Here is a 57671-nt window from a genome sequence, read left to right on the forward strand (position 1 = left end):
CTGCGAGTGCCCACACAGATTGTCTGATAAATTGTTAAAGAGCGTTGCGAACAGCGGCTGAACCGTCTGTCGCGAGGTGGCGTATACTACGCTACTCTCCTTCGGAGTCAAACACTTTTTTCAGCGTCTTCATCCGGCGGGATGAATTTCTTCACTCCCTGCTGAGCCGTCTGCGTTGCCGCTTTGCCGTCTCAGTGGTGGCGCATTATAGGGAGTTATTCGGAGCTGACAAGTGCAAATTTCAAGTTTTTTGCTGTTCGCTTGAAATTTGCGCAAAAGACCCGTTTTCAGGCCTTTTTGATGCGTGCTGGCAGCTCTGCCAGACTGTTAATCACCCAATCCGCCACTGCTTCCCCTTCTGCCGTTACCGGCTTGCCACTACGCACCAGCACTTTGGTACCCACCCCCGCTGCTAACGCCGCCTGCATATCTTCTAATTTGTCGCCTACCATATAAGAAGAAGCCATATCGATATCCAGATGCTGCTGCGCGGAGAGCAACATGCCCGGCTGCGGCTTACGGCAATCACACTGCTGGCGATACGCTTCTACCGTGGCATCTGGCAAATGCGGACAGAAATAGATGCCATCCAAATCAACATCACGATCGGCCAGCGACCAATCCATCCATTCTGTGAGTTGCATAAACTGGTCTTCGGTAAACATGCCACGCGCAATGCCCGACTGGTTAGTCACCAGTACCAGCGCATAGCCCATCTTCTTTAACGCCTGTAGCGCTTCGATGGTGCCATCAATGAATTCGAAATTATCGATTTCATGAACATAGCCGTGATCAACATTCAATGTGCCATCACGATCAAGAAAAATAGCCGGGACTTTGTTCGCCACGTAGAAACTCCTGCTGAAAATGTGTCGCTAAGTATCGCATGATTGCGTATAGCGAGAGAATGGCAGTTTGAATGACTTCCATTGATTTAGCCGTCTGGATGCCTTAACATCCATCCAAATTTCGCACAGCCCTGCTGAGTGAAGCCCGATACACCACGGACTATGCAACACGATAATAAATAAGCTAATGATTAAACTCGAAAATATCACCAAAGTATTCCAGCAAGGCTCACGCACCATTCAGGCGCTGTCCAACGTCAGCCTGCACGTGCCTGCTGGACAGATCTATGGCGTCATCGGTTCCTCTGGAGCCGGTAAAAGTACCCTGATTCGCTGCGTCAATCTGCTAGAGCGCCCAACCTCCGGACGCGTGCTGGTTGATGGCCAGGAATTAACCACCCTTTCTTCTGGCCAATTGACGCTGGCACGCCGCCAGATTGGCATGATTTTCCAGCACTTTAATCTGATGAACTCCCGCACCGTCTCCGGTAACGTGGCGCTGCCATTAGAGTTAGGCAATCTTTCGCGCGAACAGATAAAGAAGCGCGTTAGCGAATTGCTGGATCTGGTGGGATTATCAGACAAGCATGATAGCTGGCCAGCGAATCTCTCTGGCGGACAAAAGCAGCGTGTTGCGATTGCCCGCGCACTGGCGAGCAATCCTAAGGTGCTGCTGTGTGATGAAGCTACCAGCGCACTGGATCCTGCAACCACGCGTTCGATTCTGGAGCTGCTTAAGGACATTAACCGTCGTCTGGGCATTACCATTCTATTGATCACCCATGAAATGGATGTGGTGAAACGCATCTGCGATCAGGTTGCGGTGATCAGCAATGGTGAGTTAATTGAAAAAGACAGCGTGAGCGAAGTGTTTTCGCATCCGAAAACGCCGCTGGCGCAACAATTTATTCAATCGACGCTGCATCTGGATATCCCCGACGACTACCAGCAACGCATGGCGCCACAGCCAACAGCTGATAGCGTGCCGCTGCTTCGTCTGGAGTTCACCGGCAAATCGGTGGATGCTCCGCTACTGTCAGAATCGGCTCGACGCTTTAACGTTAATAACAACATCATCAGTGCGCAGATGGATTACGCCGGCGGCGTGAAGTTCGGCATCATGCTGGCTGAGATGGATGGCAGTGAAACAGATACACAAGCCGCGATTGCCTGGCTGAAAGAAAATCATGTGAAAGTAGAGGTGTTGGGTTATGTCTGAAGCGATGATGTGGTTACTGACGCGTGGCGTCTGGGAAACGCTGATGATGACCTTCGTCTCTGGTTTCTTTGGTTTTGTCCTCGGTCTTCCGATTGGCGTGCTGCTGTATGTGACGCGTCCCGGCCAGATTCTGGCCAACAACGCGCTTTATCGCGTGCTGTCCGCGCTGGTGAATATCTTCCGTTCGATTCCGTTCATTATCCTGCTGGTATGGATGATTCCGTTCACCCGCGCCATAGTCGGCACCTCGATTGGCCTGCAAGCCGCGATTGTGCCGCTAACCGTCGGCGCCGCGCCGTTTATTGCACGTATGGTGGAAAACGCCCTGCTGGAACTGCCAACCGGATTGATCGAAGCATCTCGCGCCATGGGCGCCACGCCGCTGCAGATCGTGCGTAAAGTCCTGCTGCCGGAAGCGCTGCCAGGTCTGGTGAATGCCGCTACAATTACCCTGATTACGCTGGTTGGCTACTCCGCAATGGGCGGAGCGGTTGGCGCAGGCGGTTTGGGCCAGATTGGCTATCAATACGGTTACATTGGCTATAACGCCACCGTAATGAACACCGTGCTGGTTTTGCTGGTTGTGCTGGTCTATTTAATCCAATTCTGTGGCGACCGCATTGTACGTGCTGTGTCCCATAAGTAAGCAAGCAACATCAATAGTCCTCTATTAAGGAAAGGATATGTCTTTTACATTTAAAAAGATTGCCGCTGTGGGTGCTCTGATTGGCGCAATTGCGCTGGCAGGATGCGATCAGAAAGCAAAAGATCCAAACCACATTAAAGTGGGTGTGATTGTCGGCGCTGAACAGCAGGTTGCTGAAACTGCAGTTAAAGTGGCGAAAGAGAAATATGGCCTCGATGTTGAGCTGGTGACCTTTAACGATTACGTGCTGCCAAACGAAGCGCTGAGCAAAGGTGATATTGACGTTAACGCCTTCCAGCATAAGCCGTATCTGGATCAGCAGATCAAAGATCGCGGTTACAAGCTGGCCATCGTAGCGAACACCTTCGTTTACCCAATCGCCGGCTACTCGAAGAAAATCAAATCACTGGATGAACTGCAGGACGGTTCACAGGTTGCTATCCCGAACGACCCAACCAACCTGGGACGTTCACTGTTGCTGCTGCAGAAGGTCGGCCTGATCAAACTGAAAGATGGCGTTGGCCTGCTGCCAACCTCACTGGATATCATTGAGAACCCGAAAAAGCTGAAGATCGTTGAGCTGGAAGCGCCGCAGCTGCCACGTTCACTTGACGATCAGCAGATCGCACTGGCGGTGATCAACACCACGTACGCCAGCCAGATTGGTCTGACGCCAGCGAAAGATGGCATCTTCGTGGAAGACAAAGATTCACCTTACGTGAACCTGATTGTTAGCCGTGAAGACAACAAAGACGCTGAGAACGTGAAGAAGTTTGTGCAGGCTTACCAATCAGACGAAGTGTCTGAAGCGGCCAACAAGATCTTCAACGGCGGCGCAGTGAAAGGCTGGTAATGTTCACCTTTCATGCCTTGCAGGGCGGCTTCGGCCGCCCTTTCTTTTGCCATAAATTGCACCTGACTTGTTATTTATTGTCGTCCTTGTTTCAATAACGCCACTTTTTTATTACTTGAGGATGTTGCTATGCGTTTTTTACCGCTCTGCTTGTTAGCATTGATGCTAACCGGGTGTGTGCGTGAATATCACCCGATAAGCAGTGCTCCTTCTCGTCCGCAACAGGCATCCAGCGAGCCACAACGCAAACCGACTCCACGTCCCGCGCCGGTGAAGATCTACACCGATGCGACCGATCTGGTCAGCAACCCGTTCCGCGATTTGGGCGAAGTCTCTGCTGAAGATTGCCAGAGCAGCAGCCAGGATTCGCCTCCTAACATCAACACCGCGCGCAAGCGCCTGCAGATTCGCGCAGCCGGCATGAAAGCCAACGCCGTCCTGCTGCATAAGTGCGAAATTGTCACCAGCACGCCGGGATGCTATCGCCAGGCCATTTGCCAGGGCTCCGCACTGAAAGTATCAAATCAATGAGTGAGTTTGCCTTTGCGCAAATCGGCGTAATTCGTTCGCCGTGGAAAGAGAAGTTTGCCGTCCCGCGCCAGCCCGGTCTGGTGCAGGATGGCGGCGGCGAGCTGCATCTGCTACCACCTTACAATCAGCCGGAAGCGGTACGCGGGCTGGAAGCGTTTAGTCATTTGTGGGTGCTGTTTGTGTTCCACCAAACGATGGAAGGTGGCTGGCGTCCGACCGTGCGTCCACCGCGCCTCGGTGGCAATGCGCGTATGGGCGTGTTCGCCACCCGTTCAACCTTCCGCCCCAATCCTATCGGTATGTCGCTGGTTGAGTTAAAAGGCATTCGCTGCGAGAAGCAGCAGGTGATCTTGCAGCTCGGCAGCCTCGATTTAGTCGATGGCACGCCGGTGGTGGATATCAAACCTTATCTGCCGTTCGCCGAAGCGCTGCCTGATGCGCGCGCCGGGTTTGCGCAGGCGGCGCCTGATGCCACCATGCCGGTGCGCTTTTCGCCGCTGGCGCAGAGCCAGCTTCAGCTGCAGCAGAAAACCCATCCGCAGCTAGCGCGTTTCATTAGCGAAGTGCTGGCACAGGATCCGCGCCCGGCTTACCGTAAAGGTGAGACGGAAGATCGTGAATATGCCGCCTGGCTACTCGACTTTAACGTGCGCTGGCGCATTGATGAGGCAGGAACCGAGGTGATCGCCCTCGATCCCCGTTAAAACCCGCTTTTGAGTGATTGATCTCGCTGGTACACTAGCCGCCAGAAAAATTTTGTCAGTTTCCTTCCGTATAACTGGAATCGTAATCAATGCGTACTACTCAATATCTGCTCTCCACTCTGAAGGAGACACCTTCCGATGCAGAAGTGATCAGCCACCAGCTGATGCTGCGCGCCGGCATGATCCGCAAACTGGCTTCCGGTCTCTACACCTGGTTGCCGACCGGGATTCGCGTGCTGCGAAAAGTTGAAAACATCGTGCGTGAAGAGATGAACAACGCCGGTGCGATTGAGATCTCCATGCCGGTGGTTCAGCCTGCCGATCTGTGGGAAGAGAGCGGCCGTTGGGAGCAATACGGCCCGGAACTGCTGCGCATTAAAGATCGTCACGAACGTCCCTTCGTGCTGGGTCCAACCCACGAAGAAGTGGTCACCGATTTGATCCGCAACGAGCTGAGCTCTTATAAACAGCTGCCGCTCAATCTGTATCAGATCCAGACCAAATTCCGCGATGAAGTGCGCCCGCGTTTTGGTGTGATGCGTTCACGCGAGTTCATCATGAAAGATGCTTACTCGTTCCACACCACGCAGGAATCGCTGCAGGAAACCTACGACGCGATGTACCGCGCCTACAGCCAGAGCTTCAGCCGTATGGGCCTGGATTTCCGCGCCGTACAAGCTGACACCGGTTCTATCGGCGGCAGCGCATCACATGAATTCCAGGTGCTGGCGCTGAGCGGTGAAGATGACGTGATCTTCTCCAGCGAATCTGATTACGCGGCCAACATTGAGAAAGCCGAAGCCTTAGCGCCGGCTGGCGAGCGTCCGCAGGCCACAGAAGCCATGACGCAGTTCGATACGCCAAACGCCAAAACTATCGCCGAGCTGGTTGAGCAACATCAGTTGCCGATTGAGAAAACCGTTAAGACGCTGTTCGTCAAAGCCACCGAAGAGAGCGGCCACACGCTGGTTGCCCTGCTGCTGCGCGGCGATCATCAGCTGAACGAAATTAAAGCTGAGAAGCTGGATATCGTCGCTGAACCGCTGGAGATGGCGAGCGAAGAACAGATTCGCGCGCTGCTGGGTGCCGGTCCAGGCTCGCTCGGCCCGGTCGGTTTGACCATGCCAGTGATCGCCGATCGTACCGTGGCAAAAACAGCTGACTTCTGCGCGGGTGCCAACATTGATGGCAAACACCTGAGCGGCATCAACTGGGGCCGCGATCTGCCAGAACCGCGCGTGGAAGATATCCGTAACGTGGTGGAAGGCGATCCAAGCCCAGACGGCAAAGGTACGCTGCTGATTAAACGCGGTATCGAAGTGGGCCACATCTTCCAGCTGGGTACCAAGTACTCCGAAGCGATGAAAGCAGCGGTTCAGGGCGAAGATGGTCGTAACCAGGTGATGACCATGGGCTGTTACGGCATCGGTATTACGCGCGTTGTGGCGGCGGCAATTGAGCAGAACAACGACGAACGTGGCATCATCTGGCCTGCGGCATTGGCACCGTTTGAAGTGGCCATTCTGCCAATGAATATGCACAAATCTTTCCGTGTGCAGCAGTTGGCTGAAGAGCTGTACAACACGCTGCGTGCCAAAGGCATTGACGTGATTCTGGATGACCGTAAAGAGCGTCCAGGCGTGATGTTCGCGGATATGGAGCTGATTGGCGTGCCGCACACCATCGTAATTGGCGATCGTAATCTCGATAACGAAGAGATTGAGTACAAGGCGCGTACCGCCAGCGAGAAGCAGATGATTAAGCAACATGACATCGTCGACTTCCTGGTGAAAGCACTCAACAAGTAACGCTAAAACGCCTCCAGCCGGAGGCGTTTTTTATTGCACCTTTCCGCGCATCGCCTTCACGTTACTGCGCCGCGTTTTACCTTCCAGCCGCCTCACTTTAGAGCCGTGCGTCGGTTTGGTCGCACGCCGCACTTTTTCCACCGTGGTTAACTCCCGAATCAGATTTATCAGCCGCTGCACGGCCGCTTCCCGATTCATTTCCTGGCTGCGATGTTCCTGTGCTTTGATGATCACCACGCCTTCCGCGGTAATCAAATGATGGCTCGCCGCCAGCAGCCGCTCTTTATAAAACGGCGGCAGCGATGAGGCATGAATATCAAATCGCAGGTGAATCGCCGTCGACGTTTTATTCACATGCTGGCCACCGGCACCTTGCGCACGGATGGCACTGAGTTCCACTTCATTATCTGCAAGTGAAAGCGATCGAGACAGCACAATCATCTGTCACCTACCGTTTGGCTCGACGTTGCGTCGCGTAATAACCTGTTCATCAACTTAACCTTTTGTGCGCACGCTGAATGCATAAGACCAGCGCGAAATGTCACTTTTGCCCATTTGCTTGCATCATTCCCGTGACGACCGGGCTGATTTCGATGAAATTCCTGTGATATAGTCGCCTATCATCCAGAGTATCAACTCTGCTGAGGAGGTGTATGTGCAAAAGTATTGTGAGTTAGTTCGCCAGAAGTATGCCGAAATTGGTAGCGGCGACCTTGGGTATGTGCCAGACGCCATAGGTTGTGCGTTGAAGGCTCTCAACGATATTGCCGCTGATTCTGCGCTAAACTCTTCTCTCAGGGAACAAGCAGCGTATGCCGCTGCAAACTTATTGGTGAGCGACTATGTTGACGAATGAAGCCTACAAACCCATCAACTGCGATGATTACGACAACCTTGAACTCGCCTGCCAAAAACACTGGACGCTGTCGTTAGAGTTAAAAAACGGCGATCAGCTCAAGGCCAAAGCCGTGGACATGGTCTCACGTAAAAACGTCGAGTACCTTGCCGTCGATCTTTCAGGCGAGACCCGCGAAGTGCGGCTCGACCACATCGCCAGCTTCACACATCCTGAGCTGGGCACCGTCGTCGTCAGCGAAGACGAGTAAAACCTCTCTCGGGCGGGAATCACATCCCGCCCACCTCGCTTAAGGTTTTAACGAACTGTAATACGCCGATAAATCTGCCATATCCTGATCGCTCAATCCCGCTACAAACGCTTTCATCACTTCCGCCTGGCCGCCGCTCCGCTCGCCTTTTTTATAGGCTTGCAGTGAATGCAGCAGATAAGGCGCATGTTGCCCGGCCAGATTGGGATAGAGCGGCACCGCGCTTTTGCCCTCCGCACCGTGACACGCCATACAGCTTGCCGCTTTTTGCGCACCCGCATTCACATCGCCATCGGCCAACGCCGGCAGCGCCGCAGCGAATAACGCCGCGGCCGTCAAAAGTTTCATCATTGCTCTCCATTTTATTGTTGTGGTGACCAGATCGCCTGCCAGCCTTGCTCGTTGCTGGCTGCGCCTTCGCGGGTAATAAACAGCCCCGGCGCGCTAATTAACGTCTGGTTAAAATAAATCAACGGAATACGTTCGCGCTGCCAGGGCGCAACGCCCAGCTCTTGCCACAGCTTCTTCATCTCGCGGCCACCTGCGCGCCCCTGTATATGATAATAACCCTGCGCCTGGAAGCGGATCGTGATCGCTTCATCCGCTGCAGGCTGGCGCAGCTCGGCAATCCACGCATTCGCGTGCAGCGAACCTAAACCGGCGGGTAAATTAAGCGGCTGCGTGCGGTCTTGCCAGGTTAGCAAGTGCTGACTAAGTGAAGGCTGCGGCGGTAACCAATAGAGTTGCTGGCGATAGCGGCGCAGCTCAAAAGCGCCGAAACGCAAACAAGGTTTGGCATCTTCACGGCTGTTGATGACTTCATCGGTGATACGTTTTAATGCCTCGCGCGAAGGCATCGCGCCGCCCTGTTGAGCAATCCAACGGCGTAACAGCGCATGACGCCGCGCTTCGCTCATGTTCATTAACGGCGGGAAGTGCAGCGCGCCCTGTGCATCGCTAAGCTGCGCCAGCTGTTCCGCCAGCAACTCGTCGAGCAGTTGCTCCTGCTCGCCACAGAGCGCGGCGCTGCGTGCACTGGCGGCACTGAAGTGCGGCCAGCGCGCCTGCAGCTGCGGCAGAATCTGCTGACGCAGGAAGTTGCGGTCATAGCGGCTATCGGCGTTGCTTTCATCTTCAATCCAGCGCAGTTGATGCTCGGCAGCATAGTTTTCCAGCTGCTGACGGCTAACGTCGAGCAACGGACGCAGATGCCGATGTTCACCCACGCTGCGCTGCAGCGGCATCGCGGCCAAACCCGCCGGTCCGCTGCCGCGTTTTAACGCCAGCAGCAGCGTTTCCGCCTGATCGTCGAGGTGCTGAGCGGTAAGTAAGTGTTCACCGGGTTGCAGATGCTGAAACAGCGCCTGATAGCGTGCTTCGCGGGCAGCCGCTTCAATGCCGTTGGCGCGGCCATCAACCTGCACATGCAGCACTTCACAGGGAATCTGCCACTGCTGGCAAACTTGCTGGCAATGCAGCGCCCAGCTATCGGCATTCGGGCTAAGACCATGATGGACGTGTAACGCGCGCACGCGTAGCGCTGGCTGCTGACGTTGCCAGCAGACCAATTGATGCAGTAGCACGGTGGAATCAAGTCCGCCGCTGAACGCCAGCACATAGCCAGCGTCGGGTGTCAGCAGCGAAGCAAGATGAGATAAAGACATGAGCGCGTTCCGTCCGGGCGAGCCACCGAATTGCGGCTCGCGGCGGACGCTAGTTTACGCCTGATACAGCTCCAGCGGCAAACCATCCGGATCGGGGAAGAAGGTGCAGGCTTTACCGGTTAACGCATCGATACGAATCGGCTCACACGTCACGCCCTTCTCCGCCAGCGCCGCTATGGACTGCTCAACATCGTCAACGCAAAACGCCAGATGACGCAGGCCGCAGGCTTCCGGTCCACTAACGCGTGGCGGCGGCGAGGGGAAAGAGAACAGCTCAATGGTATAAACCCCATTCAGGCCAAGATCGCCTTTCCACGAGTCACGCTCGGCGCGGTAATATTCACCCAACAATTCAAAGCCCAGCACATCACAATAAAACGCCTTACTGCGCTGATAATCGGTGGCAATAATGGCGATGTGATGGATCTGTTTAATCTGCAGCATAGCGACTCCGGTTTTCACACAAGCCGCTTACCCTACGTGGCAAATGCGGCGATGAAAAGAGGTGATTGTCCTAAGTTAGCCTTCGTCATCTTCACGCAATACGCGCACCAGATAACGCCCATCGTCCGTCAACGTCGCACCGTGAATGTCGGTCTCGAAGCCGGGATAGTGCCGGCCGATGGTGCAGAGCATCAGCAGAAAATCGAGCACTGAACGGCTCTCTTCGGTGATCATCTCGCCCGGCATCACCACCGGCACGCCAGGCGGATACGGCAGAATCATGTTGGCGGAAATGCGCCCCACCAGCTCGCGAATATCCACCGTTTCCACCTGACCTTTTACCTGGCGCTGAAACGCCTGATGCGGCGTCATTTTCATCTCCGGCAGCACGTCGAATGCTTTCAACATCAGGCGCGGCAGATCATGTTGCAGGATCAACTGATGAATACCCTGCGCCAGCGTTTGAATGCGCATGTTGCGGTAGAAGTCGGGATCTTCAGCGTAGAGATCCGGCAGCATGTTTTTCACGCGCAGGTTGAGATCGTATGCACGCTTAAACTCCGTCAGCCCACGCAGCACGCTCATCGCTTTGGTTTTATCGATGCCGATGCTGAACAGGAACAGCAGATTGTATGGCCCGGTTTTCTCCACCACGATGCCGCGCTGATCGAGGAACTTCGCCACCAGCGCGGCTGGAATGCCCTCTTCCGCCATGTTACCGAGCTCGCTCATGCCCGGCGTCAGAATGGTGACTTTGATCGGATCGAGATACATATGATCGCGATCGGCATGGGTGAAACCGTGCCAATCCTCCTCGCCCGGCTGGATCGGCCAGCATTCGGCTTGATCGACCTGCTCCGGCTGCCAGATATCAAAGAACCAGCCGTCAGACTCTTCCCGCAAGCGTTGAATCTCACGACGGAAATGCAGCGCACGTTCAACCGAGCGGTTGATCAGTCGCTTACCCGGATTGCCGCGCAGCATCGCCGCCGCGGTTTCAATCGACGAGACAATCGCGTAGCTCGGCGAGGTGGTGGTGTGCATCATGTAGGCTTCGTTGAAGGTGTGCTCGTCGTAATCGCCTTTGATGTGAATCAGCGAAGCCTGCGAGAACGCCGCTAACAGTTTGTGCGTCGATTGCGTTTCATAAATCACTTTGCCGGGAATACGATCGCCGCTCATGCCGCTTTTACCGGCATAGATCGGATGGAAATTGGTGTACGGCACCCACGCAGAATCAAAGTGGATCGATGGCACATCCAGCGTCTGTTTGATGAACTGCGTGTTGTACAGCAGGCCATCGTAGGTTGAGTTGGTGATCACCGCATGCACCGGCCAGCTAGCGCGCGGCGTGGCGTTGACCTTTTGCTGGATGTTGTCACGCGTAAACTCGCGCTGCGGAATGCCGCCCAGAATGCCCAGTGCGTTGCGCGTCGGTTTCAGCCAGATTGGGATGATGTCGCTCATCATCAGCAAATGGGTCAGCGATTTATGGCAGTTGCGGTCAATCAGCACCGTGCTACCCGCAGGCGCCGCATACATGCCGACGATTTTATTCGAGGTCGAGGTGCCGTTAGTCACCATGTAGCTTTGCTCAGCGCCAAAGGTGCGCGCAACGTACTCCTCCGCTTCCAGATGCGGGCCGGTGTGATCGAGCAATGAACCCAATTCCGTGACCGAGATCGAGACATCCGCTTTTAAGGTGTTCGAGCCAAAGAAGTCATAAAACAGGCTGCCCACCGGGCTTTTCTGGAAAGCGCTGCCGCCCATGTGACCCGGCGTGCAGAAGGTGTATTTGCCCTCTTTGACGTAGGTGAACAACGCTTTAGTTAGCGGCGGCGTGATGTTATCGATGTACTCATCGGTGTACTGACGAATATGCAGCGCGATGTCATCGGCAGCGCTCAGGGCATACTCGAAGAAGTGCAGCGCCATGCGCATCTCGTTGATGCTGACATCCATCTGCGAATGGGTGTTGATGAAGGCATACAGCGGCAGATATTCATTAAGCTGATTGATCTCGCTACACAGCGCCAGACTGTAATCGTCCCAGTCAAAAATCACACCGCAGATACGCGGATTGTGTTCAATCAACTTCAGCAGGTCGCTGGCATTATTGGGGTAAACGGTTTGGAAGCCTTGCAGCTTGAGGGCAGCATCCAGTTCGCGAATAGGCTCATCTTTGTAGAAAGCGCCGTGCGGTCCCATGATCGCAATAATATTCAATGCTCACCTCCTGTGGTGTTGTGGCACTGAATAAGGATAGCGAAAAGCGCGCGTGGATAAACCTGGAATGCTCTGCTGTTGAGTGATTGCAACCGAATGCTAATGCACCAGAAAAGCCACGATCAAGCCAAAGGGGACAGGAAAGACCAGCCCGAAGAGCAAAGCGTCCGAGCCATGGATGGCGAGGCCGATCTGCATGGATGCAGTTATTCTTTGCGATCGGGCTGGTCTTTTCTGGAACTTGCACCGGAGTCACAGCGAAATCGTCGAACCAGGTAGCCATGGATGGCTGATCAGAATGGTGTTCGTTCGACATAAAAAAAGCGGACCGGGGTCCGCTTCTTGCTTAGCTCTGATGTATCAAGCGTAGCCGTAGTTCATCAGGCGCTGATAGCGACGGTTGAGCAACTCTTCGGTGCTCAGCACATCGAGATCGGCCAGATCGGCCAGCAGTTGCTGCTTAAGAGAAGCCGCCATATCTACCGGCTGACGATGCGCGCCGCCCAGCGGCTCAGGAATGATGGAATCGATCAGCTTCAGCTCTTTCAGACGCTCAGCTGTGATACCCATCGCTTCGGCAGCCAGCGGAGCTTTGTCGGCGCTTTTCCACAGGATCGACGCACAACCTTCCGGTGAAATCACCGAATAGGTGCTGTATTGCAGCATATTGACTTTGTCGCCCACGCCGATTGCGAGCGCACCACCGGAACCGCCTTCGCCGATTACGGTACAAATCACCGGAATTTTCAGGCCAGACATTTCACGCAGGTTGCGTGCGATCGCTTCTGACTGACCGCGCTCTTCTGCACCCACGCCCGGATAAGCTCCCGGCGTATCGATGAAGGTGATCAGCGGCATCTTAAAGCGTTCAGCCATTTCCATCAGACGCAGCGCTTTGCGATAGCCTTCTGGTGCCGGCATACCGAAGTTACGACGAATTTTCTCTTTGGTTTCGCGACCTTTCTGATGACCAATGATCATCACTGGACGACCGTCAAGACGGGCAATACCGCCGACAATCGCTTTATCATCGGCATAAGCACGATCGCCAGCCAGTTCGTCGAAATCATCAAACGCGTTGCGGATATAGTCCAGTGTATAAGGACGCAGCGGATGACGCGCGAGTTGCGCCACTTGCCATGCGCCTAAATCGGAGAAGATTTTACGGGTCAGCTCAACGCTTTTTTCGCGTAAACGCTGCACTTCCTCATCCAAATTAATATCGTGTTTCTCATCCGAACGGCCAATCGATTTTAACGAGTCGATTTTCGCTTCAAGCTCTGCGATTGGCTGTTCAAAATCCAGGTAATTAAGACTCATAATGTTCCTGTTTTAGTCAAACTCCAGTTCCACCTGCTCCGATCCTACTAACGACCGCAAATCGTTGAGTAAACGATCGCTGGGCGAAATACGCCACGCTGCACCAAAGCGTAGCTTCGCTCGCGCATCGGCTCTCTGATAGTAGAGATGCACCGGAATGGTCCCGGAACGATGAGGCTCCAGAGACTGGCGGAGACGGTTTAAAAGCTGGTCATCAATTTGCCTGTCCGTCAGCGAGATAGCAAGTCCGCGCGCGTATTTTTCCCGCGCTTCGTCGATGTCCATCACTTCTCGAGCGGTCATTTTAAGGCCACCGCTAAAGTCATCAAAGCTGACCTGTCCACTGACGATCAGGATACGGTCCTTCTCCAGCAACTGCTGGTATTTATCTAACGCATCGGTAAATAACATCACTTCAAGACGACCAGAACGATCGTCAATGGTACAAATACCAATTCGGTTGCCGCGTTTAGTGACCATCACACGGGCGGCAATCACCAGCCCCGCCGCGACGGTTACTTTACCACGATCTGTCGGATGCATGTCTTTCAGCCGCATGCCGCCGACGTAACGCTCGATTTCTTTCAAATACTGGTTAATCGGATGGCCGGTAAGATAGAGACCCAAAGTCTCACGTTCGCCATCCAGTTGAATTTGTTCCGGCCACGGCGTGATGCTGGCGTAGGATTTCTCTACCTGCTCTGGCTCTTCGGCCAGCACGCCAAACATATCGGCCTGGCCGATGGCTTCGGCTTTAGCATGCTGATCGGCCGCTTTTAATGCATCGCCGAGTGCACTCATCAAAGCCGCGCGATGCGGGCCGAGACGATCGAATGCGCCCGACATGATCAGTTTTTCCATTACGCGACGGTTGATCTTTTTGGTGTCGGTGCGCGCACAGAGATCAAACAACTCTTTGAAGTAGCCGCCTTCATTACGCGCATCAATGATCGCTTCGATCGGGCCCTCACCCACGCCTTTGATCGCGCCGATGCCGTAAACGATCTCGCCTTCGTCATTGACGTGGAACGGATACAAACCGGAGTTGATGTCTGGCGGCAACACTTTGAGGCCCATGCGCCAGCATTCGTCGACCAGGCCAACCACTTTCTCGGTGTTATCCATATCAGCGGTCATTACGGCCGCCATGAACTCTGCCGGATAGTGCGCTTTCAGCCACAGCGTTTGATAAGAAACCAGCGCGTAAGCGGCGGAGTGCGACTTGTTAAAGCCATAACCGGCAAATTTTTCTACCAGATCGAAGATTTTCATCGACAGCTCACCGTCGACGCCCATCTTCTCCGCGCCGTCCCGGAACACCGAACGCTGCTTCGCCATCTCTTCGGGTTTCTTTTTACCCATCGCACGACGCAGCATGTCCGCACCGCCCAGCGTGTAGCCAGACAGCACCTGCGCAATCTGCATCACCTGTTCCTGATACAGAATGATGCCGTAGGTCGGCTCCAGCACCGGCTTCAGGGTTTCGTGCTGCCACTGAATATCCGGATAAGAGATCTCTTCGCGACCGTGCTTACGGTCAATGAAGTTATCTACCATGCCCGATTGCAGCGGTCCCGGACGGAATAGCGCAACCAGTGCGATCATATCTTCGAAGCAGTCAGGCTTCAGACGTTTGATCAGATCTTTCATGCCGCGCGATTCAAGCTGGAACACCGCCGTGGTTTCCGAGCGCTGCAGCATATCAAAGCTTTTCTTGTCATCCAGCGGAATGGCGGCGATATCAATCGGTGGCAAACCCTGCTTTTCACGGCGCGGGTTAATCATCTTCAGCGCCCAGTCGATGATGGTAAGCGTACGCAGGCCAAGGAAGTCAAACTTCACCAGCCCGGCATATTCCACGTCATTCTTATCAAACTGGGTAACCGGGAATTGCCCGTTTTCATCGCAGTACAGCGGCGCAAAATCGGTGATTTTGGTCGGCGAAATCACCACACCACCGGCGTGTTTACCGGCGTTACGCGTGACACCTTCCAGTTTGCGCGCCATGTCGATCAGCGCTTTCACCTCTTCATCAGCCTCGTAGATCTCCGGCAGCTGCGGTTCAGCCAGGAAGGCTTTCTCCAGCGTCATGCCCGGATCCGGCGGGATCAGTTTCGAGATACGATCAACAAAACCGTACGGATGGCCGAGTACGCGTCCCACATCGCGGATGACCGCTTTCGCCGCCATGGTACCGAAGGTGATGATCTGCGATACCGCATCGCGTCCATACATATCGGCCACGTGATCGATCACCTGATCGCGCTTCTCCATGCAGAAGTCAACGTCAAAGTCAGGCATCGAAACACGTTCCGGGTTCAGGAAACGTTCGAACAGCAGGTCAAACTCCAGCGGATCGATATCGGTGATTTTCAGCGCATACGCCACCAATGAACCGGCACCCGAACCGCGGCCTGGGCCGACGGGAATGCCGTTGTCCTTCGACCACTGAATAAACTCCATCACGATCAGGAAGTAGCCCGGGAAGCCCATCTGGTTGATAACAGTGAGTTCAATCTCCAGACGTTCATCATATTCCACGCGTTTTTCTGCGCGCACCGCCGGATCCGGGAAGAGGAATTCCATACGCTCTTCCAGGCCTTCACGTGACTTCGCCACGAGGAAGTCTTCAGTGCTCATGTCACCGGTGGGGAACTGCGGCAGGAAATATTCGCCGAGGCGCACCGTCACGTTACAGCGCTTAGCAATCTCTACGCTATTTTCCAGCGCTTCCGGAATGTCCGAGAACAGCTCGCACATCTCCTCTTCACTGCGCATATATTGCTGAGGACTGTAGTTGCGTGGACGCTTGGGATCGTCCAGCGTATAGCCGTCATGAATTGCGACGCGGATTTCATGCGCATCAAAATCTTCTTCATTCAGGAAGCACACTTCGTTGGTGGCAACGACGGGAATGCCTTCGGCCACCGCCAGCTCGACGGCGGCATGCAGATACGCTTCTTCATCGGCGCGACCGGTGCGCATCAATTCCAGGTAATAACGATTCGGGAAGTGTTCCTGATAAAAGCTTAAACACTGCGCCACCATTGCGCTATTGCCGCGCAGCAGACTGCGGCCCACGTCGCCGCGACGTCCGCCAGACAGCAGAATCAGGCCTTCGCCCAGCTCCAGCAGCCAGTCGCGATCGATGATTGGGCCCGCAATGCCGTAACCGCGCTGATATGCACGTGAAATCAGCAAGGTCAGGTTTTGATAACCGGTGTTATTGGCCGCCAGCAGCGTTAACTGTGTCAGCTCATCGCCCATCAATTCGCTGGCAACCTGGAAGTCAGCACCAATAATCGGCTTGATCCCCGCGCCGTGTGCGCTACCGTAAAAACGCACCAGCCCGCACAGGTTGATGTAATCGGTAATGGCAATCGCCGGCATGCCCAGCGCAGCCGCCTTCTTGACTAAGGGTCCGGTTTTCGCCAGACCATCAACCATGGAGTAATCACTGTGGACGCGCAGATGTATAAAACGAGGTTCAGCCATATCAGTTTCCGGTTAAAACAGCGTCAGGCTATTAAAGCGTAGTTGGCTGGCGGGCTGCCAGCACATCGGCATCAATCAAGGCGTTACGCACCGGCGCAAAGCTGCGACGATGATGAGGTGTGGCGCCGTGCTGCGTCAGCTTTTCCATGTGCAGCGCGGTTGGATAGCCTTTGTGTTGCGCAAAGCCATATTGCGGGAACAGCAGATCCAGTTCGGCCATTTCACGATCGCGCGTGACTTTGGCGATGATCGAGGCGGCACTGATCGCTTGCACCAGGCTATCACCCTTCACCACCGCCTGCGAGGGCATCGGCAGCGCCGGGCAACGGTTACCATCGATCAGTACGAAGTCCGGTACAATGTGCAAACCCGCGACCGCGCGCTGCATCGCCAGCATAGTAGCGTGCAGAATATTGAGCTGATCGATCTCCTCTGGCTCGGCACGACCAAGGCTCCAGGCCAGCGCCTTTTCTTTGATCTCGTCATACAGCGCCAGACGACGCTTCTCGGAGAGCTTTTTCGAGTCGGCCAGTCCGGCAATCGGGTTGGCGGGATCGAGGATCACCGCCGCCGTGACCACGGCGCCAACCAGCGGGCCGCGCCCTACTTCATCAACGCCAGCAATCCGCTGCGCGTTGGGATAGATAAATTCAGCCATTGATAATCTCCAGTACCGCATCCGCCGCCTGCTCATCGGCATTCCAGCGAATCTGTTGATGCAGTTCGGTGAAGGTTTTCAGTAGCGCTTCGCGCTCCGGGCCCGCGTGCAGCAACGGCTCCAGCGCCGCGGCGAGCGCGTCGGGCTGGCATTCGTCCTGCAGCAATTCTTTCACCAGCTCGCGACCGGCCAGCAGATTTGGCAGGGAAACGTACGGCGTTTTTACCAGACGTTTTGCCAGCCAAAAAGTAGACGGCTTCATGCGATAACCGACCACCATCGGGCATTTCGCCAGCATGCACTCCAGCGCGGCGGTGCCAGACGCAAGAATAGCGGCATCGCTGGCCAGCATCGCCTGACGGCCTTTGCCATCCAGCAAATGCATCGGCAGTTCTGGCGCAACTTGCGCTTTGATCTGCTCAAACTGCGCGCGGCGTTTGGCGTTCACCAGCGGCACCACGATTTCCAGCGTGGGATAGCGCTGACGCAACAGCTGCGCGGCGCGCAGGAAATCGGCGCTGAGCATTTCCACTTCGGCAACGCGACTGCCCGGCAACAAGCCAAGGCAAATCGCCTCGTCAGCAATGCCTAACTCGCGGCGCGCCGCCAGCTTATCGGGCTGCAGCGGCATCGCATCAGCCATGGTGTGGCCGATAAAGCGGCACGGCACGTTAAAGCGATCGTAAAACGCTTTTTCAAACGGCAGGAATGCCAGCACCAGATTGGTGTTGCGGCCGATTTTGAAAACGCGCTTTTGACGCCATGCCCAAACCGAAGGGCTGACGTAATGAATGGTGCGAATGCCCGCGCGCTTGAGGCGACCTTCCAGCGTGATGTTGAAATCCGGCGCATCAATGCCCACGAACACATCCGGCTTGAGTTCGGTGAAGCGCTGTGTCAGGTCACGACGAATTTTCAGCAGACGCCGCAGGCGTCCCAGCACTTCGACGATGCCCATCACCGCCAGCTCTTCCATCTCATACCAGGCTTCGCAGCCTTCGGCCTGCATCAGCGGACCGGCCACGCCAACAAAGCGCGCATCAGGATGGCGCGCTTTTAACGCACGGATGAGACCTGCACCAAGAATATCGCCGGAGGTTTCTCCGGCGACCAGGGCAATCGTTAGGGGACGCGCTGACATGGATTAACGAATCAATCCACGCGTTGAACGGGCAAAGAAGTCATAGAAAGGCTGCACTTCGCTGTGTTGTTTCGCCAGCTCTTCAATCTCTGGTTTCACTTCATCCAGCGTTTTGCCGCTGCGGTACAGCAGTTTGTACGCGTTGCGTATGGCATGCAGCGCTTCTTTGCTAAAGCCACGACGCTTCAGACCTTCGATGTTGATACCGTATGGCGTTGCGTGGTTGCCCTGCGCAATGACATAAGGCGGCACATCCTGCGCGACGCCTGAACAACCGCCAACCATCACGTGAGCACCAATGGTGCACCACTGATGTACCGCCGTCATGCCGCCGATAATCGCAAAATCATCAACGGTGACGTGACCGCCCAGCGTGGCATTGTTAGCAAAGATGCAGCGATTGCCGATCACGCAGTCATGCGCGATGTGAGCATTCACCATCAGCAGGTTATCGCTGCCGACTTTAGTCACATTGCCGCCCTGTGTGGTGCCACGATGAATGGTGACGCTCTCGCGGATGCGGTTACGATCGCCAATTTCAACGCGCGTCGGTTCGCCCGCATATTTCAGGTCCTGATTCACTTCACCGATGGAAGCGAACTGGTAGATCTGATTGTCTTTGCCGATACGCGTGTGGCCGTTCACCACCACGTGCGATTTGAGTACGGTTCCTTCACCAATTTCCACATTAGCGCCGATAAAGCAGAACGGGCCGATATGAACATTGGCGCCGATGACGGCACCCTCTTCAATGACAGAACTGGGATGGATATTGGCGGTTGAATCAATCACTTATTATGCCTCCCGGCTACGGGCACACATCATGGTCGCTTCACAGACAATTTTGCCGTCCACGGTCGCCACGCCTTTAAAGCGCGTCAGACCACGACGGGTTTTCTCGAAGGTCACTTCCATGATCATCTGATCGCCCGGCACAACCGGACGTTTGAAACGGGCTTCATCGATACCAGCGAAGTAATAGAGTTCGCCTGGTTCCAGTTTCCCAACGCTTTTGAACGCCAGAATACCGGTCGCTTGCGCCATCGCTTCCAGGATCAGAACGCCTGGGAAAATCGGCTTACCAGGGAAATGTCCCTGGAAAAACGGTTCGTTAACAGAAACGTTCTTCACCGCGCGCAGATATTTATGCTCTTCAAAATCCAGCACGCGATCAACCAGCAAGAAAGGATAGCGGTGTGGCAGCAGTTCTAAAATCTCTTCAATTTTCAGAGTATGCGTTTCAGTAGTCAAAATACTCTTCCTGTCCTAAAAATCTGATGGCAACAATAACACGGCCTGCACCGATCAAAATGATCTTCCGCAGGCCGCAAATTAGTTCGGGGCGTTTCGCTTTCTTACGATACCTGCTGCCATTCTCGGGTTACCGAAGGTGGAAGAAAGTACACTTCTTGTTATGAAAGCGAGTAGCGTGGGATGCGTTTAGTCGTCTTTACCGACCTTACGTTCGATGGCTTTTAAGCGTTTGCTTATTTCATCGATGTTCATCACCAGCGCTGCTGTTTTACGCCAGGTTTTGTTGGGTTGCAGTGGAATACCCGACGAATATACGCCTGGCTCTGTGATCGGGCGCATTACCATGCCCATGCCCGTTACGGTCACTTTGTCACAGATTTCCATATGGCCGTTAATGACGCTGGCGCCGCCAATCATACAGTAACGTCCAATCTTCAGACTACCCGCCATGATCACACCACCCGCAACAGCGGTGTTATCACCAATCACGACGTTGTGCGCAATCTGACACTGGTTATCTATGATAACACCATTGCCGATCAGAGTGTTATCCAGCGCGCCGCGATCGATGGTAGTACAGGCACCAATTTCAACCCGATCACCAATCACGACGGTACCCAGCTGCGGGATTTTCACCCAATTGCCGCGATCGTTAGCATACCCGAAACCATCAGCACCAATGACGGTGCCGGACTGAATCAGACAATCCTGACCAATCTGGATTTCGTGATAAATCGTGACGTTAGCCCACAAACGTGAGCCGCGACCGATACGCGTCTGCTTACCAACAAAACATCCTGCGCCAATAACGACGTCGTCACCCAGCTCTACGCCAGACTCGATCACCGCATTTGCGCCTACCGAAACGTTGTTACCCAGCTTAGCCGTTGCATCGATCACCGCGCTGGGCGCGATATTCTGCGCGGGCTGCGGCGTTGTGTCCAGCAGTTGTGCCATGCGGGCATAAGTCAGGTAAGGATTTTTCACCACCAGGGCGGCCGTTTTACACCACTCCAGATCCGCTTCCGTCAGCACCACGGCTGAAGCCTGGATAGTAGCGAGCTGCTCGCGGTAGCGGCTGTTTGCAAGAAAAGTGATTTGGCCAGTTGTGGCGGATTGCATAGAAGCAATGCCGGAGATGACGATATCGCCATCTCCGTGCAATTCTGCATCCAACTGCTGGGCTAAATCAGCCAGTCGAATTGATGACATCAATTATTTAACCTGTTTTACAACGTCAGCAGTGATGTCTTTAGCATCAGAAGAAGAGTACAGCACGGCCTGAGAGTCCAGAACCAGATCGTAACCTTCGCTTTTCGCTACAGACTGAACAGCGGTCTGGATTTTAGCCAGCAGCTTGTTACGCTCCTGCATCTGACGAGTTTGGTTGTCTTTGTCAAAAGCCTGTGCTTTTTGTTCAAAGGCAGCACGCTCAGAAGAGATTTGCTTCTCTTTCTTGGTGCGGTCGCTCGCTTTCATGGTCGATGCATTACGCTGCAGATCCTGAATTTCTTGCTGGATCTTCTGCTGCTGAGACTGGAGGTCAGAGGCGCGGCTCTGGAATTCACCTTCAAGCTGTTTAGCAACAGCGGCACGCTGCGGAGACTGCTGGAAAACCTGGCTCAGGTTAACGACGGCAACTTTATCAGCCGCTTGGGCACCCGCAGAAGCAGCTAATGCAACACCCAGAGCAGCAGCACAGAACAACTTTTTCACTATAAACTCCTTACCTCAACGTGTGTGTTTGCAGCGTGCCGCATTATCAGGCAGCACGCGTGCAAGACGGTATTTTCACTTCCCTGCTCAGAGCCTTACCAGGTTTTACCAATGTTAAACTGGAATTGCTCTGACTTGTCTCCCTCGACTTTCTTCATCGGCTGGGCGTATGAGAAGACCAGCGGTCCTAGCGGTGACATCCACTGTAGTGCCACACCGGCAGAGACGCGAATGTTATTAGGATCGCTGTAATCTGGCACACCCGCCGCGCGTGTTTCCGCAGTGTTCTGCCATTTGGTATCCCAAACGGTACCGGCATCCATAAACACCGAGGTACGCACGGAATTCGCATATTTCTCGCTCAGGAACGGCGTTGGCGTAATCAGCTCCAGGCTGGCAATCGCCATGGCGTTACCACCGACCGCATCGTCCGACTTACAGACGCCGTTTGGATCAGAGATATTACAGTTTGACGAGCCATCGTTCAGGTACGCAGCTTTAGGACCAATGGTGTTGGACTGGAAGCCACGAACCGTGCTCGAACCACCGCCGTAGAAGTTCTCATAGAACGGCATCTCTTTTCCATTAAGTCCGTCACCATATCCTACACGGCCACGGCCTAACACCACCCACGTACCATCGCGGTTCAGCGGCACATATTGCTGACTATCCAATGTTGCTTTATAGAACGCATTATCAGAGCCTGGAATCGTCACTTTACCGTTCAGGTTGGTACGGTTACCGCGCGTAGGGAAGAAGCCGCGGTCTAAAGTGTTATAGGTCCAACCGTAGTTGAAGGTGAAATCATCTGCAGAGAAATCACCGTCATCGTTCAAGCCCTGATGGCGACCGACCGAATCCAGATAACGCCACATCGCAACCTGAGGACGCATGTTGGACAGGTCGTTATGCACATAACCTAAACCAACACGCAGCGTGTTATTTTCATTGACCGGGAAGCCCAGCGTACCGTCGAGACCATAACTTTTGTTGGTATAGTCAGACAGATCCGCGTTATCGGCTTTAAAGTCGTTGTAGAACAAACGACCGCCAAGGCTCACGCCGTCGACCGTGAAGTACGGATCGGTCAGTGAGAACTCAGCATAGGTCTGGTAATCGTTTTTGGTACCGCTGATGCCAACAGTGTTACCGGTGCCGAGCCAGTTTTCCTGGGTCACGCCCACCTGGAAGCTGACGCCACTTTCAGTACCGTAACCGACACCAAAGTTGAAAGTACCGGTGTTACGCTCTTTCACCTTGTAGACCACATCAACCTGATCCGGCGCACCCGGAACACGTTGCGTATCCACATCCACGGTTTCGAAGTAACCGGTACGATTCAGACGCTCTTTACCCTGATCGACGAGGTCGCTGCCCAACCAGGCACCTTCCATCTGACGCATTTCACGGCGCAGTACGGAATCTTTTGAGGTGTCGTTACCTTCGAAGCGCACTTTACGCACGTAGTAACGGTTGCCCGCATCCACGTTGATGTGCAGCTTGACGGTTTTGTCAGCATCGTTGATTTCTGGCTGCGTCATTACGCGCGGATAGGCGTAACCGTAGCGACCCAGCAATTTCTTGATGTCATCTTCCATCTGGGTGACTTTGGTGCCGTTATACAGCTCACCCGATGGAATCCTGGTCATCTTTTCGATTTCAGCAGAATGGCCCGCCATGCTACCGTTCACAATCACGCCGGCAATCTTGTACTGATCGCCTTCGTTGATGTTCACGGTGATATAGATGCCTTTCTTATCTGGCGTCAGGCTCACCTGCGTGGAATCAATGTTGAAACGCGCATAACCACGATCCAGATAGAAGCTGCGTAGGGTTTCGAGATCGCCCGCTAACTTCTGTTTCTGGTATTTACGATCGCCCACCACGTTCCACCATGGCACTTCGTCACGCAGTGAGAAGCGCGAGATCAGTTCGTCAGAGGTAAATGCTTTATTACCGACGATGTTGATCTGCTGGATCTGCGCTGAAACGCCTTCCTGGAAGACGAATTTCAGATCCACACGGTTGCGCGGCAGCGGCGTAGCAATCGCTTTGACGCTGGCGGTGTATTTACCGACGCTATAGTAGAAGTCTTCCAGACCCTTCTCGATTGAAGAGAGCGTGGTGCGGTCCAGCGCTTCGCCAACGCGCACGCCAGACGCTTCGAGGTTCTGTTTCAGCTGATCTTCTTTCACCGCTTTGTTGCCGGAGAAAGTGATGTTGGCAATGGTTGGACGCTCTTTCACCTGAACAATCAGGGTTGTACCGTCACGCAGAACCTGCACATCTTCAAAGTTACCGGTGGCGAACAGTGAGCGAATGGTGTTTCTGACATCATCGTCATTCACCGTATCACCGACACGTACCGGCATGCTGAGCAGAGCCGCGCCGACGGCGACTCGCTGGAGACCTTCGAAATGAATGTCCTTCACTACGAAATCGTCTGCACCGTAAACGGTGGCGCTGCTAAACAGCAGCGACGCTATGAGCAACTTTTTCATCGCCATCGTTGTTATGCGTTTTCCTAACACATCCCGCGCCTGTATGCGTTCCAGCTATTACAGACGTGAGAAATCATTGAAAAGTGCAAGCCCCATTAACAGCACTAGCAATATTGAGCCAATGCGATAACTAAAGTCCTGAACTCGCTCGGACACCGGTCCACCTTTGATCTTTTCGATCGCCAGAAAGAGCAGATGACCACCATCTAAAACCGGCAGAGGGAACAGGTTAATGATGCCCAGGTTGACGCTGATCAGCGCCAGGAACATCAGGTAATAAATCACCCCGTACTCAGCTGATAACCCGGCACCCTGCGCGATCGAAATCGGCCCGCTCAGGTTATTCAGCTTCACATCCCCGATTATCAACTTGCCCAGCATGGAGACTGTTAGCTTCATCAACTGCCAGGTTTTTACACTGGCTTCGCCGATCGCCGCAAAAGGTCCATACTGCCTTACCGTTTTGTACTCATCAGGCAGCGGAATCACACGCGGGATGACACCCGCGAAGCCTTCCGCTTCATTGCCCGGTTTCGCTTCCGGCGTTAACGTCAACGCCACAGGTTCGCCGTTGCGCTCGATATCTAGCGCCATGTTTTTACCCGGATTATCCCGCACCTGTGCCGCAAAAGCCTGCCACTGTGACAATGGCTGACCATCGACTTTAACGATCCTATCGCCCGCTTGCAAACCAGCATTGCTTGCCGGTGAGTTTGCCTGAACTTCGGCTAAGGTCGTTTCAATCTGCGGCCCACGTGGACGAATACCTAAAGCGACCACCGGATCCTGTTTATCAGGCTCAAATTGCCAATCGCGCAAATTTAATTGCTTTTGCTGCGTGGCTTCTTCGCCAAATTGCGAGACGGTAAGCGTGGCATCGCTGTCGCCGATTTTACCGATCAGCGCCATACGCACAGCATCCCAATCAGGCGTTTCGATACCATCTACCGCTTTAAGTTCCATGCCGGAGGTAATTTGCGCTTCGGCAGCGACGGAACCGTTCAGAATTTCACCAACCACAGGACGCACACCTGGCACGCCGTGAATAAACACGACCCAGTAAGCAAAGATGGCGAAGATGAAGTTGGCGATAGGACCGGCTGCGATAATCGAAGCACGCTGCAGCACGGTTTTGTTGTTGAAGGCTTGATGACGCAGCTCGGCGGGAACGCTTTCAACGCGTTCGTCGAGCATTTTGACGTAGCCGCCAAGAGGGATCAGCGCGATGACATATTCGGTGCCCTGACGATCGCTGCGACGCCACAGCGCTTTACCAAAGCCAATCGAGAAACGTTCAACTTTAACACCGCAGCGGCGCGCCACCCAGAAATGGCCAAACTCGTGCACGGTAATTAGCACGCCAAGCGCCACGATAAAGGCGGCAAAACTCCAGAGTATACTCAACATCGCCAGCTATCCTCAGAGGGTGCGAAACACCAACAGCAGCAGGCAGGCAAACACCGGCACCGCAGCAGTCAGGCTATCAATACGATCGAGAATACCACCGTGCCCCGGAATCAAGTTACCGCTGTCTTTAATGCCCGCTTCACGCTTGAACATACTTTCAGTCAGGTCGCCCAATACCGATGCCAGCGTCGCAATCACCGCACAGATAATTAGCGTGCCCGGCGCCACCGAAAGCGGTGCCAGCAGAGCAAACAGCCAGGCGATAATGGCAGATGACAATAGGCCGCCGAAGAAACCTTCCCAGGTTTTACCCGGAGAGACTTTCGGTGCCAGCTTGTGTTTGCCAAACAGGCGACCAAACATGTAAGCACCGGAATCTGCGCCCCAGACAAGGAACATCACGAACAGCAGCCACCATGCGCCGGCGAAATGGTCAGTATCGTAATGATACTGACGCAGCGCCATCATGCCCCAGAAGAACGGAATCAAGGTGAGCACGCCAAACAGCAGGCGCAGCGTACGTGAGTGACGCCACAACGCGGCAGAAGCGGGATAGAACAGTACTAAGATGAGCGCGACAATCCACCACAACAGCGATGCCCAGAGCGAGCCTTCCATCTGGAATTGGTGCAGATTGCGTTGATAGGGTTCAAGGGTAAAGAGCATCGCGGACAGCAACAGGCCGCAAAGCACGGCCAGCCAGATACGTTGCTGACGCGTTTTCATGCCGGCAAACTGCCCCCATTCCCAGGCGGCAAGCATGCAGATGATGATAGTGATAATCGCAAAACCGGACAGGGGTAACCAGAACAGTGCAGCGATCACCAGCGGAATCAAAATTAACGCGGTAATCAGACGAGACTTCAGCAAAGGTTACCCCCAAATTGCTTAGGCGCCGCCTGGTGCAGTACCGCCATAGCGTCGCTCCCGCGTAGAGAATGCATTCAGTGCACCTTCAAAAACGTTTTCATCAAAATCAGGCCAAAGAACATCGGTAAACCAAAACTCAGCATAGGCGATTTGCCACAGCAGGAAGTTGCTAATCCGATGCTCTCCCCCGGTCCTTATCACTAAATCCACTGGCGCCAGCTCCTGCATACACAGATACGGAGCCAGGCTTTCTTCGGTAATCTGGTCAGGACGCAGTAAACCTTCCTGAACCTGTTCGGCCAATTTTCTGGCACCCTGGATAATATCCCAACGGCCGCCATAGTTGGCAGCAATGTTTAGGGTCAGTCCATTATTTTGCTGAGTCAGTTCCTCGGCGCGGCGAATGCGTTCCTGAATTCGGTTATTGAAACGACTGATATCGCCAATAATGCGCAGACGCACATTGTGTTTGTGCAGGCTTTTGACTTCGCTGTCGAGCGCCCAGACAAACAACTCCATTAACGCTGTCACTTCCTGAATCGGACGGCTCCAGTTTTCACTGCTGAACGCATAAAGCGTGAGCGCTTCCAGTTTATGGCTAACCGCAAAGCTGACAGCCCGGCGTACTGATTTTACCCCGGCTTTGTGGCCTGAAATACGCAGTTTGCCCTGATTTTTTGCCCAGCGACCATTACCATCCATAATGATGGCCACGTGACGTGGCGTGCAGTACGACTCGTCATCGATTGTGTTGTGATTGTTGGACGACATAACGCGTAATAATTCCTTTCATCAGAAATGCTGTGGTTTCTGAATACATTGCGCCTGCAGCAAACTCCGGCAAACACGCCAGATGACATCGAAACAATGTCGGCTGTGAAACGCGAGCGAGCGACTATACCATTTTCACCCAGAGCGAACAAATAGCGGGAACTATCAACCTGCTAAACGAAAGCGCGGTAACAATTCATTGGCACGCACGCGCGCTAACCGATCGATCTCCATCACCTCGTCAATGCTGCCCGGCTCCTGACAACTCAGGGACGCCAGCACTTCGCTGTTGATGGCGGCAATATCGGTAAAGCGAATCTGGTGCTGCAGAAAAGCTGCCACCGCCACTTCATTCGCTGCATTCAGCGATGTCGTAGCGGCCTGACCTGTGGCACAGGCATCAATCGCAAGCTTCAGGCAGGGATAGCGCTCGTAGTCCGGCTCGGAAAACGTCAACGACTTCATGCGCGTGAAGTCGAGCGGCGTTACGCCCGCAGAAATACGTGCTGGCCATGCCATGCTGTGCGCAATAGGCGTCCGCATATCCGGAGAGCCCAGTTGCGCCAGCACGCTGCCGTCGCAATAACGCACCATCGAATGGATAACCGACTGCGGATGCAGGATCACCTCCATCTGCGCGTCAGTCGCATTAAACAGCCAGCGGGCTTCAATGTATTCAAGACCTTTATTCATCATGGTGGCCGAATCAACGGAGATTTTACGCCCCATTGACCAGTTCGGATGCGCACAAGCCTGATCCGGCGACATACCGGCTAAATCCGCTAATGGCGTGTCACGAAAAGGACCACCCGATCCCGTAAGGAGAATCGACTCGATGCCGTTTCCCCGCAGATCAGCGTACCCCAACTGATGCTGTATGGAAGCGGGTAAACTCTGAAAAATGGCGTTGTGCTCGCTATCGACCGGCAGCAATTGCACCTGATGTTGGCGTACCGCCTCCATAAACAGACGGCCGCATGTGACAAGCGACTCTTTGTTGGCCAGCAGCACGGTTTTACCGGCGCGAATCGCCGCCATGGTGGGCTGTAAACCTGAGGCGCCAACAATCGCCGCCATCACCTGATCCACGTCATCCAGCGCGGCTAATTCGCAGGCTGCCTGAACGCCGGAGAGCACTTCGGTATTAACGTTGAGTGCTTTCAGTCGCTCACGCAGCGCTTGTGCGGAAGTCTCATCGGACATCGCGGCATAGCGCGGTTGGAATTGCAGGCATTGTTCAGCCATCAACGCCACATTCTGGCCAGCCACCAGCGCGGTCACCTGATAAAGTTCAGGATTGGCGGCAATCACCGCCAGCGTGCTGGTACCAATGGAGCCGGTCGATCCCAGCAGAGTTAATCGCTTCATCATGCTATCCCTGTGAAGTCGTGGAGAGTGTCCGCAACAGCGCCAGACACAATGTAAAACGCCGCCAGAGTCGAACACGTCTCGTCTCTGAACGGCGTTTTGAAAAGCAGTTGATGGAATTAGAAGTCCATCAGTTCCTTTTCTTTATCGGCCAATGCGGCATCAACACTCTTGATGTGCGCATCGGTCATTTTCTGGATCTCGTCCTGCGTACGACGTTCGTCGTCTTCGCTGATCTCTTTGTCTTTCAGCAGCGCTTTGATCTTATCGTTGGCGTCACGGCGGACGTTACGCACGGAAACACGGCCCTGCTCTGCTTCGCCACGTACGATCTTGATCAGGTCTTTACGACGCTCTTCGGTCAGCGCTGGCAGCGGCACACGAATATCGCTACCGGCTGAGCTTGGGTTCAGACCCAAATCAGACGTCATAATCGCTTTCTCAACCGCAGCGCTCAGCGAGCGATCAAATACGTTGATTTTCAACGTACGTGAATCCTCAACCGTCACGCTAGCCAGCTGGCGCAGCGGCGTTGGTGTACCGTAATAAGGAACCACAATGCCGTCGAGCAGTGAAGGCGAAGCACGGCCGGTGCGGATTTTGCTGATGTTGTTTTTAAATGCATCCACACATTTTTCCATCCGCGTGTCTGCATCTTTTTTAATGTCGTTAATCACGTTGAAACCCTTGAATTCGGTTGACCTGGCCATTTCCGGGCTAACCGGAAGCGGTATCGATAAACATCGATCATCCTAATTGCTGCGCGATGTCAGAGCATCGCGGCAAAAGAATATACCTTATTTTAACGTGCGTCGGGTATTAATGCGTAATCAGGGTGCCTTCTTTTTCACCCATCACGACGCGACGCAATGCGCCAGGCTTGTTCATGTTGAAGACGCGGATAGGCAGCTTGTGGTCACGCGCCAGCGTAAAGGCGGCGAGATCCATTACTTTAAGCTCTTTATCCAACACTTCTGCATAGCTCAGTTGGTCATACAGCGTGGCATCCGGGTTTTTCACCGGATCTTCAGAGTAGACGCCGTCTACTTTGGTGGCTTTCAGTACCACGTCGGCTTCGATTTCGATGCCGCGCAGGCAGGCTGCCGAGTCAGTGGTAAAGAACGGGTTGCCGGTACCGGCCGCAAAGATCACGACGCGGTTATTACGCAGCAGGCTGATCGCTTCTGCCCAGCTATAGTTATCACACACGCCGTTCAGCGGAATCGCTGACATCAAGCGCGCATTGACATACGCACGGTGCAGCGCGTCACGCATTGCCAGGCCATTCATCACTGTTGCCAGCATGCCCATATGGTCGCCGACCACACGGTTCATGCCCGCCTGGGCCAGACCTGCGCCGCGGAACAGGTTACCGCCACCAATAACCACACCCACCTGAATGCCCAGCTCAACCAGCTCTTTCACCTCTTGCGCCATGCGGTCAAGCACGCTCGCGTCGATGCCAAAACCTTCGGCACCTTGCAGTGCTTCGCCACTCAGTTTTAGCAGGATACGTTGATATACAGGTTTTGCGTTGGTCGCCATGGTCAGTTCTTCCTGGAAGATATGATGAAAAGGAGAAGTAAAATCTGGTCGATCATCCGCAAAGCCCGCGAGAAAAGCTATTGGGATGAGACTGAAAGTGCTGCACTAAATCGCAGACAAAAAAGAACCGCCTTGTGGCGGTTCTTTCGGACCATTAAGACTGTTTGGACATTGCAGCAACTTCTGCTGCGAAGTCAGCTTCAACTTTCTCAATGCCTTCGCCCACTTCGAAGCGGATGAAGTTGATGACGTCAGCGTTTTTCTCTTTCAACGCCTGGCCAACGGTTTTGCTTGGGTCGATAACGAAAGCCTGACCGGTCAGAGAAACTTCGCCGGTGAATTTCTTCATGCGGCCTTCAACCATTTTCTCTGCGATTTCTTTTGGCTTGCCAGACTGCATGGCGATATCCAGCTGGACCTGGTACTCTTTCTCGACCACGTCTGCAGACACGTCTTCTGGCTTAACGAATTCTGGCTTGCTTGCAGCGATGTGCATAGCAACTTGCTTGCTCAGTTCTTCGTCAGCACCGGTGGTAGAAACAACCACACCGATACGTGCGCCATGCTGATAGCTGTTCAGCTCAGCGCCTTCCAGGATAGCAATACGACGGATGTTGATGTTCTCACCGATTTTCGTAACCAGCGCTACGCGTTCTTCTTCGAACTGCGCTTTCAGAACTTCCACATCGGTAACTTTGCCAGCGACAGCTGCATCCAGAACCTTGTCAGCAAACGCCTGGAAACCGCCATCTTTTGCAACGAAGTCGGTCTGGCAGTTTACTTCCAGGATCGCCGCGAAGCCGTCAGCGATTTTGGTTTTGATCACGCCATCAGCAGCAACGTTGCCTGCTTTCTTAGCCGCTTTGATTGCGCCAGATTTGCGCATGTTCTCAATCGCCAGCTCGATGTCGCCGTTCGCTTCGGTCAGCGCTTTTTTGCAGTCCATCATGCCTGCGCCAGTACGCTCACGCAGTTCTTTTACCAATGCAGCGGTAATATCAGCCATTCCAGAATCCTCGATTCGTCTCTGTGTGCTCACACACTGTCAGAAACTTGTTGCGGAAAATTTACTCTGCCCCGCTCGCTCTGCAGTGAGCGTGACAGACTTAGATAAAATAAAGGGGCCTGAACGGCCCCCTTAACAGATAACATCTGATGTCTAAGGGCTCTTAGAAAGAGCGAACCTTATTAAGCTTCAGCAGCTTCTTCAGCCTGCTCAGCCAGATCCTGTGAACGGCCTTCGCGCACGGTAGTGGCAACGGCAGTCAGGTACAAGCTTACAGCACGGATCGCATCGTCGTTACCTGGGATAACGAAGTCAACGCCGTCTGGATCAGAGTTGGTATCAACGATAGCAAAAACTGGGATACCCAGGTTGTTTGCTTCTTTGATAGCGATGTGCTCGTGATCAGCGTCAACAACGAACAGTGCATCCGGCAGACCGCCCATATCTTTGATACCGCCCAGGCTGTTTTCCAGCTTGGCCAGTTCGCGAGTGCGCATCAGCGCTTCTTTCTTGGTCAGTTTGTCGAAAGTACCGTCCTGAGACTGAGACTCAAGATCTTTCAGGCGTTTGATTGACTGACGAACGGTTTTCCAGTTAGTCAGCATGCCACCCAACCAGCGGTGGTTTACGAAGAACTGGTCGCAGCTCAGAGCTGACTCTTTTACCGCTTCGGCAGCAGCGCGCTTAGTACCAACGATCAGGATCTTACCTTTACGGGAAGAGATCTTTTTCAACTCAGCCAGAGCGTCGTTGAACATTGGCACAGTCTGCTCGAGGTTGATGATGTGAACCTTGTTACGTGCGCCGAAGATGAATGGCTTCATTTTCGGGTTCCAGTAACGGGTCTGGTGACCAAAGTGAACACCAGCCTTGAGCATGTCGCGCATTGAAACAGTTGCCATGATTACCTCTAAAGTTTGATTTGGGGTTGGGCCTCCATGTATCCCATACGACCGACCTCTTTCAAGGCACCCCGGCGTATGTGTCGATACATGTGTGTTTTAGTACACATAATGAGTTTTATGCGTTTCCTGCCAGCCAAACGTCGGTGACAGAGAATCGTCGGCGCGCTTTATACCACAATGCGCAGGAATACGCCAATAGTAGTTGAGCGCCGCAGGCGCAGACAATCGCCATTTGGCAGCCCTTTTGCTGGCTGCTAACATGACTGCCACAGAACTCATTATTGTCGAAAATTTCGACGATTGCGGATTAATTTAATGGCTATTTCAATTAAAACCCCTGAAGAAATCGAAAAAATGCGCGTGGCGGGCCGCCTTGCCGCTGAAGTGCTGGAGATGATTGCCCCGCACGTGGTGCCTGGCGTCACCACCGGTGAACTGGATCGTCTCTGCCACGAACACATCACGCAGAAGCAGCAGGCGATTTCCGCCTGCCTCGGCTATCACGGCTTCCCGAAATCGGTGTGTATTTCGGTGAATGAAGTGGTATGTCACGGTATTCCGAGCGACGATCGCGTGCTGAAGGATGGCGACGTAGTTAACGTCGATGTCACGGTGATCAAAGATGAGTATCACGGCGATACCTCAAAAATGTTCATCGTCGGTAAAGCCACCATTCAGGGCGAGCGCCTGTGTCGCGTTACTCAGGAAAGTCTCTATATCGCGCTGCGTCTGGTGAAACCGGGTATTCGTCTGCGTGAACTGGGCCGCGCGATTCAGCAGTATGTCGAAGCACAGGATTTTTCGGTGGTGCGCGAGTATTGCGGTCACGGCATCGGCAAAGGCTTCCATGAAGAGCCGCAGGTACTGCATTACGACGCGGATGATAGCGGCGTGGTGTTGCAAGCAGGCATGACCTTCACCATCGAACCGATGGTCAATGCCGGTGATTACCGCATCCGCACCATGAAGGATGGCTGGACCGTGAAAACCAAAGATCGCAGCTTGTCCGCGCAGTATGAGCATACTATTGTGGTGACAGAAAACGGCTGTGAGATTCTGACGCTGCGTGAAGACGACACCCTTCCAGCGGTGCTTGAAAACGTCGCGTAATCATCTCGCTAACAGTACCAGGCCGGCTTATCGCTGGCCTTTTTTATGTGCGTAATGAAGAGGCATGTTGATGAGTGGTAGCGTGACCGAAGCAGTACACAAAGGCCTGACCGATTCCCCCGCCAGCTGGCCGGATGACGCCCTGACGCGCGACAAGCTCAAACACTATCTTGAGCAATTCCAGCAGCACCTGGGCATTGCATTTGATGCGGGCACCGATATTGAATCTCTGATTGATGCCCGCACGCTGTTTATCGACCGCTTATTGCGTCGTCTGTGGCGCTTCTTTGGTTTCGACCAGATGAAGGAGATCGCACTGGTTGCCGTTGGCGGTTATGGTCGCGGCGAACTGCATCCGCTCTCCGATATTGATGTGCTGATCCTCAGCCGCCAGCCGCTGGACGACACAGCCGCGCAGCGCGCCAGCGAGCTGCTAACGCTGATGTGGGATTTGAAGCTGGAAGTCGGGCACAGCGTACGTACGCTGGAAGAGTGCCTGCTGGAAGGCTTATCCGATCTTACGGTCGCCACCAACCTGATCGAATCGCGCATGCTCACTGGCGATGTGGCGCTGTTTCTCGAACTGCAAAAGAACATCTTCAGCGATGGTTTCTGGCCGTCGTCGCGCTTCTTCGCCGCCAAAATTGAAGAGCAGCAGGAGCGCCACCAGCGCTATCACGGCACCAGCTACAACCTCGAACCGGATATCAAAAGTAGCCCCGGTGGCCTGCGCGACATACACACGCTGCAATGGGTAGCGCGTCGTCACTTTGGCGCCACCACCATGGATGAGATGGTTGGTTTCGGCTTTATCACCGAAGCGGAACGCAATGAAATCAACGAGTGTCAGGAATTTTTGTGGCGCATTCGCTTTGCGCTGCACTTAACGCTACCACGCTATGACAATCGTCTGCTGTTTGATCGACAACTCACCGTCGCTCAACGCCTCAACTATCTGGGCGAAGTCAATGAGCCGGTTGAGCGCATGATGAAGGACTTCTACCGCGTCACGCGCCGTATCGGCGAACTCAATCAGATGCTGCTGCAGCTGTTCGATGAAGCGATTCTGGCGCTGTCGACCACTGAAAAACCGCGCAACATTGATGACGATTTCCAGATTCGCGGTGACCTCATCGACCTGCGCGATCTCACGCTGTTTGAGCGTGAGCCGCAAGCTATCCTGCGTATGTTCTACGTGATGGTGCGTAACGAAAACATCAAAGGTATTTACTCCACCACGCTGCGGCAGCTGCGCTATGCGCGCCGCCATTTGAAGCAGCCGCTGTGTCAGATTCCTGAAGCGCGTGAAACCTTTATGGCCATTCTGCGTCATCCTGGCGCGGTTAAGCGCGCGCTGGTGCCGATGCATCGTCACAGCGTGTTATGGGCCTATACGCCGCTGTGGGGCAACATCGTTGGCCAGATGCAGTTCGATCTGTTCCACGCTTACACTGTGGATGAGCACACCATCCGCGTGCTGCAGAAGCTGGAGAGTTTTGCCGACGAAGCCACGCGCCCGATGCATCCGCTGTGCGTTGAACTCTGGCCGCGCCTGCCACAGCCGGAACTGTTGCTGATGGCTGCGCTGCTGCACGATATCGCCAAAGGCCGCAACGGCGATCACTCCATTCTCGGCGCGCAGGATGCGCTCGACTTTGCCGAACTACACGGACTGAACTCCCGCGAAACGCAGCTGGTTGCCTGGCTGGTACGCCATCATTTATTGATGTCAGTCACCGCGCAGCGCCGCGATATTCAGGATCCCACCGTGATTCAGCAATTCGCCGAAGTGATGCAGAACGAAAATCGCTTACGCTATCTGGCGTGCCTGACGGTTTCCGATATCTGCGCCACCAATGAAAGCTTGTGGAACAGCTGGAAGCAGAGCCTGTTGCGCGAGCTGTTCTTCGCGACCGAAAAACAGCTGCGCCGCGGCATGGAAAACAGCCCGGATCTGCGCGAGCGCGTGCGCCATCATCGTCTGCAAGCGCTGGCGCTGCTGCGGATGGAAAACCTCGACGAAGAGCGTTTGCATCATATCTGGAGCCGCTGCCGCGCCGACTATTTCCTGCGCCACACACCGAATCAGCTCGCCTGGCATGCGCGTCATTTAATTCATCACGATCTCAACAAACCGCTGGTGCTGGTCAGCCCGCAGGCCACGCGCGGCGGTACCGAGATCTTTATCTGGAGCCCGGATCGTCCGCACCTGTTTGCCGCGGTGGCCGGCGAGTTGGATCGCCGCAATCTCAGCGTGCATGATGCGCAGATCTTTACCAGTCGCGATGGCATGGCGATGGACACTTTTATTGTGCTGGAGCCGGATGGCAGCCCGCTGGCAGCCGATCGCCATCCGCTGATCATTCAGGCGCTGGAACAAGCCATCACGCAAAACGAATGGGTTCCGCCGCGTACGCGTCGCCAGTCTGCGCGCCTCAAGCATTTCAGTGTCGATACCGAAGTCAATTTCCTGCCAACGCACACCGACCGCCGCAGTTATCTTGAATTGGTCGCGCTCGATCAGCCCGGCTTGCTGGCGCGCGTGGGTGAAGTGTTCGCCGATTTGGGCGTGTCGCTGCACGGCGCACGCATCAGTACGATTGGTGAACGGGTTGAGGATCTTTTCATCCTCGCCGATAGCGAGCGGCGTGCGCTTGGGGTGGAAATGCGCAATGTGTTGCAACAGAGGTTGACAGAGGCCCTTAATCCAAACGATAAACTGTGACCTGGCTTTCATCCTTCATGGTGCAGGTGCGTTGGCTTTCCTCGCTCACCCCGGTCACATACTGATGTATGCTCCCGGGGATTCGCTGCGTCGCCGCCTTCCTGCACCATGAATGATGTTTGCCAGGTAATTTAACTATGTACGCTATTTGGCGTGCATTCCGCTTTGACAGAATCAGGAAATAAATATGCAACAGTTACAGAGCGTTATCGAATCTGCCTTTGAGCGCCGCGCCGACATCACGCCATCTAGCGTAGACAGCGCGACCCGCGATGCTATCACCCAGGTTATTGGCCTGCTGGATAGCGGTGAACTGCGCGTGTCTGAAAAGATCAACGGTGAGTGGGTAACGCATCAGTGGCTGAAGAAAGCAGTGCTGTTGTCGTTCCGCATCAACGACAATCAGGTCATGGAAGGTTCTGAAACCCGCTTCTACGACAAAGTGCCAATGAAGTTTGCTGGCTGGGATGAAGCGCGTTTTAAAAACGCCGGTTTCCGCGTTGTGCCACCTGCTGCCGTGCGTCAGGGCGCATTCATCGCACGTAATACCGTGCTGATGCCTTCCTACGTCAACATCGGCGCTTACGTTGATGAAGGCACCATGGTTGATACCTGGGCGACCGTGGGTTCTTGCGCGCAGATCGGTAAAAACGTCCACCTGTCAGGCGGCGTGGGCATCGGTGGCGTGCTGGAGCCGCTGCAGGCTAACCCAACCATCATCGAAGATAACTGCTTCATCGGCGCACGTTCAGAAATCGTCGAAGGCGTGATCGTCGAAGAAGGTTCCGTTATCTCCATGGGCGTTTACATCGGCCAGAGCACCAAAATCTTTGACCGCGAAACTGGCGAAGTGCATTACGGTCGCGTTCCAGCGGGTTCCGTGGTGGTTTCCGGTAACCTGCCGTCTAAAGATGGTAGCTACAGCCTGTACTGCGCGGTAATTGTGAAGAAAGTTGACGCTAAAACGCTCAGCAAAACAGGTATTAACGAACTGCTGCGCAGCATCGACTGAGCTTCTCCTGCCTGAAGATCTTCCCGACGGGCCTGCCTACAGGCCCGTAATTATTTGTTTACACTCCCGCCAGAATTACCTGTTTCGCGCCGCGAATTAACACGTGCGTTTATTTTTCAAACAGTTCATAATCCGCGCCAAGTTAACTCCGGTCGCGCACTGTTCATCCCGGTTTTTGTGTCTACAGTTGATTAAGTATGCCGTAAGCGTTCCGGTTGCCGCGTTTCTGCTGCATCCCGAATGATGATGATAGTCCTGCGCGCTCACCCACTCTTAGATGGAATATAAACGCTATGTACGACAACCTGAAAAGCTTAGGTATCAGCAACCCTGACGACATCGACCGTTACAGCCTGCGTCAGGAAGCTAACAACGACATTCTTAAAATCTACTTCCGCAAAGATAAAGGTGAATTCTTTGCTAAAAGCGTGAAATTCAAATATCCACGTCAGCGCAAAACCGTTGTCGCCGATCACACCAGCCAGGGTTACAAAGAAGTGCAGGAAATTAGCCCGAACCTGCGTTATGTGATCGATGAACTGGACCAGATTTGCCAGCGCGACCAGGTTGAAGTGGATCTGAAGCGCAAAATTCTGGCGGATCTGCGCCATCTGGAAAGCGTGGTTTCGAACAAGATCGCTGAAATCGAATCAGACCTTGATCAGCTGACCCGCAACAACCGTTAATTTCGCGCTTTAAATAACAGGCCAGCCGATGCTGGCCTTTTTTTATGGCTGCTGATAAGGCAGCGAAAGCAGCCAGGTATCACGCTGTGCCTGCCTCACCGCCCCACTCTTTTGATCTTTCCATTGCGTCTGCATGATCCACTGTTGATAACGCGGCTGCTGCAGGCTGTTATCGGCCATTGAAAGCAGCGGAATGATGCGCTGGCTCACGCGATCGCGGTTTTTCCACGGCCAGAGTTTAGTGGCATCGCTGTACGGCGCCATCATGTCGAGCGCAGCCAGCAACGATCCGCCCGGCTGCTGGCTATGCCATAAATCGCCTAACCCTGCTTTACCGGCTAGCTGCGCCAATGCGCTAAGCGCCTGCAGATTGAAGTAGCTGTAATGGAAGGATCGCGTGCGCGCTAACTCTGCGGGCTGGCTGCCATCGGCACGAATTTGCAGCGCAATTTTATTGCGCGCCAACTCTACCATCGCTGTGACTGTCTCACGATCGCCCAGATACCACGCGATTCCCGCCACCTGCGTGCAATACCAACTGCCATGATTATTCACCGCCGCCGCTTCTTGCAGTGCTAGCGGATTGTGCCGCAACCAGTACAGATACTCGCTAAACCACTGCTGCATCGCTTGCTGATCGGCAGGCTGCCAACCGGGCGCATTGCGTAGCAAAGTCAGCGCATCCACCACGCGCGTGGCAAAGTAGCGCCCATCGAGCACGCCATCATGGCGGCCCGCGGATCGGCCCGGAATGCCTTGGGCAAAGTTAAGATTAGGATGCATACGGCTGGTGGGATTGATAAACCAGTGACGCATCATCGCCAGCGCTTTGTCGGCATAACGTTGATTGCCAGATAAATACCAGGCCAGCGTCAGTGCCTGAAAATCGGCGGTAAAGCGCGCCAGCCGCACGCCATCACTTTGATCATTCTTACTGGCAGGATTCACTTCGCCATCACGACGCTGCCACGGCAGGCCGTCGGCGCTGCTGGCGTCCGGCCACCAATAGGCGCTCAGGCTTAAATAATCCTGCTTCGAGCCGCTCGGCGGCATCATACCTTTATCGGTGACGCTGGGATTGGGGTGTTGCAGCGCGTTATCCGCTTGCTGTTTAAGCTGATGCCAGGCGTCGAGCGTTGGCGGCGCGGCCTGATGATGTGCCAGCTGCTGCTTAACTTTCTGCAGATCGTTTAATGAGAGAAAGGCCGGATCGTTAGCCAAACTTAGCGCGCTATACAGCCACAGCAACGCAATCCACAGGTTTCTCATTAACTTTGCTCATCCAGTTGAAGCGCCACGTACAGCAGCAAGCGATCGTCAAAATTGCCCAGATCGAGCCCGGTGAGCTCGGAAATACGGTTGAGGCGATACTCTAGCGTGTTGCGATGAATGAACAGCGCGCGTGCCGTAGCGCTGGGTTGCACGTTGTGGCTGAACCACGCCACCAGCGTGCGTCGCAGCAAGCCATTGTTATCCATGCTTTTCAGCTTTGCCAGCGGGCGTGCCAGTTCGTTGGCCTGCCAGCCGCCGCGTAAACTGTCGAGCAGCACCGGCAGCACCAGATCCTGATAAAAATAGCTGCGCTGTTCCGGCATGCGCTGTTTGCCCACCATCATGGTGGTACGCGCGGTGCGGTACGAACGTGCGATGCTGCCGGGACCGGTAAAGTAGTTGCCGAGCGCGATGCGCATTCGCACCTGGCCGCTCTCCTTCATGCGTTGCAGCAGTTGATCCACGCGGCGGCGATGATCGTCCTGATCGTAGCGGCCATGCGCATTCAGTGCCGGTTTCAGCACCACCATTTCGGTGAGTGAAACAATCGCAATCAGGTTGTCGCGTTCCGGCGTGGTCAGCAGCGTTTGCAGCTGTTGCAGCTCAGACATGGCGCTATCAACGCCGAGCTGGCCGCTGTCCACTTCCACCACCGCCACCACGCGCGGTTGATTGAGATCGATGCCGAGCCGCTGCGCCCATTCGCTGAGCGCTGGCGATAAGGTTTCGCTGCGCACCAGATTCAGCACCAGCTCTTCTCGCAAGCGGCTATCCTGCGCCAGCATGTGTAACAAACGCGCCTGTTCCAGCATCATTTCGGCGGTCATACACACCAATTCGCCGTAGTGACGCAGCGTTGCCGGTTGGCCGGTCAAACCGATCACGCCGACGATATCGCCATCAATGCGCAGCGGCAAATTGATGCCAGGACGCACGCCGTGCAGATGTTTTGCCACCGCTTCGTCGATGTCTACCACGCGCCCTTGTGACAGCACCAAAAGCGCGCCTTCGTGCAATTCGCCAATGCGCTCACGATCGCCACTGCCGATGATGCGACCACGCGCATCCATCACGTTGACATTGCTGTCAATAATTTGCATGGTGCGGGCAACAATATCCTGAGCCAGTCGCGCATCGAGATGATAGGTGGCCATCAAACACTCCGGAGATAAGGACGAACAGACAGAATACGCATCCGTTACGGCGCTGACATTGTGCAACTGCACATAGCCAGCGGGATTATGCGGGATTTGCGGTAAGCGTCACATTCAGTACCGGACATTTGCACAGACGTAAAAAAGGCGAGCCAAAGCTCGCCTATTATCAACAACCTGAAACTTACTGCATCAGCAGATACAGGCTGCTGTCACCGCGCTGTACGTTCAGTGCCAGCACCGAAGGTTTGGTGTCGAGCACTTTACGCAGCTCGCCAAGATTAGCCACGGCTTGCTGGTTGACACCCAGAATCACGTCACCTTTCTTCAAGCCAATACGCGCCGCTGCGCTGCCAGGCTTGACGCTATCGACGCGCACGCCTTTCTGGCCGTTGGTATCAATATTGCTGAGATCGGCACCTTCAATACCGGTGTAAATGGTGGCGGACTGCACTTTATCCTGCGAGCTCTGCTGCAGTTCAACGGTGACGTTCACCGGTTTGCCTTCGCGCAGCAGACCCAGCTGCAGCTTGGTACCGACCGGCAGCGAGCCGACTTCGGCACGCAGCGCTGCAAAGCTGGTCAGCGCTTTACCGTTCATCGACACCACCACGTCACCCGCTTTCACGCCGGCTTTCGCCGCAGCAGAGTTCGGCAATACCTGGCTAACAAAGGCGCCGCGCTGCGCATCGACTTTCATCGCTTTCGCCAGCTCTGAGTTCAGCTCGGTGCCCATAATGCCCAGCTCGCCGCGTTTCACCTGGCCGTACTCCACCATCTGCGCGGTAAGGTTTTTCACCATTGAACTTGGAATGGCAAAGCCGATACCGATGTTGCCGCCGTCCGGCGCCAGAATCGCGGTGTTAATCCCGATCAGCTCGCCGTTAAGGTTTACCAATGCGCCACCGGAGTTACCACGGTTAATCGCCGCATCGGTCTGGATGAAGTTTTCGTAATTTTCAACGTTCAGGCCGCTGCGGCCCAGCGCCGAAACAATCCCCGAAGTCACCGTTTCGCCAAGGCCGTACGGGTTACCAATCGCCACGGTGTAATCACCGACGCGCAGGTTGTCGGAGTCGGCAATCTTGATTGCGGTGAGGTTTTTCGCATCCTGCAGCTGAATCAGCGCAATATCTGATTGTGGATCTTTACCGATCACTTTGGCGTCGTAACGACGTCCATCGCTGAGCTGCACCTGGATTTTGGTCGCGTTATCCACCACGTGGTTGTTGGTCACCACATAGCCTTTATCCGCGTTAATTACCACGCCGGAACCCAGCGCACGGAACTGCTGTTTCTGCGCGTTAGCACCGCCATCCGCGCCGCCGTCACCACCGCCGTTTTGACACATGGGTGAGCTTTGGAACGGTGAACCGTCCTGGCAGAACGGAGAATTATCACCAAAGAATTGCTGGAACTGCTGCGGCATACGCGGCGTTTTAACCGTCGTCGAGCCTTCCACACTGATACTCACCACGGAAGGCATGACTTTTTCCAGCATGGGTGCCAGGCTTGGCAACTGCTGGCTGGAAGAAGAAGCGGTCTCTGCGGCAAATGCACTCACAGGGCTCAACGTCGCCGCGCCGAAACTCAGCGCCAACGCCAGCATAATTGTGTTTTTTTTCATTTATCTGTGTCTCTCTAAGAATTATGGCCAGACCATTGCTGTGGTCGTGATGGTGAGATTAAGTTTTTAGCGCGAAGTTCCTAATAAAGTTTTAGGTAAAGGTAAAAAATTGTTGTTCGTCTTTACAATTCTGCGCTTATTCAACCGCCATTAAACGACGATATTCATCCCAGGCATAATTGTCCGTCATCCCACTAATGTAGTCCTGAATCAGACGCGCACGATAATAACGCTCCCACAATAAGCGCTGATATTTATGCTCAACAATAAGTGAACGCATGTGTTGCTGATAGGCTTTGCGATGTTTGCCGGAAAGCTTATGAAACAAGCGGGTTTCAATCGGATGCTTTGCCAGAAAATCTTCGTTCATCAAGGTGGTAAATTGCTCGTAATCAAGCAACAGCAGTGACTGATATATTTCGAGCAAACCTTTAATTACCCGATAACCCTGCAATTCCAGTTGTTCAACTTCCGGATGATTAAACACCTGCTGACGCGCGACCGTTTTAAATAGTTTCAGCAAACGCCCTTCTTCACCATCATCTTCCAGTAAAGCGTGATTAAAATCGCCTTCGAAAATAGCCGGTAAGTTGTCGATGAAACGCTTAACCGCATGGCTAACCAGCACGTTTTGCACGTTAACCCGCAATGACATAAAGAATTGATCGCTAATACTGCGGCGTTTTTTCTGATTAGCCTCTTTCCACGCATCACCGATGGTGCGGCTGAATACATCGCCGATTTTTACCGTGCCCCAGGCATCGAGTAAATGCTTATACAGCGTTTCAACATGGAAGATGTCTTTTTCTACGGCATCATCCAGATCGGCAATGCAATAAGAGATATCGTCGGCGGCTTCCATTATCCAGGTGAGCGGAAAACGATGGTGCTCTTTTATATTCGTTGCTTCGCGTAACTCAGCCACATATTCTCGCTCAGATAAATAGAAGCCCGGCTTTTTCATTAATACGCTAAATTCATCCGGTTTATCGCCTTGCCACCATGCGGGCGCGGTATATTTCAAAATACAGGCGACCTGCGCATAGCTGAGATTGAGTTGCAGCAGTGTGTGCACCAGCCGAATCGCCTGGGCGTTACCCTCGAAATGGCATAAATCCTGACGAATCATGGCATTTAACTGGTCAAAAGCGACGCGCTCAGCCTCATCGGCAACGCCCGCCACCAGCGGATCGACGAGCTCGGCAGGCAGATTATCGTCGAACCAGTCATTGATCGCCGCCTCGCCAAAATGACCAAACGGCGGATTGCCGACATCGTGCAGCAAGCAGGCCATCTCAATCAGGCTTTCGAAGGCACCTTCAAACTCATCCAGTCCATAATTCGCCAGCCCGCCGCCCTGAGTTTTCAGCGCTTGCAGAATCTCTTTGGTGATATATCGCCCGGTTTGCTGCACTTCCAGCGAGTGCGTCAGACGCGAACGCACCGCCGCATTGCGCTCCAGCGGGAATACCTGAGTTTTCTGTTGCAGACGACGAATCGCGGCGGAGTTAATAATACGTCCGCGATCGCTTTCAAAGTGGCGGGTAATAAAGTATTCCCCTTCGGGATCTTTGCGGCTGGTATAAGGGCGGGTGAAACTGATCTTCTTCCTGAAATTGATCGTCGCCATAATTACCCCTTATTTTTTCGTGAATTCTTCCTCAATCAGCCATGTTAGACTATGCCTCACTTTTGCGGGTTACATCCATTAAATTAGCGAGATTCTTATGAAAGTAGGCATTATTGGCGCGATGGAGCAGGAAGTTACTCTGCTGCGTGACAAAATCGAAAACCGCCAGACACTGGCGCTGGCCGGCTGCGAAATTTACACCGGCACGCTGAACGGTGTTGAGGTGGCGCTGCTGAAATCAGGCATTGGCAAAGTGGCTGCCGCGCTAGGCACCACGTTGCTGCTTCAGCTGTGCAAGCCGGATGTGGTGATCAACACCGGTTCTGCCGGCGGCTTGGCGCCAACGCTGAAAGTGGGCGATATCGTGGTGTCGGATGAAGTGCGCTATCACGATGCCGACGTCACCGCCTTCGGTTACGAGCCAGGCCAGATGGCCGCTTGCCCCGCGGCTTTCGAAGCGGATGACAAACTGATTGCCGCCGCTGAAATGGTTATCAAGCAGCTCGATCTCAACGCGGTACGCGGTTTGGTAGTGAGCGGCGATGCGTTTATCAACGGCGCTGCACCGCTGGAACACATCCGCACCACCTTCCCGCAGGCGATTGCGGTGGAGATGGAAGCGACCGCGATTGGTCACGTTTGCCATCAGTTCAAGGTGCCATTTGTGGTAGTGCGCGCCATTTCTGACGTCGCCGATCAGGAATCACACCTCAGCTTCGACGAGTTCCTCAGCGTTGCGGCAAAACAGTCTTCGCTGATGGTTGAAAACCTGCTGGTTCAGCTGGCGCGTGGCTAAAATCCTGCTGCTTGGGCTGTTGCTGCTGTGCAACAGCCTGTTCGCTGCCGCGCCGCGCGTCATCACTCTTTCGCCCCATCTGACGGAACTGGCCTTCGCCGCAGGCATTACGCCGCTCGCCGTTAGCGCCTTCTCCGATTATCCCGCGCAGGCCAACGCGCTGGAACAGGTGGCGAACTGGCAAGGCATTAAAGTGGAACGCATTCTGCAACTGAAGCCGGATGTGGTGCTGGCGTGGCGCGGCGGTAATCCACAGCGGCAAATTGAACAGCTGCAGCGTTTCGGGGTCAAGGTTGAGTGGATCGATCCGCAAACCATTGACCAAATGATCGATGCGCTGGCGGCGTTACAGCGCTGGAGTCCGCAGCCGCAGCAAGCCATCGATGCGGCGCAGGCATTACGCGCGCAGGAAGCGGCGCTACGCAAGCAGTATCAGCAAAGTACGCCGCTGCCGCTTTTTTTGCAGTTTGGTCAGCAGCCGCTGTTTACGGCTTCGCGTAACACCATGCAAAACCAGGTCATTGAGCTGTGCGGCGGCAGGAATATTTTTGCCGATAGCAGCGTTAGCTGGCCGCAGGTGAGCCGCGAACAGGTGCTGATGCGCCATCCGCAGGCGATTGTCATCGGGGGTGATGCCGCTCGGGCCGCCAGCATCGCGCAATATTGGCAGCCGCAATTGGATGTGCCGGTGATCGCCATCAATGACGACTGGCTTAGCCGTCCGGGGCCTCGCATGCTGCTGGCAGCGAAACAGCTGTGTGCAGATTTACATCCGACGAAAAAAAGCACTAATAAAGATTAAAGATTCGGCATAAATTGTCGTAAATCATAATACAAGGCGCAGCGGCCACGTATGCTCTGTGCCCTTTTTTAGCGCTTAGCGCAATTTTGTCTTCACCAGGAACTATTCATGACCAGAGCACTGCTGCTGGCCATAGGGCTCGTGATCGCTGCACCTCTGAGTGCGGCCACGTCGACCGGCTCTATCGCCGCTACCTTAACGTTATTCTCGCGTTGCGATATCTCACGCCAGAGTGAACACTCTCTGCCCAAAGTGGATTGTGGACGTCACTTCAGCGCGCAGCCGCGCATTACCGAACGAGTATTAAAACGCGATGCTAAACGCCGCGAATCTGCGCGTTTAGTGACTATTGAGTGGTAGGAATCTGGCTACCAGAACGGCAGCCAGAAGCAGCATTAGATGCTGAAGGAAGAACCGCAACCGCAGGTGGTTTTGGCATTTGGGTTGGTCACGATAAAACGTGAACCTTCCAGGCCTTCGGTGTAATCCACGGAACCGCCCACCAGATATTGCAGGCTCATCGGATCCACCACCAGCGCCACGCCTTGTTTCTCGATGGTCATGTCACCGTCATTCATTTGATCGTCAAACGTGAAGCCGTACTGGAAACCGCTGCAACCGCCGCCGGTAATGTAAACGCGCAATTTCAGCTCGGGATTTTCTTCATCAGAAATCAGGTTTTTCACTTTTTTTGCTGCTGCATCAGTAAATTGCAAAGGCAGCGCTGCTAAGTCGTCACTCATCTTTTACTCCGGGTAAACGTCGAGGTCAGAAAACGACCTTAATCTCGCTATTATCTGCCAGCCGTCCAGTGCAATCAAGTCTCACGCTTGACACTGCGTGCCGCCGCATGCGCAGGAAAGTATATACCCTAAACTTTAGCGCAAGCCGTTATTCCCGTAGAATGGCGCCAGATTTTTTCCCGAACAGCAGGAGCAGAACAATGAGTAAGTCAGAAAACCTGTATGCCGCAGCGCAACTCCTGATCCCCGGCGGTGTGAACTCCCCGGTACGTGCATTTACCGGTGTGGGCGGTGTGCCGCTGTTCATCGAACGCGCTGACGGTGCGTATCTGTATGACGCCGACGGCAAAGGCTATATCGATTATGTCGGTTCGTGGGGCCCGATGGTGCTGGGTCATAACAACGCCAACATCCGTAACGCAGTGATTGAAGCGGCTGCGCGCGGTCTGAGCTTCGGCGCGCCAACCGAGATGGAAGTGAAAATGGCCGAGCTGGTATGCGAGCTGGTGCCCAGCATGGACATGGTGCGCATGGTTAACTCCGGCACCGAAGCCACCATGAGCGCCATTCGCCTGGCGCGCGGCTTCACCCATCGCGACAAAATCATCAAATTCGAAGGTTGCTATCACGGCCACGCCGACTGCCTGCTGGTGAAAGCCGGCTCCGGCGCGCTGACGCTCGGCCAGCCAAACTCGCCGGGCGTACCGGCCGATTTCGCTAAGCACACGCTGACCTGCACCTATAACGATCTCAGCACTGTGCGTGCAGCTTTCGAGCAGTATCCTGAGGATATTGCCTGCATCATCGTTGAGCCGGTAGCGGGCAACATGAACTGCATTCCACCGCAGCCAGACTTCCTGCCAGGCCTGCGTACGCTGTGTGACGAATTCGGTGCGCTGCTGATTATCGACGAAGTGATGACCGGCTTCCGTGTTGCATTAGGCGGTGCTCAGGCCTATTACGACGTGACGCCAGACCTGACCTGTCTTGGTAAAATCATCGGCGGCGGCATGCCGGTCGGTGCCTTTGGTGGTCGTCGTGATGTGATGGATGCGCTGGCACCAACCGGTCCGGTTTATCAGGCCGGTACCTTGTCCGGTAACCCGATTGCCATGGCGGCGGGCTTCGCGTGTCTGTCGCAAATTGCGCAGCCAGGCACCCACAGCACGTTGACCGATCTGACCACGCAGTTAGCACAAGGCCTGCTGGCCGCAGCGAAAGCTGAAAATATTCCGCTGGTGATCAACCACGTGGGCGGTATGTTCGGGATTTTCTTCACAGATGCCGATGAAGTGACCTGCTATCAGGACGTCACTCAGTGTGACGTTGAGCGCTTTAAGCGTTTCTTCCACCTGATGCTGGAAGAAGGCGTTTACCTTGCGCCATCTGCTTTTGAAGCGGGCTTTATGTCGCTGGCGCACAGTAAAGAAGATATTCAACGCACCATCGATGCGGCACGCCGCAGCTTCGCGAAACTTTAAAACCGCCTGAATGGCGCACTCTACCGTCGTTGTGGAGTCGCCATTCAGGGTTACCCTGATTACGCCCGCCGCAATAGCCAGATAAAATACGGCGCACCAAAGAAGGTCGCCATCAACCCGGCTGGAATTTGATCCGGAAACGCCAGCATCCTGCCGCACCAGTCGGCGAAAATCATCAAGCCGCCGCCCAACAAACCGGCCATCAACACCTGTGGTAACGCACGGCGGAACCCGAGCATGCGCACGATATGCGGCGCCATCAGCCCGATAAAGCTCAGCGGCCCGATGGTCAAGGTTGCCGTGGCGGTTAATGCCGCCGCCAGCAGCAGCAGGCTGAGGCGCGAGGTAGTGAGCGCCATGCCCGCTGAACGCGCGGTAGCGCTGCCGAGTGGCAATAGCGTCAACCAGCGACTTGCCAGCGGCGCCAGCGAAATCAGCACCACACCCACCACCGCGCTTTGCACGGCCTGCTGCATATTGATGTTGTAGGTTGAACCGGAAATCCAGCTCAACAAGCCCGCCATGCGCGGATCGCCGCTGGCCAGCAGCACCATCAAAAGTGTGACAAACGCGCTGTTAAGCGCCATGCCCGCCAGCAACATGCGTTCTGGCGAAAAGCCGCCGCGACTCGCCACCAGCATAATAATCATCAGCGTCAATGCCGCACCCAGCGCACCGGCAGGCAACAGCCACGCCACCGCATCGCCCGGCACGAAGAACATCATCACCACCACGCCGCACGCTGCACCCGAGCTAATCCCCAACACTTCCGGGCTCGCCATCGGATTACCGGTAAGCCGCTGGATCAGCGCACCCGCCACGCCGAGCATCATGCCCACCATCAGCGCGGCCAATACGCGCGGCGCGCGCCACGGCAGCAGCTGCTGCAGCATATCGCCGCCCACCCACGCAAAGCCATGCGCATCGCGGCCAAAGGTGATGCCAACCCAGCTAAACGCGGCCAGAATCAGCAAACCGACCAGACACCAGCGCAAGACGTTTTGCCGCTCAGCCGGCACGCTATCGCCCTGATTAAGCGCTGGCGGCACCGATCCGGTACGCAGGCGCGGCAGCAACCAAAGCAGAATCGGCACGCCGATTAGCGCGGTCGCCGTGCCGGTAGACACTTCACGCCAGTGGCTGGTCAGCCATAGCACGCACTGATCGGCCAACCACAGCAGCAGCGCACCGATCAGCGGCGCCAGCATCATGCGGCTCATCAGGCGACGCCCGCCGAGCATCTTCGCCAGCAGCGGCGCGAACAGGCCGATAAAGCCGATGATGCCTGCAACATTGACCAGTTGCGCGCTAAGTAAAATCGCCAGCGCCAGCGCAGCAATACGTGCTGCCGACAGCGCCAGACCGAGGTTTTTTGCTACGCCATCGTCGAGCCCCATCAGCGTCAGCGGACGCAGCAGCGCCAGCGCCACCACAAACGCCAGCAGCAGACGCGGCCACAGCTGCGCCACATTGTGTCCATCCAGCTGGTTGAGCGCGCCGGTGCTCCACAGGAACATGTTCTGCAACTGATCGTGATTGAAGATCGCGAAGATTTGATTCACCGAACCGGCGTACAAACTCAGCACCAGCCCAGCCAGAATCAGTGTCACCGGCGACAGACGTTTGCCCCAGGCCACGCCGAATACCAAAATACCGACAATTACCGCGCCGCCCATCGCCGCAAACTGCTGCGTGAACTCGCCGCCCGGCAAATGCCATAACGTCGCGACGGTAATTCCCAGCTGAGCGCCCGACGACACGCCAAGCGTGGTGGGTTCCGCCAGCGGATTGCGCAGCACCTGCTGAAACAGCAAACCGGCGAGGCCAAGGCCCGCGCCAACCAGCAGCGACAGCGCCAGTCGCGACAGCAAACTGTGATGAAACACCACTTGCTGGATGTTGTTGACGTCAGGCGCAAAAAACGCCTGCGACCATTGATCGATCGGCAGCGCCTGGCGCAGATTGATCACGGTTAAGGCCAGCGCCAGCAGAAACACCGTACTCAATAGCGCGACGGGAAAAAGACGATTGCGCATCAGTGCGACTCCAGCGCGTGTTCCAGCACGCGGACAAATTTCAGCGCCGAAGAGGTCGCGCCGTAATACCATACCGCCGGCACGCGCTGGAAACGCTGCGCGCGCACAAACGGCAGCGCCTGCCACAGCGCGGTGGCCATCACCTGCTGCATATCGCGATCGTTATCGTGATCGAAGCAGATCACCTGCACATCACCCACTTCCGCCAGCCGCTCCAGCCCAACGACTGCACTGCCCCAGAAGTTGGTTTCGCCCTGCCAGGCATTGCTCAAGCCAAGGATCTCCATCACCTCAAGGAACAAACTGTTTTTACCGAAGGTAATCGCGTGGCGGCTGTCCATCAGCGACATCAGCAGCACCGGACGATCGGCCCACGGCCTGAGACGTTCACGCGCCGCCGCCAGCTGTTCATCCACATACTGCAGATGCTGCACGGCCTGCGCTTCACGGCCAAGACGTGCGCCGAGCGCCTGCAATGAGTGACGCGCGGTGCTGAGCGGTTTGCCGTCGCCGCTGTTGAGGTCAAAACCCATGGTTGGCGCGATGCGCTGCAGCTTATCCAGCGCCGGACCATAACCATTGGAGTGCAGGATGAGTGAAGGTTCGAGCTGCGTCATCAGCTCCAGATTGGGTTCGGTGCGTAAGCCAAGATCGATAACGCTGGACGGCAGCTGCGGATCGCCAACCCAAATGTTGTAGTTGTGCATGTCGGCCACCCCGAGTGGCGTCACGCCGAGCGCCATCAGCAGCTCCACCGGCAGCCACTCCAGCGCCAGAATGCGCTGCGCATCCGGTATGGCGGCACGCAGCGGCAACGCGGACATCAACGGGGAAAGTGCCAGCGCCGTCAGCAGGCGGCGGCGAGAAATGTCGAACATGGCGAGGCCTTAATAAACGAAACTGACGGGCGCGCCGCCAAGCGGATGCGGCAAAATGCCCATCGGAATACCGTAAATGTTGCCCAGCACATCGGCCTGCATGATCGCCTCGGGGCCACCTTCGGCTATCACTTCGCCACCGCGCAGCGCCACCAGACGATCGCAATAGCGTGCTGCCATGTTGAGATCGTGCAGCACCGCAATCACCGTCAGCCCACGTTCGCGGCTGAGACGCTGAATCAGCGCCAGCACATCAACCTGATGGGCGATATCCAGCGCCGAGGTCGGTTCATCCAGCAACAGGCAGCGACTGTTCTGCGCCACCAGCATCGCCAGCCAGGCACGCTGGCGCTCGCCGCCAGAAAGGCTATCCACCAGACGCCCGGCAAAAGGCTTTAATCCCACCAGCGTAATCGCCTCTTCCACCCGATCGCGATCTTCCTGACCATAGCGGCCCAGCGCGCCGTGCCACGGATAGCGGCCAATCGCCACCAGCTCGCGCACCGTCATGCCTTCCGCCGCGGGCAGTTGCTGCGGCAGATACGCCACCTGACGCGCAAAATCTTTGCTGCCCCAGTTATCTACCGCGTCCTCATTCAGCAACACGCGCCCTTCACTCGCCGCATGGTGACGACCGAGCATTTTCAGCAGCGTGGATTTGCCAGAACCATTATGACCAATCAGCGCGGTGACTTTGCCCGGTGCAAAGGTAAGAGACAGCGGATGTAGCAGCGTGCGGCCTGGCACACGAAAACTGACGTTATCCAGCCTGAAGGTGGTTTCTGCGTGGTGCGGATGCTGCATGATAATCCCTGGTTAATCTGTAGGTCGCCATTGATGGCGACCTACGTAACACGATTAGAAACGGAAAGTCGCAGTACCGACAATCTGACGCTCAGCGCCCCAGTAGCAGGCGTAGTCGCGGTAGCAGCTGGCGACATATTCACGATCGAACAGATTATTGACGTTAACGCCGATGGTGGAGCCCGGCATGCCAAAGCGTGCGAGATCGTATTTCAGCGCGGCATCAACGGTGGTGTAACCGGCTACGTCGAAGTTTTGATTCATATCGTCGCCGCTGGCGTACAACCCTTTGCTCTCGCCCACATAACGCACACCCGCACCCACGGTCACGCCCGACAGCGCCGTCTCATGGAAGGTGTAATCACTCCACAGCGATGCCATATGCTTCGGCACCTGCACCGGCGTTTTGCCTTTCAGGTTTGTGTCTTCGGTGTATTCCGCATCAGTGTAGGTATAAGACGCGGTCATATTGATGTTGGCATTCAGCGCGGCTTTGGCTTCCAGCTCCACGCCACGCGAGCGGATTTCACCACTCTGAATGCTGGCATTTGGGTGGTTAAGGGTATCCGGATCGGCCGTCAGGTTTTTGGTTTTGGTCAGCTGATACACCGCCGCCGTCAACACCACCGGACGATCTTTAGGAACGTATTTCACACCGGCTTCATACTGCTTCGCGCGGGAAGGATCAAAGGCTTGACCATCATAAGTTGAACCTGAGTTCGGAATGAAGGCTTCGCTGTAGCTGAAGTAAGGTGCGATACCGTTATCAAACACATAGTTCAGCCCGCCACGCCAGGTGAAAGCCTGATCGTTCTGGCGATCAACGGTATTGGCTACGCGATCATAGACCGAGTTCATAGCGTAATCATAACGACCGCCGAGGGTTAACACCCAGCGGTTCCACTCCATCTGATCCTGCGCGTATAAACCGGTTTGGCGCTGCTTATTGAGGTGCTGATAAGGATTAGGGAACGGCGTCACGCTGTCGTCGCCATATTGTGGATTAACGGCATTCAGCGGTGATGCGGTACCAAATTGCGCATCAATATCATTACGCGTGCGCTGGAAATCGACACCCAGCAACAGTGTGTGATCAATTTGACTGGTGGTGAATTTGGCCTGCGCCTGGTTATCGACTGCAAACTGGTTGAGCTTTTCATCAGAAACCGCTGAACCGCGGGTGATTTGCTGTGTTGCGGCATTAAAACCATTGCCATAAATGCTGCGATAATCCGTTCTCAGATCCGCATACCGCAAATTCTGCCGCACCGTCCAGGTGTCGTTGAAACTGTGCTCGAAGTTGTAGCCCACCATCCTGGTGTTGCGCGAAATCTTGTTGCTGTCTTCGCCTTCATCAAAGTTAGTTGGCAGCTTGTAACTGCTGCCGTCAGGACGCGTGATGCCCACCACGGTGCCCTGACGCGGCAACCAGCCGTAATAGCCGGTTTCCGGTTCGTTCTGGAAGTAGGTCAGCAAATCGAAACGCGTATTCTCATCCGGACGCCAGCTGAATGATGGCGCAATGGTGTAGCGCTTCTCTTTGTTCATATCCTGCTGCGCATCGGCGCTGTGCGCGAGACCGGTCAGGCGATAGCTGTAAACGCCGTCATCATCCAGCGAGCCGCCGAAATCGAAACCCGTGGAGAACTGATTGTTTGTGCCCATCTGGAACTGCACTTCACGCAGCGTCTCCTGCGTCGGACGCTTACTCACCAGCGACACCACGCCGCCCGGATTGCTCTTGCCGTACAGCACCGAAACCGGACCGCGCAACAGTTCGGCGCGTTCAAGAAAATAGGGATCGATAGCAAACTCAGAGTAGTTATCACCCTGCAGTTTCAGGCCATCAAGATATTGGTTGGTGTTGGTTTCGCTGAAGCCGCGAATAGAGAGCGCATCGATAACATTGGAGCTACCGCGGTTACCGGTCAACACGCCTGGCGTGTAGTTGAAAGCCCCTTTCACGCTGGTGACGTTTTTCATCGCCATCTCTTCCTGCGTGACTACCGAGATTGACTGCGGGTTCTTCTCGATCGGCGTATCGGTTTTGGTGCCGGTGGCGCTGCGTTTGGCCGCAATGGTTGGCGACGGGCCCCACGCTTTCTCTTGCTCGACTCCGCTGCCGCCATCAGCGCTAACCACCACGGTATCTTCTGCCAACGCCTGCACGCTGAACGTACCCATAGTCAGTGAAATAAACCAAGCCAGCGAACGCGGGCGTAAGAAACAAGGATTAGTGTTTCGCGTATTCATAAGTGAGGTCTCTCGAAAAAAGTCGATGCAGGCGAATACAAACGAGAATGATTATTATGACGCACGGATTTTAGGCGAAATAGCGTCATATTCGCAACGATTAATGCCTGTAAGCGCGGCGTTTACAGCCAGATCGCGCATATTCATGATCGCAAATAATAAATGAGCAATAAAAGGAGCGGAGGCCGGTAATCGGGAAATTGCATTGCCGCACAGAGGAAGTTTATTTCATCCCGACAGAGCACCAAACCAATGATAACGAGTAAAATCATAAACTTAAAAAAATGGCCCGCTAATTGCTTATGTCCTGCATTCTCCTTCCTGCAGACACAGTCATGACCGCTATAAACTGGAACATTGTTGATCGCGTTGTCTTCATCAATTTGAAGAAACGCAAAGACCGATTAACCCGCATCACTAAACAACTTAAAAAGCTAGGTTTAACCGCTGAAAAAATCGTTCGCCTGGAGGCGATCAAGCATGAAAAGGGCTACATCGGCTGCACGCAATCGCATATCGCCGCGCTGGAGATGGCACGCGATAACGGCTGGGAGCGCGTGCTGATTCTGGAGGATGATTTTAGCTTCAATGAAAGCCAGAAGAACTACGACAATCTCAACCGCTACTTTGCCGCCCTGCCGCAAATCAACTGGCAAGTGGCTTTTCTGGCGGCCAATTATCGCCGAGTCACGCCGTTAAAGAGCGTGGACTATATCGTGCGCGCTAACTTCGCGTGGTGCGCATGCGCCTATATCGTAAATCACCGCTATTACACCACGCTGATTGAAAACTATCACGAGGCGCTGCAGGCGCAATTGCAAGGTGGTGCGCAGGCACAATATGCCCTTGATGTGCACTGGAATAGCCTGATGCAGCAGGATCTTTGGCTGGGCGTATTCCCCAACGCCGGTGTACAACGGCTCGATAAAAGCGATATCGAAAATCGAACGGTAGATTACCGCGCACTCTTCAGAAAACCGTTGAGTCAAATCGTTGCGCCCGCCAAATTCAAACCCTCCACTTCAGGCCCAATTAAAGTCGACTTTTACTTCCAGTGGCCACCGGGTTGGACGAACTTTGAATCGGTGATTGAGGCGATGCAGGCCAATCCCGCGTTCGATTGCCGCATCGTGGTGGTGCCTTACCTGAACTGGAAGGCGAGCGATGTTAACGGCGATATTCAGCGTGAAATTCTGCGTGAAAGAGGGCTGGATTACACAGGATTTGAAGACTATCAGTTGGAGCAGCGTCAGCCCGATGTGGTGTTCTTGCAAAACCCTTACGACGAAGCACGCCCCGAAGCCTTTCGCAGCGACTACCTGCATGAGCGCGGCGTGAAAATCGCTTACATCCCTTATGCGCTCGATACCGGAATTGGCGCAGAGAGCATGGTGTATCAATATAATTTGCTTTGTCAAAATCTGGCGACGTGGATATTTGCCCGCTCGGAAAAACATAAAACTGAGTTTGCGCTGCAGTGTCAGGCAGGAAATCGCCATGTGCACGTTACCGGCCATCCTAAATTTGACCACTATCAGCGTCGTTTCCATCTCACGGATAACCTGCCGGCTCAAACGGTAACCACCTTCCTGTGGACGCCGCATTTCGTACTGCCTGGCGACCAGAAGATGTACACCACGTTCAGCCTTTACTGCTCGGCGTTCTTAAAACTGATTGAGCGTCAGGACATTCATCTGATCATTCGCCCCCATCCGCTGCTGAGCCAATGGATAGGTGAAGCCAACCCAACGGCACAAAGTCTTTATCAGCAGTTACAGCGCGCGTCGCAGCAACACACCAATCTGGAGTGGGATCTCGGGCATGATTACACGCTGACTTTTGCGCGTTCCGATGCACTCATTGCGGACGCCGGTTCCTTCCTGCTGGAATATCTGCCGTCGAAAAAACCCATCCTCTACCTCACTCACGAAACCTGTCACGGTTTGAACCGCACTGCAGAATTCATTTATGACGCCTACGACGTTGCCTGGTGTGAAAAGGATATTTTCACCTTTGTAGACAACATTGTCGCGGGTCACGATGCAATGAAAGTGCGCCGGGAACAAGTCCTGCGTGAGGAACTGCAGATAGAGGAGAAAACAGCGGGCGAGAAAATCGCTGAAATTATTTGTTCATCACTCAGACCGCAAGCGGCGGAATAAAAAATGAAAAATGTAGCCATAATACTTTCTGGCGGTACAGGCACCCGCTTTGGCAGCGACAAGCCAAAACAATTCGCCAAGTTAGCGGGACGTGCCGTGATTGAATACACCATCGAACGTTTTGAAAAATCGGCCGACATTGATGAAATTATTATCGTCTCACAAAATGAGTACATCGATTACATGTGGGAGTTGGTGGCAAAAAATCAGTGGCACAAAGTGAGTAAAGTGGTGAACGGCGGTAAGGAACGTTTTGACTCAACATATTCCGCGCTGAAAACCCTTATCAACTATGACGGTCATTGTAAAATCTTACTGCATGATGCCGTGCGTCCATTAATTAGCGACACTATTATTCGCAAATGCGTAGATGCACTTGAATCCTTTGACGCCGTAGATGTGGTGATCCCCTCAGCAGATACTTTAGTAGAAGTTCACGATGATGGCTGCATTGCCAATATTCCTCATCGTGCCAGCATGCGCCGAGGCCAGACCCCTCAGGCATTTCGTCTGGAAAAAATTCGCCAGGCTTATGAGAAAGCAGCGGCCATGGGTAAGTTTACGTTTACCTGCGACTGCGGAGTATTGCGTAATATGCTGCCTGAAACGCGTGTTATTACCGTAGAGGGCGATGAGAACAATATTAAAATCACCCATCCACTTGATCTCTTTATCGCAGAGAAATTGCTGCAGGAGAAAAGCTCACACGCATTGAATTCTGCAAATCTCGATTTCCTGCGCGATAAGCATATGGTTATTTTTGGTGGAGGTAGCGGAATTGGTCTGGAGATGATGAAAGTTGCCACGCTGTGTGGGGCCAAAGTACATATTGCCAGTCGTTCACATAATGATATCGACATTACTCATCTCGACAGCGTAAAAAACTATTTAACTAACATTGTTGCCGAGCATGGCAATATTGATTTTATCGTCAACACTGCGGGTGTCTTGATTAAGAAACCGCTCGCCACGCTTACTCAGCAGGAAGTGATGGCGCTGATTAACATTAATTATCTGGGAGCCGTAAACGTGGCAATTGCGGCAAAAGAGCGGTTAACCTGCAACTCCGGCATGTTATTGAATTTCACATCCAGTTCTTACACTCGTGGACGGGCTTTTTACGCCCTTTACTCATCGGCAAAAGCTGCGGTAGTCAATCTGACTCAGGCGCTGGCGGAAGAGTGGATTGAGGATAAAGTCAAAGTGAACTGCATCAATCCTGAGCGTACCGCCACACCGATGAGAACCGTTAATTTTGGCGAGGAACCTGCAGATTCACTGCTACATGCACGAGACGTTGCAGTAAAAAGCCTGGAAGTTCTCGTGACGCAAGGTACTGGTATGGTTATTGATATTCGCAAAAGTAACTGTAAGAATCAGCCCAGCTAACCACCTATCCCAATAAAAAAGGGCGCCGCAGCGCCCTGTGTTTTCTCAGCAACTTATTTGCTGCCGAACATATCTTTAATCCAACCCGCCACGCCGTCAGAATCTTTCTGCTCATTCTGTGGCTGCTGTTGTTGCTGTTGCTGTTGCTGCTCTTGTTGCTGCTGCAACTGCTGCTGTTGTTGCTGAACCTGCTCTTGCTGCTGCTGACACAGCGCGTTCGGATCCAGCGACCACACCGGCAACGAACGCCATGTGCTGCTGCCCGTACCGCAGATAAAGTTACCGGCAGAATCGATATTCATCTGCGTGATATCTTCCGGCGGCGTCAGCACCAGCGGCATTGGCGCCTGGTTGTCGAGATAGCGGCGATAAAGCTGCATTGCACCGCTGGCACCGTACAGCTTCGAGGTTTGGTTGTTATCGCGGCCAACCCAGGTAATCGCCACTTCTTTGCCATCAATACCGGCGAACCAGCTATCGATCAGGTCATTGGTGGTACCGGTTTTGCCAGCCAGATGCGCTTTAGGATAACGCGCACCCAGCGCACGCGCGGTACCGTGATCGGCGACCTGCTGCATGGTGTAGAGCGTCAGATACGCCGCCTGCGCCGGTTCAACACGCTGCGCCTGCGGATAGCTCTGATACAGCACCGTGCCATCTTCCGCAATCACCGAACGCACCGCCGACAGCTCAGCGCGGTTACCGCCGCTGGCAATCGACTGGAACGCCTGCGCCACTTCAATCGGCGTCAGGTTCAGCGCACCGAGAAGCATTGACGGCACCGGATGCAGCTGATCTTTCGGCACGCCGAGCTTGTTCCAGGTATCGACCACCGCATCCAGTCCCAGCGTCATACCGAGGTTGACGGTTGGCACGTTCATCGAGTTGGTCAGCGCATCCACCAGCATCACTTTGCCGCTGAAACGACGATCGTCATTCATCGGTTTCCAGATGCTGCCGTTCGGCTGTTTCAGCGCAATCGGTTCATCGGCGATCCAGCTGTTGAGGCGATAGCTGTTCGGCTGGCTCAGCGCGGTGAGATAGGTGGCCGGTTTTGCCAGCGAGCCAATCGAACGACGTGCTTGCAGCGCGCGGTTGTAACCGG

51 protein-coding genes (1 of these 51 running past the window's edge) are annotated in these 57671 nt (G+C 54.5%); 18 read left to right on the plus strand and 33 right to left on the minus strand.

The features are described from left to right. Nucleotides 1-287: 287 nt before the first annotated feature. Nucleotides 288-848, minus strand: a complete 561-nt coding sequence (gene gmhB, locus K5Y33_RS14250; RefSeq protein ID WP_110867583.1) for a D-glycero-beta-D-manno-heptose 1,7-bisphosphate 7-phosphatase — start codon at nucleotides 846-848, stop codon at nucleotides 288-290. Nucleotides 849-1035: 187 nt separating this feature from the next. Here gmhB and metN point away from each other — a divergent pair, with 187 nt between their 5' ends. From metN to proS, 6 genes are all read left to right on the plus strand, one after another. Continuing rightward, nucleotides 1036-2067 carry a methionine ABC transporter ATP-binding protein MetN gene (gene metN / locus K5Y33_RS14255; RefSeq protein WP_101762027.1) on the plus strand — a complete coding sequence of 344 codons (1032 nt, stop codon included), beginning with the start codon at nucleotides 1036-1038 and terminating at the stop codon, nucleotides 2065-2067. After that, complete coding sequence (locus K5Y33_RS14260) at nucleotides 2060-2713, plus strand: methionine ABC transporter permease MetI (protein WP_101762028.1); 654 nt, start codon at nucleotides 2060-2062, stop codon at nucleotides 2711-2713. Before metN ends, K5Y33_RS14260 begins: the two co-directional genes overlap by 8 nt. Before the next feature lie 37 nt (nucleotides 2714-2750). Next, on the plus strand, nucleotides 2751-3566 hold the full coding sequence (locus tag K5Y33_RS14265) for a MetQ/NlpA family lipoprotein (RefSeq protein WP_101762029.1): 816 nt from the start codon (nucleotides 2751-2753) through the stop codon (nucleotides 3564-3566). A gap of 129 nt (nucleotides 3567-3695) precedes the next feature. Then, entirely contained in the window at nucleotides 3696-4097 is a 402-nt protein-coding gene (gene rcsF / locus K5Y33_RS14270) for an Rcs stress response system protein RcsF (protein WP_101762030.1), read from the plus strand. Next, nucleotides 4094-4801 (plus strand): tRNA (N6-threonylcarbamoyladenosine(37)-N6)-methyltransferase TrmO, encoded by a 708-nt coding sequence (tsaA, locus tag K5Y33_RS14275; protein ID WP_192235639.1) that lies wholly within the window; start codon nucleotides 4094-4096, stop codon nucleotides 4799-4801. The genes rcsF and tsaA overlap by 4 nt, the downstream gene beginning before the upstream one ends. Nucleotides 4802-4890: 89 nt before the next feature. Continuing rightward, nucleotides 4891-6609, plus strand: coding sequence for a proline--tRNA ligase (proS, locus tag K5Y33_RS14280; protein WP_110867580.1), 1719 nt, complete (start codon nucleotides 4891-4893; stop codon nucleotides 6607-6609). A gap of 30 nt (nucleotides 6610-6639) precedes the next feature. On the opposite strand, the gene arfB is transcribed toward proS, so the two are convergent. Next, nucleotides 6640-7050 carry an alternative ribosome rescue aminoacyl-tRNA hydrolase ArfB gene (arfB, locus tag K5Y33_RS14285; protein ID WP_101762033.1) on the minus strand — a complete coding sequence of 137 codons (411 nt, stop codon included), beginning with the start codon at nucleotides 7048-7050 and terminating at the stop codon, nucleotides 6640-6642. Nucleotides 7051-7264: 214 nt separating this feature from the next. Between arfB and K5Y33_RS14290 the strand changes: the two genes are divergently transcribed. Both K5Y33_RS14290 and rof read left to right on the plus strand, forming a co-directional pair. Further along, complete coding sequence (locus tag K5Y33_RS14290; protein ID WP_036622231.1) at nucleotides 7265-7465, plus strand: YaeP family protein; 201 nt, start codon at nucleotides 7265-7267, stop codon at nucleotides 7463-7465. Beyond that, entirely contained in the window at nucleotides 7452-7715 is a 264-nt protein-coding gene (rof, locus tag K5Y33_RS14295) for a Rho-binding antiterminator (RefSeq protein WP_101762034.1), read from the plus strand. Before K5Y33_RS14290 ends, rof begins: the two co-directional genes overlap by 14 nt. A gap of 39 nt (nucleotides 7716-7754) precedes the next feature. Here rof and K5Y33_RS14300 read toward each other — a convergent pair whose 3' ends face one another. The 21 genes from K5Y33_RS14300 to rpsB all read right to left on the minus strand — a co-directional run bounded on the left by K5Y33_RS14300 (nucleotide 7755) and on the right by rpsB (nucleotide 32003). Further along, the gene (locus tag K5Y33_RS14300; RefSeq protein WP_217549331.1) at nucleotides 7755-8063 is read right to left on the minus strand and encodes a cytochrome c; all 309 of its coding nucleotides are present in this window, start codon (nucleotides 8061-8063) and stop codon (nucleotides 7755-7757) included. Nucleotides 8064-8077: 14 nt separating this feature from the next. Then, nucleotides 8078-9379 (minus strand): tRNA lysidine(34) synthetase TilS, encoded by a 1302-nt coding sequence (gene tilS / locus K5Y33_RS14305; RefSeq protein ID WP_222234359.1) that lies wholly within the window; start codon nucleotides 9377-9379, stop codon nucleotides 8078-8080. Nucleotides 9380-9433: 54 nt separating this feature from the next. Then, the gene (locus K5Y33_RS14310) at nucleotides 9434-9823 is read right to left on the minus strand and encodes a VOC family protein (RefSeq protein ID WP_210080834.1); all 390 of its coding nucleotides are present in this window, start codon (nucleotides 9821-9823) and stop codon (nucleotides 9434-9436) included. A 75-nt stretch (nucleotides 9824-9898) separates the two neighbouring features. Then, nucleotides 9899-12049, minus strand: a complete 2151-nt coding sequence (locus K5Y33_RS14315) for a lysine decarboxylase LdcC (RefSeq protein ID WP_222234360.1) — start codon at nucleotides 12047-12049, stop codon at nucleotides 9899-9901. 360 nt (nucleotides 12050-12409) lie between these two features. Then, nucleotides 12410-13369 (minus strand): acetyl-CoA carboxylase carboxyl transferase subunit alpha, encoded by a 960-nt coding sequence (gene accA / locus K5Y33_RS14320; protein WP_101762038.1) that lies wholly within the window; start codon nucleotides 13367-13369, stop codon nucleotides 12410-12412. 12 nt (nucleotides 13370-13381) lie between these two features. Next, the gene (dnaE, locus tag K5Y33_RS14325; RefSeq protein ID WP_101762039.1) at nucleotides 13382-16864 is read right to left on the minus strand and encodes a DNA polymerase III subunit alpha; all 3483 of its coding nucleotides are present in this window, start codon (nucleotides 16862-16864) and stop codon (nucleotides 13382-13384) included. A gap of 31 nt (nucleotides 16865-16895) precedes the next feature. Further along, nucleotides 16896-17522 carry a ribonuclease HII gene (rnhB, locus tag K5Y33_RS14330; protein ID WP_192235647.1) on the minus strand — a complete coding sequence of 209 codons (627 nt, stop codon included), beginning with the start codon at nucleotides 17520-17522 and terminating at the stop codon, nucleotides 16896-16898. Continuing rightward, nucleotides 17515-18663: a lipid-A-disaccharide synthase gene (gene lpxB, locus K5Y33_RS14335; protein WP_222234361.1), complete on the minus strand. Its 1149-nt coding sequence runs from the start codon at nucleotides 18661-18663 to the stop codon at nucleotides 17515-17517. The genes rnhB and lpxB overlap by 8 nt, the downstream gene beginning before the upstream one ends. Nucleotides 18664-18666: 3 nt before the next feature. Next, a complete protein-coding gene (gene lpxA / locus K5Y33_RS14340) occupies nucleotides 18667-19455 on the minus strand; it encodes an acyl-ACP--UDP-N-acetylglucosamine O-acyltransferase (protein ID WP_101762042.1) in 789 nt (262 codons plus the stop codon). 3 nt (nucleotides 19456-19458) lie between these two features. Continuing rightward, the gene (gene fabZ, locus K5Y33_RS14345; RefSeq protein ID WP_007893924.1) at nucleotides 19459-19914 is read right to left on the minus strand and encodes a 3-hydroxyacyl-ACP dehydratase FabZ; all 456 of its coding nucleotides are present in this window, start codon (nucleotides 19912-19914) and stop codon (nucleotides 19459-19461) included. A 189-nt stretch (nucleotides 19915-20103) separates the two neighbouring features. Then, on the minus strand, nucleotides 20104-21129 hold the full coding sequence (gene lpxD / locus K5Y33_RS14350) for a UDP-3-O-(3-hydroxymyristoyl)glucosamine N-acyltransferase (protein ID WP_110867574.1): 1026 nt from the start codon (nucleotides 21127-21129) through the stop codon (nucleotides 20104-20106). Nucleotides 21130-21132: 3 nt separating this feature from the next. Beyond that, nucleotides 21133-21633 (minus strand): OmpH family outer membrane protein, encoded by a 501-nt coding sequence (locus K5Y33_RS14355; protein WP_007893920.1) that lies wholly within the window; start codon nucleotides 21631-21633, stop codon nucleotides 21133-21135. A 95-nt stretch (nucleotides 21634-21728) separates the two neighbouring features. Continuing rightward, complete coding sequence (gene bamA / locus K5Y33_RS14360; RefSeq protein ID WP_101762044.1) at nucleotides 21729-24140, minus strand: outer membrane protein assembly factor BamA; 2412 nt, start codon at nucleotides 24138-24140, stop codon at nucleotides 21729-21731. 51 nt (nucleotides 24141-24191) lie between these two features. Further along, entirely contained in the window at nucleotides 24192-25541 is a 1350-nt protein-coding gene (gene rseP / locus K5Y33_RS14365; protein ID WP_101762045.1) for a sigma E protease regulator RseP, read from the minus strand. A 12-nt stretch (nucleotides 25542-25553) separates the two neighbouring features. Beyond that, nucleotides 25554-26411 carry a phosphatidate cytidylyltransferase gene (gene cdsA / locus K5Y33_RS14370; RefSeq protein ID WP_101762046.1) on the minus strand — a complete coding sequence of 286 codons (858 nt, stop codon included), beginning with the start codon at nucleotides 26409-26411 and terminating at the stop codon, nucleotides 25554-25556. A gap of 18 nt (nucleotides 26412-26429) precedes the next feature. Then, nucleotides 26430-27182 carry a (2E,6E)-farnesyl-diphosphate-specific ditrans,polycis-undecaprenyl-diphosphate synthase gene (gene ispU, locus K5Y33_RS14375; protein WP_007893909.1) on the minus strand — a complete coding sequence of 251 codons (753 nt, stop codon included), beginning with the start codon at nucleotides 27180-27182 and terminating at the stop codon, nucleotides 26430-26432. A 165-nt stretch (nucleotides 27183-27347) separates the two neighbouring features. Further along, nucleotides 27348-28550 (minus strand): 1-deoxy-D-xylulose-5-phosphate reductoisomerase, encoded by a 1203-nt coding sequence (ispC, locus tag K5Y33_RS14380; protein WP_192412747.1) that lies wholly within the window; start codon nucleotides 28548-28550, stop codon nucleotides 27348-27350. Nucleotides 28551-28669: 119 nt separating this feature from the next. Next, on the minus strand, nucleotides 28670-29227 hold the full coding sequence (gene frr, locus K5Y33_RS14385) for a ribosome recycling factor (protein WP_036649587.1): 558 nt from the start codon (nucleotides 29225-29227) through the stop codon (nucleotides 28670-28672). Nucleotides 29228-29369: 142 nt separating this feature from the next. Next, a complete protein-coding gene (gene pyrH, locus K5Y33_RS14390) occupies nucleotides 29370-30095 on the minus strand; it encodes a UMP kinase (protein ID WP_007893903.1) in 726 nt (241 codons plus the stop codon). A 154-nt stretch (nucleotides 30096-30249) separates the two neighbouring features. Further along, the gene (tsf, locus tag K5Y33_RS14395; protein ID WP_101762048.1) at nucleotides 30250-31101 is read right to left on the minus strand and encodes a translation elongation factor Ts; all 852 of its coding nucleotides are present in this window, start codon (nucleotides 31099-31101) and stop codon (nucleotides 30250-30252) included. Nucleotides 31102-31283: 182 nt separating this feature from the next. After that, nucleotides 31284-32003: a 30S ribosomal protein S2 gene (rpsB, locus tag K5Y33_RS14400; RefSeq protein WP_007893898.1), complete on the minus strand. Its 720-nt coding sequence runs from the start codon at nucleotides 32001-32003 to the stop codon at nucleotides 31284-31286. 318 nt (nucleotides 32004-32321) lie between these two features. On the opposite strand from rpsB, the gene map reads away from it, so the two are divergent. The 4 genes from map to K5Y33_RS14420 all read left to right on the plus strand — a co-directional run bounded on the left by map (nucleotide 32322) and on the right by K5Y33_RS14420 (nucleotide 37539). Next, on the plus strand, nucleotides 32322-33116 hold the full coding sequence (gene map / locus K5Y33_RS14405; RefSeq protein ID WP_101762049.1) for a type I methionyl aminopeptidase: 795 nt from the start codon (nucleotides 32322-32324) through the stop codon (nucleotides 33114-33116). A gap of 70 nt (nucleotides 33117-33186) precedes the next feature. Continuing rightward, nucleotides 33187-35841, plus strand: a complete 2655-nt coding sequence (glnD, locus tag K5Y33_RS14410) for a bifunctional uridylyltransferase/uridylyl-removing protein GlnD (RefSeq protein ID WP_222234613.1) — start codon at nucleotides 33187-33189, stop codon at nucleotides 35839-35841. A gap of 187 nt (nucleotides 35842-36028) precedes the next feature. Further along, a complete protein-coding gene (gene dapD, locus K5Y33_RS14415) occupies nucleotides 36029-36853 on the plus strand; it encodes a 2,3,4,5-tetrahydropyridine-2,6-dicarboxylate N-succinyltransferase (RefSeq protein ID WP_008108489.1) in 825 nt (274 codons plus the stop codon). A gap of 293 nt (nucleotides 36854-37146) precedes the next feature. Beyond that, nucleotides 37147-37539 (plus strand): DUF3461 family protein, encoded by a 393-nt coding sequence (locus tag K5Y33_RS14420; RefSeq protein ID WP_007893894.1) that lies wholly within the window; start codon nucleotides 37147-37149, stop codon nucleotides 37537-37539. 42 nt (nucleotides 37540-37581) lie between these two features. On the opposite strand, the gene K5Y33_RS14425 is transcribed toward K5Y33_RS14420, so the two are convergent. The 4 genes from K5Y33_RS14425 to dgt form a co-directional block, all read right to left on the minus strand. Beyond that, the gene (locus tag K5Y33_RS14425; protein WP_222234362.1) at nucleotides 37582-38808 is read right to left on the minus strand and encodes an alginate lyase family protein; all 1227 of its coding nucleotides are present in this window, start codon (nucleotides 38806-38808) and stop codon (nucleotides 37582-37584) included. Beyond that, on the minus strand, nucleotides 38808-39965 hold the full coding sequence (locus K5Y33_RS14430; protein ID WP_061718082.1) for a CdaR family transcriptional regulator: 1158 nt from the start codon (nucleotides 39963-39965) through the stop codon (nucleotides 38808-38810). The genes K5Y33_RS14425 and K5Y33_RS14430 overlap by 1 nt, the downstream gene beginning before the upstream one ends. Before the next feature lie 184 nt (nucleotides 39966-40149). Next, nucleotides 40150-41592, minus strand: a complete 1443-nt coding sequence (gene degP / locus K5Y33_RS14435; RefSeq protein WP_192235655.1) for a serine endoprotease DegP — start codon at nucleotides 41590-41592, stop codon at nucleotides 40150-40152. A 136-nt stretch (nucleotides 41593-41728) separates the two neighbouring features. Continuing rightward, nucleotides 41729-43222, minus strand: coding sequence for a dGTPase (gene dgt, locus K5Y33_RS14440; RefSeq protein WP_222234363.1), 1494 nt, complete (start codon nucleotides 43220-43222; stop codon nucleotides 41729-41731). Between the two features lie 97 nt (nucleotides 43223-43319). Here dgt and mtnN point away from each other — a divergent pair, with 97 nt between their 5' ends. The 3 genes from mtnN (at nucleotide 43320) to K5Y33_RS14455 (ending at nucleotide 45180) form a co-directional block, all read left to right on the plus strand. Further along, on the plus strand, nucleotides 43320-44018 hold the full coding sequence (gene mtnN, locus K5Y33_RS14445; RefSeq protein ID WP_222234364.1) for a 5'-methylthioadenosine/S-adenosylhomocysteine nucleosidase: 699 nt from the start codon (nucleotides 43320-43322) through the stop codon (nucleotides 44016-44018). Continuing rightward, the gene (btuF, locus tag K5Y33_RS14450) at nucleotides 44011-44820 is read left to right on the plus strand and encodes a vitamin B12 ABC transporter substrate-binding protein BtuF (protein ID WP_222234365.1); all 810 of its coding nucleotides are present in this window, start codon (nucleotides 44011-44013) and stop codon (nucleotides 44818-44820) included. Before mtnN ends, btuF begins: the two co-directional genes overlap by 8 nt. 108 nt (nucleotides 44821-44928) lie before the next feature. Then, nucleotides 44929-45180 (plus strand): hypothetical protein, encoded by a 252-nt coding sequence (locus K5Y33_RS14455; protein ID WP_101762055.1) that lies wholly within the window; start codon nucleotides 44929-44931, stop codon nucleotides 45178-45180. Nucleotides 45181-45215: 35 nt separating this feature from the next. On the opposite strand, the gene erpA is transcribed toward K5Y33_RS14455, so the two are convergent. After that, the gene (erpA, locus tag K5Y33_RS14460; RefSeq protein ID WP_007893884.1) at nucleotides 45216-45563 is read right to left on the minus strand and encodes an iron-sulfur cluster insertion protein ErpA; all 348 of its coding nucleotides are present in this window, start codon (nucleotides 45561-45563) and stop codon (nucleotides 45216-45218) included. 200 nt (nucleotides 45564-45763) lie between these two features. Here erpA and hemL point away from each other — a divergent pair, with 200 nt between their 5' ends. Then, nucleotides 45764-47044, plus strand: coding sequence for a glutamate-1-semialdehyde 2,1-aminomutase (hemL, locus tag K5Y33_RS14465; protein WP_222234366.1), 1281 nt, complete (start codon nucleotides 45764-45766; stop codon nucleotides 47042-47044). Nucleotides 47045-47103: 59 nt separating this feature from the next. Here hemL and fhuB read toward each other — a convergent pair whose 3' ends face one another. Genes fhuB through fhuA form a run of 4 tightly spaced genes read right to left on the minus strand, consistent with a single transcriptional unit; the run spans nucleotide 47104 to nucleotide 53015 of the window. Then, on the minus strand, nucleotides 47104-49080 hold the full coding sequence (gene fhuB, locus K5Y33_RS14470) for a Fe(3+)-hydroxamate ABC transporter permease FhuB (RefSeq protein ID WP_222234367.1): 1977 nt from the start codon (nucleotides 49078-49080) through the stop codon (nucleotides 47104-47106). Further along, on the minus strand, nucleotides 49080-49958 hold the full coding sequence (gene fhuD, locus K5Y33_RS14475) for a Fe(3+)-hydroxamate ABC transporter substrate-binding protein FhuD (RefSeq protein WP_222234368.1): 879 nt from the start codon (nucleotides 49956-49958) through the stop codon (nucleotides 49080-49082). Before fhuD ends, fhuB begins: the two co-directional genes overlap by 1 nt. Before the next feature lie 9 nt (nucleotides 49959-49967). Continuing rightward, on the minus strand, nucleotides 49968-50762 hold the full coding sequence (fhuC, locus tag K5Y33_RS14480) for a Fe3+-hydroxamate ABC transporter ATP-binding protein FhuC (RefSeq protein ID WP_210080844.1): 795 nt from the start codon (nucleotides 50760-50762) through the stop codon (nucleotides 49968-49970). A gap of 54 nt (nucleotides 50763-50816) precedes the next feature. Next, nucleotides 50817-53015 carry a ferrichrome porin FhuA gene (fhuA, locus tag K5Y33_RS14485; RefSeq protein WP_222234369.1) on the minus strand — a complete coding sequence of 733 codons (2199 nt, stop codon included), beginning with the start codon at nucleotides 53013-53015 and terminating at the stop codon, nucleotides 50817-50819. A 335-nt stretch (nucleotides 53016-53350) separates the two neighbouring features. On the opposite strand from fhuA, the gene K5Y33_RS14490 reads away from it, so the two are divergent. Together K5Y33_RS14490 and K5Y33_RS14495 are read left to right on the plus strand one after the other, a co-directional pair. Further along, nucleotides 53351-55177 (plus strand): glycosyltransferase family 25 protein, encoded by a 1827-nt coding sequence (locus K5Y33_RS14490; RefSeq protein WP_222234370.1) that lies wholly within the window; start codon nucleotides 53351-53353, stop codon nucleotides 55175-55177. A gap of 3 nt (nucleotides 55178-55180) precedes the next feature. Next, nucleotides 55181-56566: a bifunctional cytidylyltransferase/SDR family oxidoreductase gene (locus K5Y33_RS14495; protein ID WP_222234371.1), complete on the plus strand. Its 1386-nt coding sequence runs from the start codon at nucleotides 55181-55183 to the stop codon at nucleotides 56564-56566. 53 nt (nucleotides 56567-56619) lie between these two features. On the opposite strand, the gene mrcB is transcribed toward K5Y33_RS14495, so the two are convergent. After that, on the minus strand, nucleotides 56620-57671 hold the final stretch of the coding sequence (gene mrcB / locus K5Y33_RS14500; protein WP_222234372.1) for a bifunctional glycosyl transferase/transpeptidase. Its footprint extends 1486 nt past the window's final position; 1052 of the gene's 2538 nt are visible here — the last part of the coding sequence; the start codon falls outside the window, past its right edge — the gene reads right to left on this strand; the stop codon is at nucleotides 56620-56622.

Source organism: Pantoea sp. DY-17 (assembly GCF_019795975.1).
Taxonomy (GTDB): Bacteria; Pseudomonadota; Gammaproteobacteria; order Enterobacterales; family Enterobacteriaceae; genus Pantoea; species Pantoea leporis.

What these genes read in the sequence shown, in the direction of transcription:
- metN (WP_101762027.1), top strand. Translation starts at nt 1,036, where the DNA reads ATGATTAAACTCGAAAATATCACCAAAGTATTCCAGCAAGGCTCACGC.
- K5Y33_RS14260 (WP_101762028.1), top strand. Translation starts at nt 2,060, where the DNA reads ATGTCTGAAGCGATGATGTGGTTACTGACGCGTGGCGTCTGGGAAACG.
- K5Y33_RS14265 (WP_101762029.1), top strand. Translation starts at nt 2,751, where the DNA reads ATGTCTTTTACATTTAAAAAGATTGCCGCTGTGGGTGCTCTGATTGGC.
- rcsF (WP_101762030.1), top strand. Translation starts at nt 3,696, where the DNA reads ATGCGTTTTTTACCGCTCTGCTTGTTAGCATTGATGCTAACCGGGTGT.
- tsaA (WP_192235639.1), top strand. Translation starts at nt 4,094, where the DNA reads ATGAGTGAGTTTGCCTTTGCGCAAATCGGCGTAATTCGTTCGCCGTGG.
- proS (WP_110867580.1), top strand. Translation starts at nt 4,891, where the DNA reads ATGCGTACTACTCAATATCTGCTCTCCACTCTGAAGGAGACACCTTCC.
- arfB (WP_101762033.1), bottom strand. Translation starts at nt 7,050, where the DNA reads ATGATTGTGCTGTCTCGATCGCTTTCACTTGCAGATAATGAAGTGGAA.
- rof (WP_101762034.1), top strand. Translation starts at nt 7,452, where the DNA reads ATGTTGACGAATGAAGCCTACAAACCCATCAACTGCGATGATTACGAC.
- K5Y33_RS14300 (WP_217549331.1), bottom strand. Translation starts at nt 8,063, where the DNA reads ATGAAACTTTTGACGGCCGCGGCGTTATTCGCTGCGGCGCTGCCGGCG.
- tilS (WP_222234359.1), bottom strand. Translation starts at nt 9,379, where the DNA reads ATGTCTTTATCTCATCTTGCTTCGCTGCTGACACCCGACGCTGGCTAT.
- K5Y33_RS14310 (WP_210080834.1), bottom strand. Translation starts at nt 9,823, where the DNA reads ATGCTGCAGATTAAACAGATCCATCACATCGCCATTATTGCCACCGAT.
- accA (WP_101762038.1), bottom strand. Translation starts at nt 13,369, where the DNA reads ATGAGTCTTAATTACCTGGATTTTGAACAGCCAATCGCAGAGCTTGAA.
- dnaE (WP_101762039.1), bottom strand. Translation starts at nt 16,864, where the DNA reads ATGGCTGAACCTCGTTTTATACATCTGCGCGTCCACAGTGATTACTCC.
- rnhB (WP_192235647.1), bottom strand. Translation starts at nt 17,522, where the DNA reads ATGGCTGAATTTATCTATCCCAACGCGCAGCGGATTGCTGGCGTTGAT.
- lpxB (WP_222234361.1), bottom strand. Translation starts at nt 18,663, where the DNA reads ATGTCAGCGCGTCCCCTAACGATTGCCCTGGTCGCCGGAGAAACCTCC.
- lpxD (WP_110867574.1), bottom strand. Translation starts at nt 21,129, where the DNA reads ATGTCATCAATTCGACTGGCTGATTTAGCCCAGCAGTTGGATGCAGAA.
- bamA (WP_101762044.1), bottom strand. Translation starts at nt 24,140, where the DNA reads ATGGCGATGAAAAAGTTGCTCATAGCGTCGCTGCTGTTTAGCAGCGCC.
- rseP (WP_101762045.1), bottom strand. Translation starts at nt 25,541, where the DNA reads ATGTTGAGTATACTCTGGAGTTTTGCCGCCTTTATCGTGGCGCTTGGC.
- ispU (WP_007893909.1), bottom strand. Translation starts at nt 27,182, where the DNA reads ATGTCGTCCAACAATCACAACACAATCGATGACGAGTCGTACTGCACG.
- ispC (WP_192412747.1), bottom strand. Translation starts at nt 28,550, where the DNA reads ATGAAGCGATTAACTCTGCTGGGATCGACCGGCTCCATTGGTACCAGC.
- pyrH (WP_007893903.1), bottom strand. Translation starts at nt 30,095, where the DNA reads ATGGCGACCAACGCAAAACCTGTATATCAACGTATCCTGCTAAAACTG.
- tsf (WP_101762048.1), bottom strand. Translation starts at nt 31,101, where the DNA reads ATGGCTGATATTACCGCTGCATTGGTAAAAGAACTGCGTGAGCGTACT.
- rpsB (WP_007893898.1), bottom strand. Translation starts at nt 32,003, where the DNA reads ATGGCAACTGTTTCAATGCGCGACATGCTCAAGGCTGGTGTTCACTTT.
- map (WP_101762049.1), top strand. Translation starts at nt 32,322, where the DNA reads ATGGCTATTTCAATTAAAACCCCTGAAGAAATCGAAAAAATGCGCGTG.
- glnD (WP_222234613.1), top strand. Translation starts at nt 33,187, where the DNA reads ATGAGTGGTAGCGTGACCGAAGCAGTACACAAAGGCCTGACCGATTCC.
- dapD (WP_008108489.1), top strand. Translation starts at nt 36,029, where the DNA reads ATGCAACAGTTACAGAGCGTTATCGAATCTGCCTTTGAGCGCCGCGCC.
- K5Y33_RS14420 (WP_007893894.1), top strand. Translation starts at nt 37,147, where the DNA reads ATGTACGACAACCTGAAAAGCTTAGGTATCAGCAACCCTGACGACATC.
- K5Y33_RS14425 (WP_222234362.1), bottom strand. Translation starts at nt 38,808, where the DNA reads ATGAGAAACCTGTGGATTGCGTTGCTGTGGCTGTATAGCGCGCTAAGT.
- K5Y33_RS14430 (WP_061718082.1), bottom strand. Translation starts at nt 39,965, where the DNA reads ATGGCCACCTATCATCTCGATGCGCGACTGGCTCAGGATATTGTTGCC.
- degP (WP_192235655.1), bottom strand. Translation starts at nt 41,592, where the DNA reads ATGAAAAAAAACACAATTATGCTGGCGTTGGCGCTGAGTTTCGGCGCG.
- dgt (WP_222234363.1), bottom strand. Translation starts at nt 43,222, where the DNA reads ATGGCGACGATCAATTTCAGGAAGAAGATCAGTTTCACCCGCCCTTAT.
- mtnN (WP_222234364.1), top strand. Translation starts at nt 43,320, where the DNA reads ATGAAAGTAGGCATTATTGGCGCGATGGAGCAGGAAGTTACTCTGCTG.
- K5Y33_RS14455 (WP_101762055.1), top strand. Translation starts at nt 44,929, where the DNA reads ATGACCAGAGCACTGCTGCTGGCCATAGGGCTCGTGATCGCTGCACCT.
- erpA (WP_007893884.1), bottom strand. Translation starts at nt 45,563, where the DNA reads ATGAGTGACGACTTAGCAGCGCTGCCTTTGCAATTTACTGATGCAGCA.
- hemL (WP_222234366.1), top strand. Translation starts at nt 45,764, where the DNA reads ATGAGTAAGTCAGAAAACCTGTATGCCGCAGCGCAACTCCTGATCCCC.
- fhuB (WP_222234367.1), bottom strand. Translation starts at nt 49,080, where the DNA reads ATGCGCAATCGTCTTTTTCCCGTCGCGCTATTGAGTACGGTGTTTCTG.
- fhuD (WP_222234368.1), bottom strand. Translation starts at nt 49,958, where the DNA reads ATGTTCGACATTTCTCGCCGCCGCCTGCTGACGGCGCTGGCACTTTCC.
- fhuC (WP_210080844.1), bottom strand. Translation starts at nt 50,762, where the DNA reads ATGCAGCATCCGCACCACGCAGAAACCACCTTCAGGCTGGATAACGTC.
- fhuA (WP_222234369.1), bottom strand. Translation starts at nt 53,015, where the DNA reads ATGAATACGCGAAACACTAATCCTTGTTTCTTACGCCCGCGTTCGCTG.
- K5Y33_RS14490 (WP_222234370.1), top strand. Translation starts at nt 53,351, where the DNA reads ATGACCGCTATAAACTGGAACATTGTTGATCGCGTTGTCTTCATCAAT.
- K5Y33_RS14495 (WP_222234371.1), top strand. Translation starts at nt 55,181, where the DNA reads ATGAAAAATGTAGCCATAATACTTTCTGGCGGTACAGGCACCCGCTTT.